This is a genomic window from Selenomonadales bacterium (assembly GCA_018335585.1).
Classification (GTDB): Bacteria; Bacillota; UBA994; order UBA994; family UBA994; genus UBA994.
This window is the reverse complement of sequence record JAGXRZ010000041.1, coordinates 57672-111963: the sequence shown is the minus strand read 5'-3', so window position 1 is coordinate 111963 and position 54292 is coordinate 57672. Positions and strand designations below refer to the sequence as shown.

51 protein-coding genes (1 of these 51 running past the window's edge) are annotated in these 54292 nt (G+C 53.3%); 32 read left to right on the top strand and 19 right to left on the bottom strand.

Annotated features, from left to right (window positions below):
* Positions 1–211 precede the first annotated feature (211 nt).
* The 4 genes from KGZ66_07800 to KGZ66_07785 are packed head-to-tail and all read left to right on the top strand — an operon-like array spanning position 212 to position 3120.
* A complete protein-coding gene (locus KGZ66_07800) occupies positions 212–1243 on the top strand; it encodes a helix-turn-helix transcriptional regulator (GenBank protein ID MBS3985494.1) in 1032 nt (343 codons plus the stop codon).
* Position 1244: 1 nt separating this feature from the next.
* Positions 1245–1445 (top strand): PLDc_N domain-containing protein, encoded by a 201-nt coding sequence (locus KGZ66_07795; protein MBS3985493.1) that lies wholly within the window; start codon positions 1245–1247, stop codon positions 1443–1445.
* Positions 1442–2356 (top strand): ABC transporter ATP-binding protein, encoded by a 915-nt coding sequence (locus KGZ66_07790; protein ID MBS3985492.1) that lies wholly within the window; start codon positions 1442–1444, stop codon positions 2354–2356. Before KGZ66_07795 ends, KGZ66_07790 begins: the two co-directional genes overlap by 4 nt.
* On the top strand, positions 2353–3120 hold the full coding sequence (locus KGZ66_07785; GenBank protein MBS3985491.1) for a hypothetical protein: 768 nt from the start codon (positions 2353–2355) through the stop codon (positions 3118–3120). The genes KGZ66_07790 and KGZ66_07785 overlap by 4 nt, the downstream gene beginning before the upstream one ends.
* Before the next feature lie 108 nt (positions 3121–3228).
* Here the strand turns inward: KGZ66_07785 and KGZ66_07780 are convergent, their stop codons facing one another.
* Entirely contained in the window at positions 3229–4203 is a 975-nt protein-coding gene (locus KGZ66_07780) for an alpha/beta fold hydrolase (GenBank protein MBS3985490.1), read from the bottom strand.
* A gap of 122 nt (positions 4204–4325) precedes the next feature.
* Here KGZ66_07780 and KGZ66_07775 point away from each other — a divergent pair, with 122 nt between their 5' ends.
* The 5 genes from KGZ66_07775 to istB all read left to right on the top strand — a co-directional run bounded on the left by KGZ66_07775 (position 4326) and on the right by istB (position 9459).
* Entirely contained in the window at positions 4326–5450 is a 1125-nt protein-coding gene (locus KGZ66_07775) for a radical SAM protein (GenBank protein ID MBS3985489.1), read from the top strand.
* 246 nt (positions 5451–5696) lie between these two features.
* Positions 5697–6413 (top strand): CPBP family intramembrane metalloprotease, encoded by a 717-nt coding sequence (locus KGZ66_07770; protein ID MBS3985488.1) that lies wholly within the window; start codon positions 5697–5699, stop codon positions 6411–6413.
* Between the two features lie 37 nt (positions 6414–6450).
* Complete coding sequence (locus tag KGZ66_07765; protein MBS3985487.1) at positions 6451–7155, top strand: hypothetical protein; 705 nt, start codon at positions 6451–6453, stop codon at positions 7153–7155.
* A gap of 74 nt (positions 7156–7229) precedes the next feature.
* Positions 7230–8708 carry an IS21 family transposase gene (gene istA, locus KGZ66_07760; protein MBS3985486.1) on the top strand — a complete coding sequence of 493 codons (1479 nt, stop codon included), beginning with the start codon at positions 7230–7232 and terminating at the stop codon, positions 8706–8708.
* Complete coding sequence (gene istB, locus KGZ66_07755; protein MBS3985485.1) at positions 8701–9459, top strand: IS21-like element helper ATPase IstB; 759 nt, start codon at positions 8701–8703, stop codon at positions 9457–9459. The genes istA and istB overlap by 8 nt, the downstream gene beginning before the upstream one ends.
* Positions 9460–9895: 436 nt before the next feature.
* Here the strand turns inward: istB and KGZ66_07750 are convergent, their stop codons facing one another.
* From KGZ66_07750 to KGZ66_07740, 3 genes are read right to left on the bottom strand one after another with little or no spacing between them, the layout of a single operon-like run.
* Positions 9896–11071, bottom strand: a complete 1176-nt coding sequence (locus KGZ66_07750; GenBank protein MBS3985484.1) for an ABC transporter permease — start codon at positions 11069–11071, stop codon at positions 9896–9898.
* Positions 11058–12185 (bottom strand): ABC transporter permease, encoded by a 1128-nt coding sequence (locus tag KGZ66_07745; GenBank protein ID MBS3985483.1) that lies wholly within the window; start codon positions 12183–12185, stop codon positions 11058–11060. Before KGZ66_07745 ends, KGZ66_07750 begins: the two co-directional genes overlap by 14 nt.
* A gap of 11 nt (positions 12186–12196) precedes the next feature.
* Positions 12197–13129, bottom strand: coding sequence for an ABC transporter ATP-binding protein (locus KGZ66_07740; protein ID MBS3985482.1), 933 nt, complete (start codon positions 13127–13129; stop codon positions 12197–12199).
* Positions 13130–13291: 162 nt separating this feature from the next.
* Between KGZ66_07740 and KGZ66_07735 the strand changes: the two genes are divergently transcribed.
* The 4 genes from KGZ66_07735 to KGZ66_07720 all read left to right on the top strand — a co-directional run bounded on the left by KGZ66_07735 (position 13292) and on the right by KGZ66_07720 (position 17387).
* Complete coding sequence (locus KGZ66_07735; GenBank protein ID MBS3985481.1) at positions 13292–14371, top strand: hypothetical protein; 1080 nt, start codon at positions 13292–13294, stop codon at positions 14369–14371.
* Entirely contained in the window at positions 14352–14972 is a 621-nt protein-coding gene (locus KGZ66_07730) for a response regulator transcription factor (protein MBS3985480.1), read from the top strand. The genes KGZ66_07735 and KGZ66_07730 overlap by 20 nt, the downstream gene beginning before the upstream one ends.
* Positions 14973–15077: 105 nt before the next feature.
* Complete coding sequence (locus tag KGZ66_07725; GenBank protein ID MBS3985479.1) at positions 15078–16046, top strand: NAD-binding protein; 969 nt, start codon at positions 15078–15080, stop codon at positions 16044–16046.
* A gap of 99 nt (positions 16047–16145) precedes the next feature.
* Positions 16146–17387 carry an MFS transporter gene (locus KGZ66_07720; protein MBS3985478.1) on the top strand — a complete coding sequence of 414 codons (1242 nt, stop codon included), beginning with the start codon at positions 16146–16148 and terminating at the stop codon, positions 17385–17387.
* Between the two features lie 9 nt (positions 17388–17396).
* On the opposite strand, the gene KGZ66_07715 is transcribed toward KGZ66_07720, so the two are convergent.
* Positions 17397–17954 carry a hypothetical protein gene (locus tag KGZ66_07715; protein MBS3985477.1) on the bottom strand — a complete coding sequence of 186 codons (558 nt, stop codon included), beginning with the start codon at positions 17952–17954 and terminating at the stop codon, positions 17397–17399.
* A 192-nt stretch (positions 17955–18146) separates the two neighbouring features.
* On the opposite strand from KGZ66_07715, the gene KGZ66_07710 reads away from it, so the two are divergent.
* Positions 18147–19481 (top strand): ATP-binding protein, encoded by a 1335-nt coding sequence (locus tag KGZ66_07710; GenBank protein MBS3985476.1) that lies wholly within the window; start codon positions 18147–18149, stop codon positions 19479–19481.
* A 271-nt stretch (positions 19482–19752) separates the two neighbouring features.
* Here the strand turns inward: KGZ66_07710 and aspS are convergent, their stop codons facing one another.
* Positions 19753–21018 carry an aspartate--tRNA(Asn) ligase gene (aspS, locus tag KGZ66_07705; protein ID MBS3985475.1) on the bottom strand — a complete coding sequence of 422 codons (1266 nt, stop codon included), beginning with the start codon at positions 21016–21018 and terminating at the stop codon, positions 19753–19755.
* A 399-nt stretch (positions 21019–21417) separates the two neighbouring features.
* On the opposite strand from aspS, the gene KGZ66_07700 reads away from it, so the two are divergent.
* Entirely contained in the window at positions 21418–22851 is a 1434-nt protein-coding gene (locus KGZ66_07700) for an ATP-binding protein (GenBank protein MBS3985474.1), read from the top strand.
* Positions 22852–22891: 40 nt separating this feature from the next.
* Positions 22892–24067: a hypothetical protein gene (locus KGZ66_07695; GenBank protein MBS3985473.1), complete on the top strand. Its 1176-nt coding sequence runs from the start codon at positions 22892–22894 to the stop codon at positions 24065–24067.
* A gap of 7 nt (positions 24068–24074) precedes the next feature.
* Here KGZ66_07695 and KGZ66_07690 read toward each other — a convergent pair whose 3' ends face one another.
* Positions 24075–25067 carry a hypothetical protein gene (locus KGZ66_07690; GenBank protein MBS3985472.1) on the bottom strand — a complete coding sequence of 331 codons (993 nt, stop codon included), beginning with the start codon at positions 25065–25067 and terminating at the stop codon, positions 24075–24077.
* A 2-nt stretch (positions 25068–25069) separates the two neighbouring features.
* Positions 25070–25216 (bottom strand): hypothetical protein, encoded by a 147-nt coding sequence (locus KGZ66_07685; GenBank protein ID MBS3985471.1) that lies wholly within the window; start codon positions 25214–25216, stop codon positions 25070–25072.
* A 123-nt stretch (positions 25217–25339) separates the two neighbouring features.
* Between KGZ66_07685 and KGZ66_07680 the strand changes: the two genes are divergently transcribed.
* The 6 genes from KGZ66_07680 (at position 25340) to KGZ66_07655 (ending at position 33205) form a co-directional block, all read left to right on the top strand.
* Positions 25340–25660, top strand: coding sequence for a winged helix-turn-helix transcriptional regulator (locus tag KGZ66_07680; protein ID MBS3985470.1), 321 nt, complete (start codon positions 25340–25342; stop codon positions 25658–25660).
* Between the two features lie 14 nt (positions 25661–25674).
* Positions 25675–26664 carry an acetyl-CoA synthase subunit gamma gene (locus KGZ66_07675; protein MBS3985469.1) on the top strand — a complete coding sequence of 330 codons (990 nt, stop codon included), beginning with the start codon at positions 25675–25677 and terminating at the stop codon, positions 26662–26664.
* A gap of 9 nt (positions 26665–26673) precedes the next feature.
* On the top strand, positions 26674–26955 hold the full coding sequence (locus KGZ66_07670) for a 4Fe-4S binding protein (protein MBS3985468.1): 282 nt from the start codon (positions 26674–26676) through the stop codon (positions 26953–26955).
* Between the two features lie 6 nt (positions 26956–26961).
* Positions 26962–27342 (top strand): arsenate reductase ArsC, encoded by a 381-nt coding sequence (locus tag KGZ66_07665; protein ID MBS3985467.1) that lies wholly within the window; start codon positions 26962–26964, stop codon positions 27340–27342.
* A gap of 65 nt (positions 27343–27407) precedes the next feature.
* The gene (locus KGZ66_07660; protein ID MBS3985466.1) at positions 27408–28397 is read left to right on the top strand and encodes a phosphotransferase; all 990 of its coding nucleotides are present in this window, start codon (positions 27408–27410) and stop codon (positions 28395–28397) included.
* Positions 28394–33205: a RecQ family ATP-dependent DNA helicase gene (locus KGZ66_07655; GenBank protein ID MBS3985465.1), complete on the top strand. Its 4812-nt coding sequence runs from the start codon at positions 28394–28396 to the stop codon at positions 33203–33205. Before KGZ66_07660 ends, KGZ66_07655 begins: the two co-directional genes overlap by 4 nt.
* Here the strand turns inward: KGZ66_07655 and lpdA are convergent.
* From lpdA to trxA, 8 genes are all read right to left on the bottom strand, one after another.
* A complete protein-coding gene (lpdA, locus tag KGZ66_07650; GenBank protein ID MBS3985464.1) occupies positions 33175–34584 on the bottom strand; it encodes a dihydrolipoyl dehydrogenase in 1410 nt (469 codons plus the stop codon). The two genes, KGZ66_07655 and lpdA, sit on opposite strands and share 31 nt — an antisense overlap.
* A 41-nt stretch (positions 34585–34625) precedes the next feature.
* Positions 34626–36074 carry an aminomethyl-transferring glycine dehydrogenase subunit GcvPB gene (gcvPB, locus tag KGZ66_07645; GenBank protein ID MBS3985463.1) on the bottom strand — a complete coding sequence of 483 codons (1449 nt, stop codon included), beginning with the start codon at positions 36072–36074 and terminating at the stop codon, positions 34626–34628.
* Positions 36075–37412, bottom strand: a complete 1338-nt coding sequence (gene gcvPA, locus KGZ66_07640; protein ID MBS3985462.1) for an aminomethyl-transferring glycine dehydrogenase subunit GcvPA — start codon at positions 37410–37412, stop codon at positions 36075–36077.
* Between the two features lie 12 nt (positions 37413–37424).
* Positions 37425–37799: a glycine cleavage system protein GcvH gene (gene gcvH / locus KGZ66_07635; GenBank protein ID MBS3985461.1), complete on the bottom strand. Its 375-nt coding sequence runs from the start codon at positions 37797–37799 to the stop codon at positions 37425–37427.
* Positions 37796–38926: a glycine cleavage system aminomethyltransferase GcvT gene (gene gcvT / locus KGZ66_07630; GenBank protein MBS3985460.1), complete on the bottom strand. Its 1131-nt coding sequence runs from the start codon at positions 38924–38926 to the stop codon at positions 37796–37798. The genes gcvH and gcvT overlap by 4 nt, the downstream gene beginning before the upstream one ends.
* A gap of 20 nt (positions 38927–38946) precedes the next feature.
* On the bottom strand, positions 38947–39942 hold the full coding sequence (locus KGZ66_07625; protein MBS3985459.1) for a lipoate--protein ligase: 996 nt from the start codon (positions 39940–39942) through the stop codon (positions 38947–38949).
* 181 nt (positions 39943–40123) lie between these two features.
* Positions 40124–41578, bottom strand: a complete 1455-nt coding sequence (locus KGZ66_07620; protein MBS3985458.1) for a 4Fe-4S binding protein — start codon at positions 41576–41578, stop codon at positions 40124–40126.
* 25 nt (positions 41579–41603) lie between these two features.
* Complete coding sequence (trxA, locus tag KGZ66_07615) at positions 41604–41927, bottom strand: thioredoxin (GenBank protein ID MBS3985457.1); 324 nt, start codon at positions 41925–41927, stop codon at positions 41604–41606.
* Positions 41928–42135: 208 nt separating this feature from the next.
* Here trxA and KGZ66_07610 point away from each other — a divergent pair, with 208 nt between their 5' ends.
* From KGZ66_07610 to KGZ66_07600, 3 genes are read left to right on the top strand one after another with little or no spacing between them, the layout of a single operon-like run.
* Positions 42136–43290: an NAD/NADP octopine/nopaline dehydrogenase family protein gene (locus tag KGZ66_07610; GenBank protein ID MBS3985456.1), complete on the top strand. Its 1155-nt coding sequence runs from the start codon at positions 42136–42138 to the stop codon at positions 43288–43290.
* Positions 43283–44866 (top strand): hypothetical protein, encoded by a 1584-nt coding sequence (locus KGZ66_07605; protein ID MBS3985455.1) that lies wholly within the window; start codon positions 43283–43285, stop codon positions 44864–44866. Before KGZ66_07610 ends, KGZ66_07605 begins: the two co-directional genes overlap by 8 nt.
* The gene (locus tag KGZ66_07600) at positions 44863–45858 is read left to right on the top strand and encodes an ATP-grasp domain-containing protein (GenBank protein MBS3985454.1); all 996 of its coding nucleotides are present in this window, start codon (positions 44863–44865) and stop codon (positions 45856–45858) included. Before KGZ66_07605 ends, KGZ66_07600 begins: the two co-directional genes overlap by 4 nt.
* Positions 45859–45885: 27 nt before the next feature.
* Here KGZ66_07600 and KGZ66_07595 read toward each other — a convergent pair whose 3' ends face one another.
* Positions 45886–47346 (bottom strand): IS5 family transposase, encoded by a 1461-nt coding sequence (locus KGZ66_07595; protein ID MBS3985453.1) that lies wholly within the window; start codon positions 47344–47346, stop codon positions 45886–45888.
* Between the two features lie 185 nt (positions 47347–47531).
* On the opposite strand from KGZ66_07595, the gene KGZ66_07590 reads away from it, so the two are divergent.
* From KGZ66_07590 to ahpF, 7 genes are all read left to right on the top strand, one after another.
* Entirely contained in the window at positions 47532–48425 is an 894-nt protein-coding gene (locus KGZ66_07590; protein ID MBS3985452.1) for a DUF4349 domain-containing protein, read from the top strand.
* A gap of 186 nt (positions 48426–48611) precedes the next feature.
* The gene (locus KGZ66_07585) at positions 48612–48821 is read left to right on the top strand and encodes a hypothetical protein (protein ID MBS3985451.1); all 210 of its coding nucleotides are present in this window, start codon (positions 48612–48614) and stop codon (positions 48819–48821) included.
* Between the two features lie 41 nt (positions 48822–48862).
* A complete protein-coding gene (locus KGZ66_07580; protein ID MBS3985450.1) occupies positions 48863–49810 on the top strand; it encodes an HDOD domain-containing protein in 948 nt (315 codons plus the stop codon).
* Between the two features lie 65 nt (positions 49811–49875).
* The gene (locus KGZ66_07575; GenBank protein ID MBS3985449.1) at positions 49876–50619 is read left to right on the top strand and encodes a Uma2 family endonuclease; all 744 of its coding nucleotides are present in this window, start codon (positions 49876–49878) and stop codon (positions 50617–50619) included.
* Positions 50620–50676: 57 nt separating this feature from the next.
* Entirely contained in the window at positions 50677–50943 is a 267-nt protein-coding gene (locus KGZ66_07570; GenBank protein MBS3985448.1) for a metal-sensitive transcriptional regulator, read from the top strand.
* A gap of 70 nt (positions 50944–51013) precedes the next feature.
* Positions 51014–51577 carry a peroxiredoxin gene (ahpC, locus tag KGZ66_07565; protein ID MBS3985447.1) on the top strand — a complete coding sequence of 188 codons (564 nt, stop codon included), beginning with the start codon at positions 51014–51016 and terminating at the stop codon, positions 51575–51577.
* Between the two features lie 11 nt (positions 51578–51588).
* A complete protein-coding gene (ahpF, locus tag KGZ66_07560; GenBank protein MBS3985446.1) occupies positions 51589–53124 on the top strand; it encodes an alkyl hydroperoxide reductase subunit F in 1536 nt (511 codons plus the stop codon).
* A gap of 7 nt (positions 53125–53131) precedes the next feature.
* Here the strand turns inward: ahpF and KGZ66_07555 are convergent, their stop codons facing one another.
* Entirely contained in the window at positions 53132–53734 is a 603-nt protein-coding gene (locus KGZ66_07555) for an indolepyruvate oxidoreductase subunit beta (GenBank protein ID MBS3985445.1), read from the bottom strand.
* Positions 53734–54292, bottom strand: the 3' end of a protein-coding gene (gene iorA / locus KGZ66_07550) for an indolepyruvate ferredoxin oxidoreductase subunit alpha (GenBank protein MBS3985444.1). The gene runs 1169 nt beyond the window's last position; the window shows 559 of its 1728 coding nt (coding positions 1170–1728); its start codon lies beyond the right edge, outside the window; its stop codon occupies positions 53734–53736. Before iorA ends, KGZ66_07555 begins: the two co-directional genes overlap by 1 nt.

Below are 54292 nucleotides of genomic sequence, written 5' to 3'. Positions count from 1 at the left end.
AAGCGGTAAACCTTGGGGGTTCGGGGGCAAAGCCCCCGATATGCCTAACTCTAGCAGTGGCCACCCGAACCAGTAGTTTCGGCCACGCTTCACGGCAATCCTCGGTCAACTTACGCCGTCTGCTGCGGGACAAATTGCGTTAGCAGTAACAGCAATAGTTACTGCGAAACGGCGCGAAAGGGGCGTTACCCAAGAGGAGCTTGCCGCACATATGGGTGTATCTAAAGCCTCAGTCTCGAAATGGGAAACGGGTCAAAGCTATCCCGACATTACGCTGCTTCCGCAGTTGGCAGCATATTTTGACGTAAGCATTGATTATTTAGTCGGGTATACTCCCCAATTAGGCGTGAAGGAAATCAAGAAACTCTATCAGCGGCTAGCGTCGGACTTTGCCACAAAGGACTTTTCCGAGGTAGTGGCTGAGTGCGAGCGGCTGACAAAAAAATTCTACTCTTGCTACCCGCTGCTGTTGCACATAACGCTGTTGTATATCAACCACGCACCACTAGGTAACAACAGCGAGCGAAGCAGGCAAATACTCGTCGGCGCTGTGCAGCTCTGCGAGCACGTAAAGCAAAACAGTAGGGATGCACACCTAATTCGCGAGGCCGTCCTATATCAAGCCTTATGCCACCTGTCGCTAGGTGAAGGTGAAGAGGTGTTGGGGTTACTTGGGAGGTCTGTGCGGTTAGAAACTAAAAATGGCCCTCTCATTGCGCAAGCGCATCTGTTGACAGGAGATGGCGATAAGTCGCAAGAGATTTTACAAGTTGACTTATACCAAAACCTAATGTCGACCTTCCAGTCACTGCTAAGCATCCTGCAAAACAACCTTCACTGCTTGAGTACCGCCGAGAGAGTGTTTAGCAGAGCAGAAGGTTTGGCCAAGCTGTTTGATATGAATCGCCTAAGTCCAAATAATATGGCCGTGCTGTATGCCCTTGGGGCACACATGTACCAAATCGCAGGTGATTCTGCAAGTGCGCTAGACTTGCTTGCCAAATATGTGGACACTTGCATCTACGATTTCTTCCCCATTGAACTTCGCGGCGACGACTTTTTTAGTAAAATCGACGGCTGGTTGAGCGACAATGCCGATGTAGTGCCCAGAAGCGAGTCGGTCGTTAAGGACAGTATGATGAAGGATGTCCTGCACAGTCCTGTCTTTGCGCCGTTGTGGGAGAATCCCGAGTACCGCCTGATTGTAGAAAGACTAAAAGCATTTATACAAGGAGGAAACTAACGTGGGAAACCTGCAGGAATACTTGCCGTTCTTAATTCCTTTGGTGGTCATCCAGCTCGGCCTTATGCTTGCGTCCATAGTGCACATTTTAAAGCACCAAACATATCGCTTTGGCAACCGCGTTTTTTGGATCATTGTTTGCTTGCTTGTCGGCATCATCGGTCCGGTGCTTTATTTTACCTACGGGAGGGCAGAAGAGTGACGCATGCTTTATCTGTCAAAGGGTTAGCAAAAAGCTTCGGTGCAAACAAGGTGATTGATGGAATATCCCTCGATGTGCCCACAGGCAGTATTTTCGGTTTCATCGGCGCTAATGGAGCCGGTAAAACCACCACTATGAAAATGATTCTGGGATTGTTGCCAGCCGATAAGGGCGAGATCTTTGTGTGTGGCGAAAAGGTGTCATTTGGGGCAACGAAAACAAACCGGCACGTTGGTTATTTGCCTGATGTGCCGGAGTTCTACGGGTACATGAGAGCAAGTGAGTTCTTGCAGCTGTGCGGTGATATCACGGGTCTCTGTGCGGCCGAGACCAAAAAACGTGCATCGGAGCTCTTGGAGATTGTCGGGCTTAGTGGAGTAAACAAGAAGATAGGCACGTACTCGCGCGGCATGAAGCAAAGGCTAGGGATGGCGCAGGCCCTCTTCTGCAAACCGCAGCTGCTGATTTGCGACGAGCCGACCTCAGCGCTTGACCCTGCAGGACGCAAAGAAATTCTCGAAGCCCTAAAGCAGGCCAGAGGCAAAACTACCGTTATTTTTTCCACACATATTCTGTCGGATGTAGAACGCATCTGTGATCGGGTGGCTGTTCTGAGCAAAGGTCACATTGCCTTATCGGGAACACTGGCGGAACTTCGCAGCAAGCATCGATCAAACTCTATTCTTATCGAGTTTGCTTCAACGGAAGACAAAGAGCGGTTTGTTGGCGCTGCGGCTCTACTTGTGAGTGGCGCAAGGGCGACGGATACGGAGCTAACGCTACGCGTGACAGACATAGATGCGGTGCAGCGGGAAATCTTGCGGGTCCTATACGCAAACGACATATTGCCGCTTAAGCTAGAGGTGCATGAGCCGACCATGGAGAGCTTGTATTTGGAGGTGTCTCAATGAAACCCTTTGTGGCGTTTGCCAGTAAAGAGTTCACCGAAGGGCTGCGAACTTATCGGCTGATAATTTTGGCTGTAATCTTACTCTTTCTTGGCCTCATGAGCCCTTTATTCGCTAAAATATTGCCGGAATTACTCAGTGGAATGGACCTTGGCGGAGGTATCGTCATCACTGCACCAGCGGCTACCGCCATAGATTCATGGGCGCAGTTCTTCAAGAACGTCGGTCAGACAGGCATGCTCGCGCTAATTGTCACCTTTAGTGGAATCATAGGGAGCGAACTGACTCGCGGAACATTAATCATTCTGCTGACTAAGGGGTTAAAACGCCACACGGTAATAATGGCTAAGTTCCTCTCGGCAAGTGTCATGTGGACGGCAAGCTATCTACTTTCTCTTGCGGTCTGCTACGTTTACACGCAATATTTTTGGCCCGCGGGCACGCTTAACAACGCCTTTCTAGCTTTTGTATCGCTATGGTTGTTTGGCGAACTTCTAATCGCGCTACTTATTTTCGGAGGCGTATTGTTTGGCAGTTCGTACGGCAGCCTGCTAACTGGGTTTGGGGCTATAGGCATACTAAGTTTACTAAATGTGTTTCCTAGCGTGCACAAGTACAACCCTATAACACTCGCTAGCGATGCGCTAAATCTTTTGACCGGCCACAAGCCGCCAACAGACTTCATCCCTGCAACAGTGGTTAGCATTTTCATGGTAGTAGCCTTCTTGGCCATGTCCATAGTAGTCTTTAACAGGAAACAAATCTGAAACGGCGCTATATGATCACGTTCGCAAAGCGGACCTCACAAAGCATATTGCAAGCACGTCAAACGCATGGAAAGCGCCGATAAACACCTGCGCGTTGTCTTCGTTGCCCTAATGCGGGCTCACCTCTTTTGCGTCGGCGTCGCGCAAGAACGCTAGCACCAGCTTGTTGAACTCCGTGAAATGAGTTTCCATAGGGCAATGCCCCGCGCCTTGTATCTCGACGAAATTGGTCCTTTCTACTACTTGCCGCAGCCTTTCACCTTGCGCGATCGGCACCCAGGAGTCTTTTTCTCCCCAAACAGCCAGCACTGGGAACGCTTCTGCAGCAAGGCTCTCTAACGGTACATGGCGAGAGCGTCGTGCCAGACCGTAGAGCATATTACCAGTGCCTACGACCCTCAAAGGGGCGAGATACCCTTCAATCTCGTCAGCAGTTGGGAGTCTGCCGTAGGCAGAGCCAAGAAACCGCTCTATATTAGCCGGGGTCGCAAGTACATGCACCAAAGCTACATTGAACCCCCTCTGCACAGGCGGTAGACCCAATAGCCAGTGGCCGCGGCGTGTCGTAGAAAACAATGCTCCAGCCACTACGGTCAGCGAGGCAGTGCGCTTTGGTTCCTGTACAGACATCGTCGCTACCGCACCCCCACCCATGGAATGGCCCATCAGGTGCCATCGCGCATCTGTGTGTGCATAGCGCATTTCAATCTGTGTCAAAAGGCTCCACAGTAGGGCCCCTCGTTCTGCGTGCCCCGCAACATCCCTAGCCGCTCGGTCGCTATAGCCAAACCCCGGCAGGTCTGCGGCTACCACAAAATAGCCTTCACTTACTAAAGGCTCGACATTGTGCCGCCACGAGAAGGTTGAACCGCCGAAACCATGCACCAACAGTACCTTCCCCACAAGCGGAGCGGTGGGCTGCCATATCCTCGTGTGCATTTGCACCCCGTCAATCCAGAGATAGGTGCTTTCGGGGAATGGCTGCGCGGGCAATTGGGTCAACTTATGACGTGTGGGAATCAGATAAGGCAGCATACTTGCCACCAGCAACAATGCCGAGGCAGTTTTGAACACCTTGTGCACATACACACCCCTAACATTTTCGGTCTATTCAGTTTTAACACAAAAACACTGCCTAGCCAAGGCAGTGCGTGAGCATTGTAGAAGCGCATGACTTTTGCTATTGTGGCAGAGGGAGGTGCTGCATGAAGATTTCTAAGCAGGATGCTTTGGCATGGTTCGAATTTTTCGCCGTTTTGCCGGAGGAGGAAGAGCTAGGCGCCAAACAGCAAGAGATTGCTTACGGAACACTAGCTCAGATTGAAGCTGTCGTAGACAAGAGAAATGAAGAACTGCTGTCGCAGATAAGCGGGCTGAAGACGCTTCACAACAGAACGCTGTACGTGGGGCCCGAGGAGAAGTTTCCGCAGGGCTGTCGTTCCTGCCTCTTAGGCACCGGCCTAAGCGCAGTCAGGAAAACCAATAGATGTAATTTAGAGTGCAATTTTTGTTACAACTATGGGCAGCTCGACGACATTTCTCCGGTAGGAGGTGGCATGTGGGAGATTGGCGGCACTAAGTTCTATGTGCAGGATCTCGACTTGTTGCTAGCCATTCACACGAAGCCCACGGGCATTGCCTATGTCTACCTCGAGCCCTTTTTGGAAATTGAAACCTATCTGCCGGTAATCAAGAAGTTTAGTGTAGCCGGCATTCATCAACATATGTACACTAATGGCACCTTAGCTAGTGCCGCGAGCCTAAGGGGCTTAGGTGACGCGGGACTCAACGAAATACGCTTTAACCTAGGGGCATCAAGCTGTGCGGATCACGTTATTGCTAACATGCGTTATGCTAAGGACTCTATACCGCGCGTGGGAATCGAAACACCGATGACGCCGCAGTTCTTTGCGCAGTTTGCCGAGAAAAAGAAGGAGATTATGGCGACCGGGCTAGACTTTATCAATTGCGCCGAGCTACACGTCAACGAAAACAACATAGACAACTTCTATGGCGAGAACATGTATATGTGCCGACAGGGTTATATCTCACCTATCTGGAGCCGCGAGCTGACTCTTAAATTTATGAAAGCGGCGGCCGATGAAAACTGGGATTTAGCAGTTCACGATTGCTCAAATTACACCAAGTTCGCGAGAGGCCTCAATCTAGGCAACAAACAGGGGTTGTGGTTTGGCTCGAGCAACTACGCGTGCGAATTCCCCCGTCTCCCCTTTGAGGCCTTTTTGCCAGTCCTGCGCGACAGCAACTTTCGCTTCCTTGTCGAAGAACTGCTACCCCCCGGGTACAGACCAGGCGAACTGGTCTACTAGTGTTCTTCCACAAATCTAGAGGAAGACCTCGCGGGTATAGTTGCGTCTGCTGGATTTACGAGACCTGTGTTTTCTCGCGACATTCTTGAGAACACTGATTTCGAGTCCGCCCAGGTGGTATTCGTGGCCACGCAAAACCATATTAACGTAGTGCTAGTTCAGCCAAAAGCTCCGTTTAACTGCAAGTTAGTAGAGCAGCCGTAGCCTGCTTTGACGCTTAGAAAACGGCATGAAGGAGTCGATTTGATGAGGTTACTGAAAAACCTTCTTTGGGTTTTGTTCCTGGCAACGTTTCTTTTGGCTGTACCTAGATTAGCCGGTGTCGTAGCAGGCCTTTTTGACTACAGCTCCATAGACCCGGATAGGACCTTTGCTTGGGTTTCTGTTCGCCACTCTTTCCAGGCAGTGGTTTTCCTCATCTTTATGGCCTGGCTAGGCCGAGTTCGATCACTTAAATTTGGCTTCACGTGGGGCAACAAGGAGTCTGGGCTGAGATATCTGTTTGTATTTAGTGTTATTTTTGGTGTCTACACCGCAGTAATGTATACAATTTTTGTGCTTACTGGAGCTTACCAACCTTTTGGGTACCCATTGACGACTACTAACATTTTGGGACAGCTTGTCTTTCAATTGTTGCTATCCGGCCCATCGGAAGAACTGATTTTCCGTGCCTTTGCAATGACCATGATTGCACTGGCAATTAAAGGAAGGGTCTTCATGGGTAAAGTCAGCTCCGCAAATATCATTGCCGCGGTTATTTTCGGGCTAGCCCACATGAGAATTAGCTTTGCCCCCTTTACGGTCAGTTACCAAATGCCCCAGGTTCTCTACGCTATCGCCTTAGGCGTAATCTACGGCGATTGCTACGAAAAAACCGAGAGCATGTATTACCCTATGATTATGCACAGCTACACCAACGTAGTCATGGTGGGTGTCGGGATCATCCTTTCCTTTATCCTCTAAACTTTGAAATCAGAGATGTACCCAAGAGGTGATCGCAGTGATAACACGTGAAGATGTCATGGAACAGCTTAGGGCAGGGCTTGAGCCGTTGCACTATGTGAACGCCATGTGGGTCGAAGGTGCCGATGCCACAGGTCGCCTAGACTGTTACTCCGATCTTGATATTTGCATAGACATTCTCGACGAGTTCGAGACGCAGGCGATTGAAAGTGTCGAACGGCTGCTTTCTGGTCTCGGGGCGGTGGAATACAAGTACGTTGTCAAGCATCAACATGCGAAGCTAAGGCAACGGATTTATCACCTCCGAGGCGTAGATGGGCACCTCGCTATCGACTTTGTGTGGCAGCTTCACAGCAGGCCGAAAGATGAGACTGTTTTTATAAGGGAAGATAAGGTCGAAGTCGCCCGGGTCATCTTTGACAAGGGCGACATCATAAGGTACAAGGAGGCAAATAGCCAAGACTACATGGCCATGAATCTAGCCTGTCTGGAGGAGTGCCTTCACCTTTACACCCAACATGCAAGGGTGTTGAAGCATGTGTACCGTGGCAACTATCTTGAAGCGTACGCATACTATAACAAGTACGTGCTTATGCCGCTTGTCACCCTGCTACGTCTAATCTATACGCCTTACCACCCTAATAACTATCTGGTGAACATTTCTCAGCACATTACCGAGCCAGAGTTAGGAAGGTCTGTATATGCTAATCTAGAATTGAGCCAAAAACGCCACTCGTGCTAATTGAAAAGTGAGCCACTCCGACCAATAACCCTGTATGCTTAGGTTGCGAAACTGAGCACAGGGGGGAATAAGGAGTGATCGAAGTGGTTCAATACGAGAGTATCAGAAAGTTGTGCGCGGAGAAAGGGCTGTCGGAACGTAGCATCGCTAGGCTTTTAAGGGTGTCAAGGAACACTGTCGCTAAGTACCGTGACGGAGAAGTGATCCCTAGGCAACGCGAACCCTTGGTAAGGGCGTCACCCGTAACCGGACCCATTAGAGAGCTAATCTTAGAGATTCTCGCCGAGGATCAAGCCGCACCGTCCAAACAGACGCACACTGCCAAACGCATCTATGAGCGCCTGTGCAAAGAGCACGGCTTTACCGGAGGAGACTCTACCGTCCGCGCTCTGGTGCGCGAACTAAGGGGAACAATTCAAGTGCATATACCGCTGCAGTTTGACCCAGGAGCAGCTGGGCAAGTAGACTGGGGCACAGCCTATGTGTATTTTGGCGACGTAAGGACTAGGGTCGAGCTCTTCTGTGTGCGCCTCTGCCACAGTGGCGGGATATTCGTTATGGCCTTTCCAACACAGCGGTACGAGTCGTTCTTTGAAGGGCACATCCAAGCGTTTGAGTTTTTCGGTGGCGTGCCAAAGACGATGATCTACGACAACTTACGCACCGCCGTCAAGGAAGGCTGGGGTAAGCACGTCAAGGAGCAGCAGACGCCCTTTAAGCTTCTTATGGCCCATTATGTCATTAGCGCGAGGTTCTGTAACCCCGGCAAGGGTAATGAGAAAGGTCTTGTGGAGAACTTAGTTGCACTGTGCCGGAGAAACGCAATGGTGCCTGTCCCCCGCGTAACGGGGTTTGAAGAGCTAAATGCCTTGTTATACGACTACTGCCTCCGCTATCTTGACCATAAGATTGACGGTCGAGCAGGCAAGGTTGGCGACCTACTCAGCGAGGAACAGAGACACATGACCCCGCTACCCAAGCGAGCGTTCGACCCCGCAGCGGTAGTCACGGCCAAAGCCAGCAGCAGCTCTCTTGTGCGCTACGACAACAGCTACTACTCCGTTCCCGCCAAATTCGCTGGCTTAGAAGTCACCGTTAGAGCCTATAGTCTGCGTATTGAAGTGTGGTACAAGCACGAGCAGGTGGCCATGCACAAGCGTTCGTATACGCAGAGCAGTGTAACCTACAAAATTGAGCACTACATACCCGTCCTAGAAAAGAAGAGCCGGGCGGTAAGGGACGCGGCGCCGGTGAAGCAAACCATAGATCAGCGCATACAGGCATATGGCACCAAGCTTACAGATAAGGACTACGTGGCCGTGCTCAAGCTGGCGGTAGACTATGGGCAGGAAGCTGTCGTTAACGCTGTTGCAGAGGCTTCACAACATGGACAGTACAGCTTTGAAGCAGCCCGCCTCTACTTATTGCAGGCGCAGGCCCCCCATCTGCCTGTACATGAGCCTATCAAGGTAGACCCGAAGTTTCCTGTCGTTAAGGCCGTAAACCTTGCGTCCTACGACGTCCTCTTGGCGGAGGTGGCCAATAATGACTGAGTATAAGAGCCTCATCCCCATCTACGCCAAGGAACTTAGGCTCCCGACCTTTACGCGGTACCCGCAAATAGTACGTGAGGCTGAGCAGGGACACTTCGGCTATGAAGAATTCCTCCTGCGCATGATGAAGGCCGAGCTAGCTAACCGCCAGGAAAACCAACGCAAGCAACGCATCCGTCAAGCCAAGCTTCCACTAGCCAAAGCCCTCGACACCTTCGAGTTTGGCAATTTGCCGAAACTCGACCCGGCCCTAATCTGGCATCTTGCTGAGTGCACCTTTATAGAAAACCGCGAGAACATTGTCTTCATAGGCAACCCCGGCACGGGGAAAACGCATCTTGCCATAGGGCTAGGCCTGATGGCCTGCAATAAAGGGTATCGGGTGCGGTTCTACACAGCTGCGGCGCTAGTTAACGAACTGATTGAGGCCAAGGAACACAAGCGCCTAACTCGCATGGAGAAACAGCTCTTACAGGTACAGCTCTTAATCCTTGATGAACTATCGTATCTCACGTTCAATCGGGGAAGTGCCGAGATGTTATTTCAGGCGTTGTCATCTCGCCACGAACGCGGTAGTACAATTATTACCACAAACCTCGCTTTTTCACAGTGGACAGAAATATTCGGGGAACCAATGCTCACGGCGGCTACGGTAGATCGCCTTACGCACAAATCGCATATCATCGACACCAACGCATCCTCCTACAGACTAAAGCAACGAGTGGCTAACGCACAAAATTTTATCGGCTAATTAGAACCTCAAAACATTCTTTACATTATTTCCCTTCCCCCCTATAGGGGGGAAGGGAAGAGAAGCACCAGTTACCCTATCCCACTACAGGAGGCGAACGAGGGAAACACCCATATGTTAACACCATTGCTTCCCATTGGTGGCTCAATTCTCGATTATCACTAGTGGCTCAATTCTCGACTATCACGTGGCTCACTTTTCGATTGTCATTCAGAGAGGTTAGAGTCGTTTGCAAAAATCTCTTGCCTTGCAGATATTGAACATAATGTTGCCTTGGCACAGGAATGGTTCAGGGAACTTGTGCAGGTGTTTCACGCTAAGAGGCCATTTTAGTGCCCGTGTTTCATTAAAGTTGACTTGTCACCCCAAAAGTTAACTACAAGTCGCTTGTAGGTTGACTTTGTTTCCTGTTAGGAGCAATAGTTGAATCATGCTCTCATAGGGCAGTCGCGCGCTTGCCCTTCTCGATGGCTAAGGCGATGACGACAAAGGCTGCGGCAAAGCCTAGTTGCACAGCTAGGGCAGATAGATAGCCCGATAAAGTTGCGGCACTAAAAGTAGTTACGGTCGCAATTATGGAGTTGGCGCGCACATACCAAAACGTAGGGGTAAAGCTTGCCACTCTGAGAACCGTTGGCCCCAAAAACTCTTGCGGCACGAACACGCCGCTGATAAAACTTGTCCCCAAGGCAGCAATGTTTGCCGCCGCCAAGACTACTTCCTTGTTATGGGTGAGATTGCCTAGCAGATAAGCCAGTCCCGCAGCGCTAAGGGTAAAGACTAGCGAGTTAAGAAGATACAACCAAGTGGCCGGGCTGGCTACGTCTTGATTGCCAAATGCTAGGCTGACTGCCACCAACACACCCCAGCTAGCTAGTGCGAAGACGAGGCAGGCGAGATAGCACTGCAGGCTTATAATGCGTGGGCTAACCGGCCCGCATTGGTTGCGTTGCTTTATTTTATCCCCACCGAAAGTGATAAAGATGGACGCGACGCCTATAGTGATGACGAAGAGTAGCGTGTAGGGCAAAAAGTTAAAGTACATACCCAGACGCGCGCGTCTTTGGGTAGCTACCGTAGGCGACGTCAGCTGCACCGCCGCAGACTGCGATAAGTCTTGGAGCGCAAAGGCTACCTGTTGCTCTAACGCAAGCCCGAACCCCCCGGCAGCGTCGGCATAGAGGCGCAATATACCTAAGTAGCGGTTGATGCGCAGATTGAGGTAGACCGCGCTGGCTGCACCCTCTACACTTGTCCGCTGCAGGCGCAAGGGGCCATTCTGCAGAAAGGACGCGGTAAACCCGGCCGGCACACGCAGAATATATTGGATGTTGCGGTAGAACAGCTCCTCTTGTAGCCTAAGCGTGTCGTCCGGAAGCTCTACGAAGTTCACCTGCGGCGCTAACGCCTCACGCAAGCCGGCTACCAACGCGGTTTCCTCGGCGGCAAAGAAAGCGATGTTCACTTTGTCTGGGACGAATGTGCTGCTCACCGTCGGCGGGCGGTAAATCATTGTCATCACTAGGGAGATAGCGACAAAAACCACGAAATAGATGGAAATGCCGGGGAGGTTACTCCTGACGATTTTTAGGCAAACCTTAAAGGCTGACATAGTCTCGCCTCCTTACCACATAATATGTGCCGCCGGCAAACAGCAAGATGAATACTGCTATCCCTAGCGTGCTGGCTATAAATCGCTCGTAGGTGTCAAAGTAGTAAAGTGCATAAAACGCATCAGTAATGCGGTGTGCCGGGTTGATTAGCGCGAGCCAGCGCGCTTGCCTTTCTACAATAAACTTCAGTTCGGCGACATTCATTCCCGCGAGACTTGCACCTGCCAAACTTACGCCCAGCAGAATGCCTTCTTTGAGGGCTACACTGCCCTTCACTAAAGAGGTAACGAATGCGCCAAAGGTAATGCTAAGCATGCTACACAGCAGGATTGTTCCTACCACCCACGGGGTGCGTGTGCCAAAGTCTAGCCCCAGCAAGTAGACTAGGAAAGCAAAGTAGAGTAGCAGCTTGCTAAACTGCAGCAATAGCGCTGCACTCATGCCGGCGGCGAGTACTTTGAGCTTGTGTAGCGGTGCCAGACTGGTTCGAGCAGCATGGTGCGAAAGGTTAGCCTCAAGTGCATTGATCTCTGCCATGCCTACATGCCCTCCCAGGAGGCAGGTCATGGCCAGCAAAGACAGGTAGGGAATCAACATAAAGTTAGGCGTGCCGCGCTTATTAAGGGGGAGGTCAGCTAAAAAATCGCGGGTCTCGGCCAGTACGGCGGTCAGTCTGCTGCCTGCGGTCGGGTCATGAGCGAGAATGCGCCCAACTGCTGCCGCGCTCTGCATGTAGCTGTCAACGAACAACTTCAGGATACTTGGCCCAATGCCGCTATGATTGACTGTAAGGAGCAGCGGTGTGTCTGTAGTAATTATCCCCTGCACTTTGCCTGCAGCGAGCAGCTGCAGCGCCTCATCCTTTGGGGTGCGAGTAAGGTTAAACAGCCTGTTTTCGCCGTCAGACAGTGCCTCAATTGCAGAGACGAATGCCGCGTTCTCGCTATTTTCCACAAGGGCTACATCGATAACGGCAAGTCGCTCGCCCTCACCGAGTCGCGAAAAAGCTAACGAAAACAGGCCCGCCAGCACAATGGGGAAGACAAGCGTCCAAAACATAGTGACTTTGTCATATAGGAGAATTTTCAGCCGGTATTTAAAGATGTGTGCCACACTTGTTCCTCCTAATCTCGTAGCTCTTTGCCGGTAATCTCAAGGAAAACGTCGTTGAGGGTAGGGCGCTCAGAGTAGATTCTGCCAAACCCGACCCTTTGCTGCTTCAGCCACTCTAAAATGCTTTCAATCCCGCTCGTGCCCTTAAGAGCCTTTACCGTAAGCAAACTGTCCGCGTAGTTTACCGAGAGGAGATTTGGCATGGTGCGCAGGGCGGCGAGCTGGCTTTCTGTCAATCCATGCACTTCCGCGGTTATCTTTTCTCCCAGCGAGATCATGTCTTTTAGCGCCTCTTTCGTGCCGCTGGCCACTACCTTGCCTTTGTCAAGTATGACTACCCGCGAGCAAATACGCTCAACTTCTTCCATGTAGTGCGAGGTATAGAGCACCGTCGTGCCTGCGCGGTTTAGCGATAGTATCCCTTCGAGGATGTTGTCTCGGCTCTGCGGATCTACCGCTACGGTCGGTTCATCGAGAATGATGAGTTTTGGTTTATGGGCGATGCCGCAGGCGATGTTGAGTCGACGCAATAAGCCACCGCTCAGTTTTTTAGGGTAGAATTTCCTAAAATCAGCCATGCCGACAAAGCTTAAGGCCTCCTCCACGAGTCGTCTTCTTTCTTTGGCGTCCCTAATGTATAGCCCGCAAAAGTAGTCGGTGTTCTCCTGTACCGTGAGCTCGTCGAAAACGGCCACATGTTGCATGACTACGCCGATGTTTCTTTTGACCGCGTAAGCGTCTGGGCGCATAGGTTGGCCAAACACACTAATTTCGCCTTTCTCGTACGTCAGCAAGGAAAGAATGCAGTTGATGGCCGTAGTCTTGCCGGAACCGTTAGGCCCAAGTAGCCCGAGCACTTCGCCTTCACGCACTTCGAGAGTTAAATGGTCAAGCGCAAGGAGTTCGCCGTAACGCTTAACGATATTCGTCGCTTTAATTATCAAGGTCTGTCCCTCCACTAAGCATTTTCGGTTCTATTGTAGAACGGGTGCCAGTCAAACGGCAGTGCTAGATGTAACCTTTGCACATGACAATTGTCACAATTTTGCTTGTTGGGGCTAGCTTGCGATGTTAAACTGAGGTCAAACAAGGCATGAAGGTGAGCTATGCAGGAACAACATCTATCCCACAGGTTGGTGCTCTTTCTCTGCTGCGCCTTAATTGGGCTGACGCAGCCGCAAGGAATTTGGCACATAGTGCCTATGCTCATCAGCGCCACTACGGTCGGCCTACTGGTGTTTTATAGCGACACGCGAGCGCAATTTTTGGTTGCCGGGTTATTCTTTGTCGGCTGCGTGCTGTACTTGCCTCTGTGCTCCTATATCCCCGCAGTGATCTACGAGGTCTACACCAAGGAACGCAGACTGTTACCGTTGGTAGCGCTCGTGCCGTTTGCTGCTGCTGCCCCTTTGGGCTACAGCTTTTTGCAGAACGTCGGCATGGTGTCTGCCCTAGCCACTATACTTAAGCACCGGACGTTAAGCTTTGCTAGCTTGCGAGCGCACTACCTATCATTGCTAGACACAACGCGCGCCATGGCCGCAGAGATTAAGCAGCAGAACAAGCTAGTGCTAGAGAGACAAGACGACGCTGTACGCATAGCGCGTCTTAGTGAACGCAACCGCATCGCTAGGGAAATCCACGACCATGTAGGGCATAGACTAGCTAGCGCGGTCTTGCAGATAGGAGCTATGCTAACACTGCAACCGGAGCAAAAATCCCTCGAGACGCTTAAGGTAACACTTGCTTCGGCCATGGACGACATTCGCACCAGTGTGCATGACTTGCACGAGTCGTCAATCGATTTTCTTGATCACCTTGAGCAGGCAGCCGCCGGCTTGTCGTGTTGCCAGGTGCAACGGAGCATCTACCTGCAGAGCGAGCCGCGCCTGGAGATAAAATATGCATTTATTGCTGTGGTCAAAGAAGCCTTCGCTAATGTCTCCAAGCACTCAGACGCTACCGTCGTGCGCCTCGCTCTTACCGAGCACACAACGTTCTACCAGCTAATTGTCGCTGACAACGGCAGCCGCCCTAGCGCTGACTACAGCAAGGGCATGGGGCTGCGAAGCATCGCCGCGCGCATTGAGTCGCTAAACGGACAATTTCTGGTGCGCACAACTCAAGGGTTTGAAATTTTTATCACTGTACCGAAGGAGGGCAACCGTGAAGCTAGTCGTAGTTGATGACGATCCGCTCGTCTGTCAATCGCTTAAGACCATCCTTGAGGCCAATCCGGAGTGCAGCGTAGTTGGGGTGGGACACGACGGCAACGAGGCTGTGGCGCTGTTCGCACAGCATTTGCCCGATGTTCTGCTGATGGACATCCGCATGCACCCGCAAAATGGGCTAGAGGCCGCGTCACTAATATTAACCGCGCATCCTGAGGCCAAGATTCTATTCTTAACTACCTTTGCTGATACCGAGTACCTAGTGCAGGCGTTGCGCATCGGTGCCAAAGGGTATATGTTAAAGCAGCACGTGGAAAGTATCGTACCTGCACTAAAGGCGGTTTGTTTAGGGCAAAGGGTATTTGGCGATGAGATAGTCACAAAACTACCCCCCCTGCTGCCTGAGAATAACAAGGGGGGGTTCCAGGATGGGCGGCTCACGGGAAAAGAGGCAGACATTTTGCGGTGCTTAGCACTAGGAATGTCTAACCGGGAGATTGCCGCCACACTATTTCTCAGTGAAGGCACCGTGCGCAACTATATCAGCGTCATGCTTGAGAAACTCGCACTTAGGGATCGCACACAACTCGCCATTTTCTACTATAAGCACATGTAGGAGGAAGCATGAAAGTGAGAAGGCAAGATCGCTTGGCGAGCAGGGAACTAGTGAATAATGGGTTGCTACACAATGAGTAATTATGTGGCAGCGGGAGGAAAGTAAATGCCACTATGGCTGATAGCTAGGATGGGAGTTTTACGGCGCAACAGAGCGTTGCTGGCAGTTCTGGCCATGCTTCTTTGCGTGCTTGTGTTTGGCTCGTTGGCATTTTACTACTTTGAGCGGGGCGGCGACCAAGTAACAGATATCTGGGACGCCGCCTATTGGGTAACTGTAACGATAACCACAGTAGGCTTCGGTGATATTACCCCAAAAACAGCCGGGGGAAGGATTACATTTGTCTTGGTTGCGCTAGGCGGAATTGGCACCATTGCCTACGTGATCGACGAGATTGTGTCCTCGTCTACCAGGCATCAATTAAGAAAAATGTTTGGGTCAGGGGCGGTAAGAATGAAGAAGCATACCATTATCGTGGGATGGAACACCAAATCCGAAGAGGCAATAAAAGAGCTGAAGAACTCACGTGAAGAATTCTTGGTCGTGGGGAGTGAATTAAACCAAGCACACCTAAATGCCGAGGGGATAACGTTTATTGCCGGAGACCCCACAAAAAGCGAGACGCTGAATAGATGCAACATTAAAGACGCTCGGACACTCATGATACCTTTAGAGAACGATTCAGAGACTATCTTGGTTGCTCTGGCGGCCCGAAGACTAAATAAGGGCATAACCATCGTTGCCACCTGTGACATGCGGGAGCACGTAGAGATGATGCGTGGAGCAGGGATCGACCACATAATATCTCACACAGAGCTTGGTGGAAGACTAATTGCTCGCGCGGTTGCTGAACCTGTAGTCGTGGATTTTATTATGGATGCTTCAGCTTCCGCCGAAGGAATTGTGATTAGACAGATAAAAGTGAGCGCGACGACTAGGTTGTCAGATGTACCGTTAAAGGATAACGAGAAGGTGATTGCCTGGCACAGAGATCAGCGCTTCCTTTTAGATTTTACTGGTGATCAGCTTTTAGAAAGCGGAGACCATCTGGTAATTATAGCTTCTTCGCAGTAGCTCTCCGGCTAAGCTTCCTAAAGAAGAAAAGTACATGGACCAACAGATTGCTGATTTCGTGTGGGGGCCATGGAAAGCGTGAGATAAGGTGGTATATCGGTGAACAGGATAATGCTACTCTCGATAATTGTCGGTTCCCTGACATTGTTTGCATTTACGCTGCTGTCGCTCAATGTCCTCTGGGTCAATGTCGGTGAAGATGGCGACATCGCTAACTTAGCCATTCTGCTAGCCTCTAACCATGTGTTTAGTGCCTTCTCGGCACTGATTTCGGGGTTTCTTGTCGACAGGCTGCAAAAGAAACAGGCCATCGTAGTCTGCCTGCTGGCTTGCGCGGCTTTAGCGATGACCTGGTTGCTGGCGGAAAAGTTCTTAGCTGTAGCTGTTGTCGTCTACCTAGCGATAAACTTCGCCTCCGACTTGTATGCGGACACGTTCACAGCACTAGTGGCGGAAAAACTCAGCGCCGCTAACTACGTAAAGCTAGATGCGATTGAACTCGTTACAGGTAGCGCAGTTTCCATAGGCAGCAGCTTGGTGTCGGCGGTTCTACTTATGCAGCTTAGTCAGCAGCATGTAATTTTGCTGGTTACCGCTATACTGGTTGCGTCAGCCATCATCTGTTACAAGCTGTTGCCGGAAAGCGCAGTAGAGTCGGTCGAGTCGAATGAAGACACTGATGTATACAGAACGGGAATCGGTGCAACGATCCGATCCGCGTGGGATTTTGCGCGAGAAAATGTCCTTACCGATAAGCGCATCATGTTGTACGCGGCTGTTTTGTTCGTGCTAAATCTCGACTATGCCTTTATACCGACGGCGCTGCCGTTCCTCATTATGTCACTTAACGAGACAACGTCCTTAGTGCTGGTCGTCATCATGCAATCCGGCAATGAGCTCGGCGAGTTTCTTGCTGCCTCTGTAATCATCAAGTACGGGCACTATGTGTCGCTCCTAACCAAGATAGGCTTAATCGGCAGTGCGCTGGTGTTTACGGTTCTCCCTCTGGTCTACACGTTCCCAATCGCAGCAACGGTGCTGTTTGTATTATACGGCGCTTTCGATACACTGACGCAGCCATACTATAGCCACTTTGTATCATCGCTAGACCACGCTAAGCGCGGCCGCATCCTTGGGATTGTTAGTTTTATGGTGCTCTTGGCATCGCCTTTAGGCATTATACTGGGCAATTGGTTAAGCTCTTATGGCATGGTAGCGCTAAGCATGGGGATTGTTACTGTCTTTCTTTTCTCGGTGATAGTCCTTTCGGCATCCAAGGACTTTGGCAGCATTGTACTCGCGCCTGGTGCACTAGATGAAGATGAAGATGGCGACGATTAAGCATTAGGCTCACCTAACCCGCAAGATAAAGGCAAAATGTCCGCCGCCGCGACCCTTTCCCTGCGAATACCCATCAAACGAGGCATGAATGCCGAAAATGTGCGTACCGCGCCTGGTGGGTGTAAAGGTGTGCCCATTGGGGATCTCTTGACTCTCCACTTCTTTGCCGAATCGCCAGCGGCTAAGGGTTATGCGCCTCGTAGGCTCGGGGAATAGGATTGTTACCGAGGTACCTAAGGGCACAGTGGCAGCTTTTAACTTAAGCCATCTGGCCAATTGCGGCGTATTCTTAAACATATCAGCCTCAATCCCGCGGCCGTCCTCCATCCAGCTGATCGTTCCTAGGCCTGCCTCGACCTTAATGTCTCCTGCGGTTATGAGGGGCATGGGTGGGCCAAAGGTGTCAGCAAGCTCTAGGTCGGGGCGAATCGCGCTTGTAGCCCAAAACAGGTACTCCCGTGCTAGGCTATAGTTTATGACCAAAAAACCAAACGTGAGAGCTGGCAGGCTAAGAACGAGCAACACAACCGCCAGTAACACTTTCCAGACCGTCAGTCTACGCGCCATGCGGACGCCCCCTTACCCTATCTATTTGCTCCATTGTATACCAAATTACCTCCAGTCGCTACGATTTTGCTCCAAGCTACCACAAAATCATGCAGGAACTTACCTTGCAGGTAGCAGGCCGGCACGTTATAATGTATAATAATGTGACGAAACGCACCGCAGAGCACAAAATTGTGTGATTAGGAGGCCCATATGGAGCGCTTTATTCTTGACGACCTACTTAAGTGGAAAGAGTCAAAGTATCGCAAGCCCTTGATCCTGCAGGGCGTGCGGCAGGTGGGGAAGACATGGGCGCTCAAAGAGTTTGGCAGAAGGCACTATAGCAGCATCGCCTACTTTAACTTCGAAGAAAATGAGGAATATCGGCAATTCTTTGTGGCCACCCGAGATGTCAACCGCATTTTGCAGAACCTTATGTTTGCCAGTGGTCAGACTTTGCTGCCGAAAGAAACCCTCGTCATTTTCGACGAGGTGCAGGGCTGCCCTGACGTGATTAACTCTCTCAAGTACTTCTGCGAAAACGCAAGCGAGTACCATGTCGCGTGCGCGGGCTCGCTGCTTGGCATTGCTTTGGCCAAGCCATCGTCATTTCCAGTTGGGAAAGTGGATTTCCTCAATCTTGTACCCATGTCTTTCTCCGAGTTTCTCGTTGCCAACGGCGACGGCAACTTTGTCGACTATCTGCGCAGCATTGAAATGCTCTCACCGATACCGGACGCTTTTTTCAATCCCTTGTATGAGAAGCTGAAGATGTATTTTGTTACAGGGGGGATGCCGGAATCGGTCAAGATGTGGACTGAAGAGCGCAGCACAGAGCTGATGCAGACGGTGCTGCATAACATCCTTAGCACATATGAAAGAGATTTTGCCAAACATGTAAGCCCGACAGAGTATCCGAAGATATCGGCTCTGTGGCGGTCTATCCCCTCGCAGCTTGCTAAGGAAAACAAGAAGTTCATCTATAGAGTGGCCAAGGAAGGTGCACGCGCGAGGGAGTATGAGGATGCGCTGCAGTGGCTTGTAGATGCACAGCTAGTACGCAAAGTTTACCGTAGCAGTGCGCCCGGACTTCCTATTTCCGCATACGATGACGTTTCCGCATTTAAGCTGTATCTCGTTGATGTAGGGTTACTACGCCGCCTGGCCCTGCTTGCGCCATCGGCCATTACAGAAGGGAACAGGCTATTTTCCGAGTATAAGGGCGCCCTTAGCGAAAATTATGTTCTCCAGGCTATTCTGCACCAGTTTGAAGCAACGCCGCGGTACTGGTCTGTTCTGAATCCATCCTATGAAGTGGACTTTCTCATTCAGAGAGAGAACGACATTTTGCCGGTTGAAGTTAAATCGGAGGCCAACGTATCTAGCGCGAGCCTGCGCAAGTATAAGGAAAGATTTGGCGAGAAAGTGAAGTTGCGGGTCCGATTTTCTCTCGACAATCTAAAGCTTGACGGCGACGTTTTGAACATTCCGCTCTTTATGGCAGACTGCGCGGATTCCCTAATCGAAAAGGCATTAGGGGCGAGGTGAGAGGCTGTCGCAGGACTAGGTGGAATTATCTTACCCGCAAGATAAAGGCGTAGTGTCCCCCGCCGCTACGATTCCCCTGTGCATCCCCATAAAACGAGGCGTGAATACCAAATATGTGCGTGCCGCGCCTAGTGGGTGTAAAGGAGTGCCCGTGATGAGGGGCAGCGGTGGCGAAAAGGGGTCATCAAGCTCTATGTCGGCACGAATCACGCTTGTAGCCCAATACCCCCTTACCCTATCTATTTGCTCCATTGTATACCAAATGGTAGGGTCACATCAACGGCAATATGCTGGCCTCGCGAATGTTTTTGAGCCCTAGGAGCTGCATAGTTAAGCGCTCTGCTCCGATGGCGAAGCCGCCGTGCGGCGGCATGCCGTAGCGAAACACCTGCAGATAGAACTCGTACTTTTCTCTGGGCAATCCACGTTCTTGCATGCTTGCAAGCAGAAGCGGCAAGGAGTGTTGGCGTAGGCCCCCGGTTGTTATTTCTTGCCCGCGGAAGATAAGGTCAAACGATTCGGTTTTTGTGTTGTCGGCGAATCCGGGCAGGGCATAGAACGGCCTAAGTGAGCGTGGATAGCTATGCAGGAACACTGCCGGCACCCCGTGTTCTTTTTCTGCCCACTGACAGATAAGGCGCTCGCCTTCGGGGTCGATGTTGCCATCTGCTGCTATCGGCTTGTCGTAAGTCCTTTCCAGTATGGCGAGAGCCTCACCAAGGGGCAGGCGCGGAAGGGAGGGAATGGTCTCTCTGCACTTAATGCTGTCGCCAAACTTACTGTGCATTAAGGGGAGCAGTGACTTGAGGAACGCCTCCTCCAAATCCATTAGGACATGCACGTCCTGGACAAAGCCCATCTCAATATCCAGGCTAATAAACTCATTCAGGTGGCGCGATGTCTTGTGCTCCTCCGCCCTAAACACGGGCCCCACCTCAAACACGCGTTCAAAACCAGACCCGACTAGTATCTGCTTAAAAAACTGCGGGCTTTGCGCTAGGTAGGCGGTGTTGCCGAAGTAGTTTATGCTAAAGAGCTGCGCGCCGCCTTCGGTGCCGGTGGCCACGATTTTTGGCGTGCTAACCCGCGTAAATCCCTGACCCGCAAAGTACTCCTCAAAGTGCGTCACAATCTGCTGCTGCACGCGGAATACCTGCTGAAAGTGAGGGTGCCGCAGGCTTAGCGGCCTAAATCGGTCGATGAGTTCAAGCCCTACTTCGAGCTCGGGCGCGTTAATAGGGAAGGGCAGGGTCTCCGCCGGGCCTAAGACGGCAAGGGTTTCGACCCGCACTTCCACCGGGAAGGCACGCGAGCGTGAAGCGACGACTTGGCCCCTTATCTCCACGGCACTTTCCAGTGAGGGGAGATGGTCGGCCGCCGGGCTGGCGAGCACGACTTGGCTTTCGCCGCTGCGGTCGGCCACGATGAGAAACGTCAGCTCTCTGCCGACAGAACGCGTGCGCCGTACCCAACCTTGCAGGGTGACCTGTTCGCCCACATGCTGTGAGAGACTTGCGGCAAGGACTCTTTTTGACATAATTGAGCACCTCCGAAAATAAAATAATCCCCTCTCGCCAGGGACGAGAGGGGATTACCCGTGGTGCCACCCTGATTGGCATCAACAAAGATGCCCGCTTAAATCTATAACGGGATTACCCGCCCCTAAGGGGACTCAGCGGCTGTCTTCGCTCATTCGCGTGCACATCGGCTTACACCTAACCCGACTCTCTTAAGTGCAGCTCACGAGGCCCTTCCGCATCGCAGTCTTTGCTGTATACTACTATGCCGCTGGGGATACGTCAAGGGACGTGGGGACGGAGGAGTGCGACATGAAGTCTAAGTTAGGGCAAAGGGCAATTTGCTGAAAATATAGTTGAAACAAGCGTTGTATTTTGTGCAGTTTGTGCCTATACTAATGGATAGGGGGGTGCTTTTGATGCGCATCGACAGCGAAGAAAACATTCTAAGTGTGTTGTCCTCATATAATCCGTGGTGGCTAAGTTCTACCGTGCCTAAAGAGTTGCTGCGTCGGGTCAAGCGTGTTGCTTACCATGAGGTTATGGCCGCGTTAGGCCGTCAAGACATACGTCGTATGGTCGTGATTTCTGGTGCAAGGCGCATCGGCAAAACCACGATGCTCTACCAAATGATTCAGGAGCTACTGGGGCAGGGGTTGGAGTCTCGAAAAATCCTCTACGTCTCGTTTGACCATCCGCTACTAAAACTCGTCCCCATGAATAGGATATTAGACGTCTACCAAAACAACATCTATGGGCACAGTGATGTCTACTATTTCTTTGACGAGCTGCAGTACGTTGCCGACTGGGACGCTTGGCTTAAAGTAATCTATGATACGCAACCTAACACCCGCGTCGTAGCGACTGGCTCGGCAAGTCCAGTGCTAGCCGACAAGGCAGGTGAAAGTGGCGTGGGACGCTGGAAGGTCATTTCTGTTCCGACTCTGTCGTTTTACGAGTACTGCGATATTTTGGGCTTGGCAGAACGGCCTGCCCTCGATCTCGGCGTAAGGCCGACGAACCTAAATGACCTCAGCCATCGCGACCAAGTTCACTTGATGACAAAGTTGCGGCCTGTGCAGAAACACTTTCATCGCTACCTACAGGTAGGAGGGTTCCCTGAGTTAGCCCTCGCCAGTGATGATTTGTATGCACAGCGCGTTCTCCGCGAAGATGTAGTAGAGAAAGTTCTTAAAAGCGATATTCCCTCGTTGTTCGCGGTGCGCAATTCCGCGGACCTAGAGAGGATATTTCTCTACCTGTGCTACCACTCATCTAGCATCATCAGCGTCGAGAGTATAGCTCGGGAGCTAAACGGCGTTTCAAGGCCCACTGTGGAAAAGTACATTGACCACTTAAGGACTGCTAATCTCATATATGTCAGTTCTCCGGTTAATGTTTCTGGCAAGAAGGCCTTGAAAGCACAGAACAAGGTCTACATTGCTGATGCAGCGATTCGGAATGCCGTGTTAATGCGGCAGGACCTCTTAGCGAACCCGATTGAGATGGGAGTTATGGTCGAGACGGCGGTCTACAAACACGTGCGGGCTTTCTACCACCACGAGGCGACGCAGGTCGGCTATTACCGCGAGCCCGGTGGTGCAGACAAGGAAATAGACATAGTAGTACAGTCTCCGTTGGAGAAGATTCTCATCGAGGTGAAGTACCGCGAAAGCTACGCGCTCGACCAGTCGCAGGCTATAGTCAGACAGGCGGCGAATGCTACGCGGGCTCTAGTTGTAACCAAGAAGGATGACGACTATGGTCCCGGTGCTAGTTCGCCCGCAAGCGTGTATCGTATTCCGGCTTATGCGTTCCTTTATCTGCTGGGGCATGCCGAGGCAGGGAAGTAGACCAAAGCTGTCGAACTTTTCGCGAAAGAGGGGGGATTGCATGCGTCACTTGACCGACGACGATTCTTCAAGCTCGGCTTTTGCCGGAAGCAACCAAGCAAGAGAGTTCCTTGCCACCTTGCGTGACGAGCGGTCGAGCCGCGGCAAGCCAAGCCGAAAGTTCGATGTGATCACGCAGTATATTGCTGCGCTCGAGGAAAAGGCCACTTGGCAAGATTTCTATAAGGAGTTCTATGCCTTCATCCAGCTAAACCCCGCTTACGAGCTACATGACTACCAGGCCATTCTCGAAAGGCACGGCTTAAAGTGGACCGAGGCGGCGATGAAGGCCGCCGACGTCGCCGCGCTTGATGAACAGACGGTTCTCGCTTTGATTCTCGGTGCCCATCGCGCGGAGCGCTTTGCCCCGGGCGTATTAGAGATGTTTATCAGCGAGGGCTATGTAGCAAAGTGGCTCATGCGACTAAAACAATTAGACGACGAAAGAAGGCATCCCCCCGCGCGGCCAATCTTAAAGCAGGTGAGACTCAGTCTGCAGCCGTTAGGTCATGGCAACACAAGCGAGCTAGTGCTGACCGAAGAGCAGCTAGCCATTAAGAGCAGGTCGCTTACGGGGGCCTGCGCCATGCATAACTATGAGTTTGACAGCGTGTCGAAATTTGGCGAGGTGGCACTAGATGTCATGGCAGAGTGCCTTGAAGCAGGGGGTTGGCAAGATTTACAGCACCTTAGCGAAGCCACCACTGCATTTTACCTTTACGAGTTGGAGGCAGAATACGAGTGCGGCAAAACTGCCCGACATCAGGGTGTATTCGACCGCGGTCATATCCCGGAGAAGCCGTTTACGCTGTTCGTAGAGGTTCTGCGCCTTATCATTCAGTCGTTTGGTTTTGGGGATGTAGTGGGGCTGTCTGGGTTTAGGTTTGCCCTTAAAAAGGGCGAGGTCAAGTATTGCGGTGTTCTGTTAGCAGACGGCGGCAAACTTTATCACTACCGCACCACGGATCTACGCATCGATGTCGGCGATGTAGTTATCGTGCCTGTCGGTCAAAACAACTTTGAGCGCGAAGGCGTCGTCGAGACGGTGGAGTTCTGCCGCTGGGACGACACGCCATATCCACTGGAAAAGACAAAGGAGATTATCCGCAGGGTCAGCGATGCGGTAGGGGCGTCACCCGGATTTCACTTGTTGGCCGCGACAGACGTTTCGTGCTAAATGTGTGCTACTCCGGCTTGTATATGTCGGGGTGAAATTCGTGCGGGCCGACGAAATCCGGCAGAATAAGCGCCTCCCTAAGATGAAACCACATGTCTGCTGTCACCAAACCTAGCCGCCACAGCGAGACGCCTTGTAGGCGAAAGCGGGCGGCTACTTCTATTTTCTCGCGGATGCTGTCTCCTGTTTCGCTGGGGGCGGATATAGCCAACACAAGCCTCTCGCGCGGGACATCGATTAGCGCCATTTCCACTGCCTGCACTACCCTATGTAGCGGCTCGGGGGTAGGCCCAAAGTCGTGCGCCATAACGATAATGCGGTCGGCCAGTTGGCCGAGGGCGGCGTAATCGTAGCCCCTAAAAGAGCTGTTGGGCGGATGAATGGTGAGCGTCAGGGTTTTTCCTGCCTCGCGCAGCGGTGGGGCAAGCAAAGCAACAAACCGGGTAAAGCTAGCACGAATCTGCTGCTGGGTTTCCCTTGTAGCGTAAAGACCCAGTTCTTCTAAGTTTAGATTCACACCGTCAAAATGGCCGGCCTCCTGCACTATGGCGTTAACAGCGCGGAGCATCGCCGCTTCGTCGCTAAGGAAAGCGGTAAGTAACCCGCTGCGGTTTGTCTCGTGGACGACCATTTCCATCCTCAGCCCAAACTCTCGTGCTGTCATAAGCACCGTTTCCCACCCCGCAGGTCGGCGCCAAGCCGTGCGCGGGCTCTGCGTCAGCAAATTCCCTTGCGCGTCTATTGTATACCAGCCAAGCGCAAGCTCGCTCACGACATCGGTATTGCCGGTAGCTGTAGCCGGGAACGGCACGCCAAACAAGTTAGTCCAGCTGCTCGTCCTCGCATCGCCAAGCGCATAGAAGCCTACTACGCCCATGGCGCGCCTAGGCGTAGCAGTTTCCGTTGTGCTCGTTTGCGCCGGTACTGGCAGCAGCGCAGCAAACAACGTTGCAGCTAACAGAAGCAGCATAAGCCGTGCAAGAATTGGACGTGTCATCATTACTAACTGTGCTCCTCCTTCGTATTATCCCAGGTAAAGTAAGCAAGCCCGCCGGGCAACCTAGTGGAAATGTCGCCGCCAAATGAGGCCTTCGAACTTTGCTCGTCTATGATGTTAAACAGCTCTAGGCGGGATAGCGAGATTTCCATGGGGTTTGCTCCTTCGGTAGTGCTTATTAGCAGTATACAGCATTTCGCGAACTATCACATTGACACCTTTCGATTTTAGGCGTAGAATCGTCATATCGAAGCTTTTAGATATGAGGGGTCAACGTGGAAGAGAGTCTGCAATACGTAAAGGTTTTTAAGGCGCTAGGGGATCCCAAGCGAGCCATGATCTTGGACATGCTCGCTTGCGGTGAGCTATGCGCCTGTATGATTTTAGGACGATTTGCCATGTCGCAATCTACATTATCCCATCATATGAAGTTGTTGTGCGGCTCAGGTCTTGTCAGAGGCCGTAGAGAGGGCAAATGGATGTACTACTCGCTCGACATAAAAACAATCAACCTAGCCAAGGAATACTTGTGCGCCATCGCCTCGAATAAGGCAAGTTGCGTTTGTGAGGAGACTGTAGGTCAGTGTAAAGAGTAAGGAGTTGGATGGACTTGAACAAGCAATGCAGTGTTCCTATTGTCTCGACCGCCCTTCACGCAAGCGACGTAATCGGCGCGTGGCGAGTGCGCTGGGGCCTAGGACGGATGAGTTACACGATTGCGCCGGGACTATACGCCGTCGGTACGCCCGATCACACGTCCAATGTGTTGGTCAGCGCGAACTACAAGTTGACATTTGATTCCCTGCGGAGGGAGCTTGTAGGATTGAGTTGTTGGCTGCTCATCCTAGACACCAAAGGTGTCAATGTCTGGTGTGCCGCCGGGAAGGGGACATTTGGCACTGATGAATTGGTTGCTCGCATCGCCAGCACTGGGCTCGCGGACATAGTGGCGCACAGGACATTGGTGCTGCCGCAGCTTGGCGCTCCGGGAGTGTGTGCGCATGAGGTGACCAGACGAACGGGGTTTGCCGTAGTATACGGCCCTGTCAGGGCCTGTGACATAAAGGCATTCCTTAGCGCTGGCCTTAAGGCTACAGACGGAATGCGTAGAGTCAATTTTACGATGTGGGATAGATTAGTTCTCACCCCAATAGAGCTGCTGCCTGCCCTCAAGGTTTCCGTCTTGGTGTTTGCTGTGGCGCTTCTTGTCAACTTCTTTGCCGTGCGGCCCTTTGTGCTACCAGACGCAATCATGTATATCGGCGCCGTGGTAACAGGAGCTGTTGTTACGCCGGTGCTGCTTCCCTTTATTCCCGGCAGGGCATTTGCTTGGAAGGGATGGTTGCTCGGTCTTGTATGGACGGCCGGGTGCGCTTGGCTAAACGGCTGGTCTGCTCCGGATTCCGCCGTTCGCGCCCTCGGCTACATGTTGCTTCTACCATCGCTGTCCGCTTTTTTGGCCATGAACTTTACCGGTTCGTCGACGTACACGTCATTCTCCGGCGTCATTAAGGAGATGAAACTAGCGGTGCCGCTGATAGCTGTTTCAGCGGTTGTCGGTATTCTGCTGATATTGGTCAACAGCTTTACAATTCGATAGGGGGCGCCTATGAAACACAGGTACTTAGCGAACGTCGCAACACTTTTCTTAGATGACGAAAAATGCTCTGGGTGCGGAAGGTGCGCAGAAGTTTGTCCGCACAGGGTTTTCAGATTGATAGGTCGTAGGGCAGAGATAGTTGACAAAGACGGGTGCATGGAATGCGGCGCCTGTGCTAAAAACTGTCCGGCGGATGCCATATCGGTTGCTGTGGGAGTTGGCTGTGCTTATGCGGTGATTATGGGGTGGCTTACAGGTGGCAAACCGAGTTGCGATTGCGGAGGAGAGTGAGTCCCAATGAAGAGGATTTTGTTTGTCTGTGTGGAAAATTCTAACCGTAGCCAGATGGCGGAAGCATTTACGCGCATACATGGCGGGAACGGGGTAGAAGTGTACAGCGCAGGCTCGCGCCCTTCTGGCATTATTAACCCTAAGGCCATCGCCGCCATGCAGGAACTTGGGTATGACCTAACCACCCATTTTTCAAAGTCACTGGCCGACATCCCGAACATCGAGTTCGACTTTGTGGCGACCATGGGCTGCGGTGACGACTGCCCGCTAGTCCGTGCAAAGCAGCGCGAAGACTGGAGCATCCCCGACCCAAAGCACATGTCGCCGGAAGAATTCCGCCACGTGCGCGACCTAATCGAGCGCCACGTCAGGCAAATGCTGACCTGAAGCAAAAGGGACGGAGCTTTTTGCTTCACTAGGTGTTGCAGACGGCGCTGTCCTAGGAGGTCCTTATGCCTTTTACTTCGATCAGCGAGTCACTAGGGCACTACTTGCGCATCAAAGTACCCTACCTCACCAACCTAGCCGTCCTGGCAATCGAGCGCATTGAGGGCGGCTGGGAGGGCGACGTCTTCGCCTTTGACCTTAGCTTTTTAGATAACGGCACTGCGCAAACCCGGCCCATGATACTTAAGCTGTATCAAGAGCCGGGCTTAGAGCTGTTGGGCCAGAGGCACACGCGCGAGTTTGAAGCCCTTCGCCAGCTCAACAATGAAGGCTATCCTGCACCAGATGTGTATCTGCTGGAGTGCGACAGCTGTTATCTCGGGAAGCCTTTCGTCATTATGGAAAGAGTAGCGGGCGCCCGGTTAGACAAACTCCTCGAGCAGTATTCACCGACGGAGCGCGAGGCGCGGTATGGCGAGATGTGCAAGTTGTTCGTCCGCCTGCACAGCCTAGATTGGCAGAACTTCACCGCTCTTGGCGACCTCCCCGCCGTAGAGAGCGCCATCGATCGCGAGCTGCAGCGCTTTCTGCAGATTGGCTTAGCGGCCGGCGCTTCCTATGCGGAGCCGGCGCTGGCGTGGCTCTGGCAACGGGCATCAAGCGTCACGGGCAGCAGACTGGCCCTCGCCCATTGGGATTTTCATGCAGGCAATATCTTGTGCGACTCACACGGCAAGCTGTCTGTCCTTGACTGGTGCGGCGCGGGTGTAACCGATTGCCGGTTCGACCTCGCTTGGAGCACGCTCTTTCTCGGTGACTTCGCGCCTAAGTTTATCGCGCTGTACGCCGAGCTTGCCGGGCACCCAGTTGACGACTTTGATTTCTTCCTCGCCTTCGCCTACCTGCGGCGCATCCTCTCTATAACCATCTCGCTACAGCACAGCCCCGAATTTCTCGGCATGCGGGCAGAGGCGGCAGAGCACATGCACCTTCAGCAACATCGTTTGCACGCCCTGCATAATCAGTGGCTTGGCCTTACCGGTGTGCGCTTATGAAACCAATTGCTTTTGTAGACCTAGAGGTGCATGCCACGCAAGAGACGGTCCTCGATATTGGGGCGACAAACGACAGGGGTAGCGTTCTACACACCAAGTCCTTGCGCGACTTGGCCGCCTTTTTGCCGGGGCACGAGTACATTTGCGGCCACAACATCCTCGCCCACGACCTAAAGTACATGCAGGAAGCGCTTAAAGACCTGCCTGCGCTGCGCTGGAACACCATTGACACTCTGCTTCTCTCTCCACTGCTTTTCCCCAAGCAGCCGTACCATGCCTTAGTAAAGGACGAGAAACTCCAAGTCGATGAGCTTAACAACCCCTTAGCCGACGCTATTCAAGCTAAGGAGCTGCTATACGAAGAAATAGCCGCCTTCCATAAACTAGACGATGCGACTAAGCGCATTTTCTTTGGCCTGCTCGGGCTGACCAAAGAATTTGGCGCTTTCTTTCGTTTTATAGACTACAGAGCTGCTGTGACTTCAGTCGCCGCGCTTATCCGTGAGGCGTTCAGTGGTGAAATCTGCGCCAATGCGCCGCTAGACGACCTCGCAGCCGCACACGCCATTCCGCTCGCCTATGCCTTGGCTATAATCAGTGTCAGGGATCGCTACTCGATTACACCTCCCTGGGTTCTAAAGCAGTATCCCGCGACACAACGGGTTCTGCACGTGTTGCGCAACACCCCTTGCCTAACAACCTGTCCATATTGTGCACAAAAGCTTGACGTGCGCCTCGGCCTCAAGCGCTACTTTGGCTTTGACGGCTTTCGCACTTTTGGCGGGCAACCGCTGCAGGAGCAAGCAGCACGGGCCGCTCTTGCGAACAAGTCTCTCCTGGCTGTCTTCCCAACCGGCGGCGGCAAATCGGTTACATTCCAAGTGCCTGCGCTGATGAGCGGCGAGGCGGCGCAAGGCCTGACTGTCGTCATCTCACCCCTGCAGGCCCTCATGAAAGACCAGGTAGACAACTTAGAGCGCATCGGCATTATGGACGCTGTTGCCATCAATGGTCTGCTTGACCCGATTGAGAGGGCAAAGTCCTTTGAGCGTGTTCAGGACGGCTCGGCCTCGCTGCTCTACATTTCACCTGAGTCCTTGCGCTCCCGCAGCGTCGAGCGCTTGTTGCTCGGGCGCAATGTTGTGCGCTTTGTGATTGACGAAGCCCACTGCTTCTCCACTTGGGGGCAAGACTTTCGGGTTGATTACCTCTACATAGGCGAGTTTATAAAGAAACTGCAGACAGATAAGAATGCTACGGACGCTATTCCCGTCTCGTGCTTTACCGCTACAGCCAAACAGCGTGTTATCGACGACATCCGGCAGTATTTTAAGGACAAGCTCGGGCTCACCCTCGAAGTCTTTCGGGCCGACGTTGCGCGTGAAAACTTGCGCTACCATGTAGCCGAGAAGGCCGAAACGGAAGAGAAGTACCGCGAGCTCCGCCGCCTAGTGCAAAGGGGCTGCCCGACCATCGTATATGTTGCGGAGACTAAGCGGGCCGAGGACCTCGCAGACAGGCTCACATCCGACGGCTTTCCCGCACTCCCCTACCACGGGCAACTAGACGCAAAGGTTAAGTCTGCAAATCAAGATGCGTTTGTTGCAGACGCGGTGTCAATCATAGTGGCGACCTCGGCCTTTGGCATGGGCGTAGACAAGAAGGACGTAGGTCAAGTCATTCACTACGACATTCCCGATTCGCTCGAAAACTACGTGCAGGAGGCAGGGCGGGCCGGGCGGGACGAGCAGATTAAGGCAGATTGCTACGTTCTCTATCGTGAAGAGGATTTAAACAGCCACTTCACCCGCTTAAATCAAAGCAAGTTGCACGTCAAAGAAATACAGCAGGTGTGGAAGGCTATCCAAAATCTCACTCGCACGCGCAAAAAAGCGTCGCAGAGTGCGCTTGAAATAGCCCGTCTAGCGGGCTGGGACGAGGAAATGCATGGGCTCGAAACGCGGGTGCGCGCAGCCATTTCCGCACTTGAGCAAAGTAAGTACGTTAAACGCGGGCAAAACTCGGCACGCGTATTTGCGACCAGCATTATGGCGCGTACGGCGCATGAGGCTATCGAGAGAATTAACCAGTCAAGCAAGTTTGACGCCGCCGAACGACAGGATGCCATCCGGATTATTAAGAGCATGATCGCAAGTCGTAGCCGCCTCCGCGCCGGTGGGGAAGATTCTCCAGCCTCCGAAGTTGACGTTTTAGCTGACCGCCTAGGTCTAGCTAACGAGCGCGTTATAACCATAGTTAATCGCCTGCGCGAGGAAGGCTTGCTTGCCGACACGAAAGATCTCACGGCTTACATAAAAGTAGGCGACCAAGGCAAGCAATCGCTAGAAATCCTCAAGCGTTTTTCCTCTATGGAAGCTGCATTAGCCATCGAGGTGGAGGAAGAAGAAGTCCTCTTGAATCTTAAGCAACAAAATAGCAGGTTAGAAGACCAGGGCTACGAAGGCGTGAACCCACGCAACATCCGTACGATTCTAAACTTCTGGAAGTTGAGCAGGTTGGTGGAATGTGCAACTGCCGAATTCGCCAGGCACATCGTCCATATCTACAGTGTGCTACCTAAGGACGAGTTCTTGGCCCGAATCGAAAAGCGCAAAGCTACGGCGGCTATAATCCTTGAGCATTTATACCGTGAAGCAGAGCGTACTGCTAACGGCAAGCCGCTGAAGGAAGACGTTTTCGTAGAATTTTCAATCGGGGAACTCGTCCTTGCTTACCAGGCAAACAGCTTCTTGTTTAAGGAGGCTGTCACAACGAGGGACATCGAAGACGCTCTCCTGTTCTTGTCCCGAATCGACGCCATAAAGGTAGACGGCGGCTTTCTCGTCCGGTACAACCCGATGACCATTGAGAGGCTACACGAAGGTAGCCGCAAGCGGTACACGACGCTCGACCATACCCGTTTTACGGAGTACTACCAAGCGCGCATGCAGCAGATTCACATTATGGGGGAGTACGCCCGCAAAATGCTGCAGGATTATCAGCAGGCACTAAGTTTTGTCGACGACTATTTTTCACTTAACTACGACCGGTTTCTTGAAAAGCACTTTAGTGGCCGTAAGCACGAGCTCGCCCGGAGCCTTACGCCCGCCAAGTTTACCCAGTTGTTTGGGGAGCTCTCAACGCGCCAGTTAGGTATCATTAACGACAAAGATAGCCAACACATCTGCGTCTTAGCAGGCCCGGGCAGCGGCAAAACCAAGCTGCTGGTACACAAGCTCGCCTCGCTGATCCTAATGGAAGACGTAAAATATGAGCAACTCCTTATGCTTACCTTTTCTCGCGCCGCAGTCACCGAGTTTAAGCAGCGCTTGCTGGCGCTTATCGGTAGCCCGGCCCGACACGTCGAGATAAAGACCTTCCACTCCTACTGCTTTGACTTGCTAGGCAGGATGGGTAGCCTTACGCAGTCTGCCGAAGTTATTGACCTCACCGTACAGCGTATACGGGACGGGAATGTTGAGGCGAATCGCATCGCTAAAGCTGTTCTCGTCATTGACGAAGCGCAGGATATGGATGCGTCGATTTACGAGCTAGTCAAAGCGTTGATGGCGCAGAACGAGGGCCTGCGAGTTATTATAGTGGGGGACGACGATCAAAACATCTTTCAGTTTCGTGGCTCAAGCGCAGAGTTTATGGCGAGGTTCATCACGGACCACGCGGCGACTAAGTACGAACTGCTGACAAACTATCGCAGCAAGGCCAATCTCGTGAGCTACGCGAATGCCTTCGCCGCGCAGATGAGAGAGCGGCTAAAGTCTAATCCAATTGAACCGCAAACCAAAGAATTAGGCTCCGTCAAGGTCGTGCGACAGCTAAGCTCAAATATGCTTGTGCCCTTTGTCGACGACATCGCTACTGCCGAGCTTAAGGGAACCACCTGCGCCCTAGTGAGGACAAATAGAGAAGCCTGGCAAGTGGTCGGCATGCTACGACAGCAAGGGTTCCGCACCCGGCTTATTCAAACTAACGACTGGTTTGGGCTACACACCCTCGACGAAATGCGCTTTTTCCTGGCCCGTATTAAAGCGGACAGCCAATCGCCCCTCGTTGAAGCCGACACTTGGGAGCAGGCCAAGCAGGCGCTCGAAACCGCGTATCAAAGAAGCGCCATGCTTGAGACGTGCCAGCGGCTAATTGCACAGTTTGAGTCGCAGACACCCGAGAAGAAATATATCTCAGATCTCGAGACCTTTGTGCAAGAGTCAAAGCTCGAGGATTTTACGGGCGACCCAAGCGAGGCAATCGTCGTCTCTACTATTCACAAAGCCAAAGGAAAGGAGTTTGACAACGTCTTTCTGCTTTTGGACAACGACGCACCGCCAAGTGAAGACGATAAGCGTTCAATCTATGTCGCGATTACGCGGGCCAAGGCGAACCTGACTATCCGCTATAATGGGAATTACCTAAGCAAAATTAGGCCGGCCGAAGTTGTAGAGACCGCAGACCGCAACGCCTATCCCGAGCCTACCGAGCTAGTTATCCCCCTCTCGCACGAGGATGTGCAACTCGGCGCATTTGCCGGACGGCAAGACGTTATACAGACGCTCCAAAGCGGCGATGAGCTGTGCTATCAAAACTACTGTGGCTACACGGGCGACAGACTCGTGTTTCGCGTCTCAAAAAAATGCGAAGCCCTCCTGGCGCAGTACGCACAAAGGGGCTTCGTTCCAACACGCGCAAGTGTTAACTTCGTAGTGTGGTGGGGCAACAAGGACACGCCGGAAGAAGTGCGGATTGTGCTGCCGGTGCTTTATCTTTACCCCCTCCGCACCCTCGGCGCCGTGTGAATAGCCCTGTCCTCTACCCCGAGGACGGCCTCAAGGAAGGCTTCGGAAATGGTGGGGTGGGCGTGGATGGTGCGGGCGATGTCGTTGACGGTGAGTTTGTGCTCGACGGCTAGCGCGGCCTCGTGAATAAGCGTGCTGGCGTGGGAGCCTAGCACATGCACCCCGAGCACCTCTTTGCTTTGGTCGTGGGCGATGACTTTGACGAGGCCCATTTCTTCGCCCATAGCAACGGCCTTAGAGTTTGCGCCAAGCATAAACTTGCTCACTGAGACAGGGATGCCCCTCTGCTCCGCCTCGGCCTCGGTAAGGCCCACGGTGGCAATCTCTGGAGAAGTAAAGACTACTGCCGGCACGCAGTCGTAGTTGACGTGGCCGGGCAGGCCTAAGATGCCCTCCACGCAGGCTTTCCCTTCCTCCGAAGCTACATGCGCTAGCATGTGCCCGCCAATGACATCCCCGATAGCGTATACGCCCGGGACAGTGGTCGCAAAATGCTTGTCGACCTTAATGCCGCGCCTGTCGTACTCCACACCGATAGCGGCAAGGTTTAGCCCTTCAACGTTAATACTGCGCCCTGTAGCGAGCAGCACCTTTTTGGCAGTAAACACATGGGTGTTCCCTTGGCCTTCGGCCACAACTTCCAGTTGACCATCGTCTGTTTGGTTTATGGCCTGCACTCGTACATCTGCTTGTACTCCTACGCCTGCCCTACGCAAAGCCATGGAAAGGCGGCTGACGATGTCTTTGTCAACTTGGTGAAGAATGCGCGGCATAAACTCCACTACCGTAACCGCGGTGCCAAAGGAGTTAAATATGCCGGCAAACTCCATTCCGATGACGCCGCCCCCAATGACCACGAGGCTCTTTGGTATTTCGCGCACGCCCTGTAGTTCATTGCTGTTTACTACCCCGGGGAGAAGGCTCCCCTTAATGGGAGGGCTTTGCGGCATAGAACCTGTGGCAATAATGATGTGCTCCGCCTCTATTCTGTATGGTTCACCCTCGGGGGGACGCACGATTAACTCGTGCGTCGCAGCAAAACTTGCCTCCCCGACAATGTGCTCTACCTGATGGGAGTGAAGTAATTTGGCAATGCCATCGCGCAGGGCGTTGACCACGCGCTCCTTGCGTTCTTGTACTTTGGCCATGTCGATGGTGAAGCCGCTGTGTACGACGCCAAACTCGGCACTGCGAGTGAGCGCGTGAATTACTTGGGCGTTCTGGTACAGGGCCTTGGTGGGGATACAGCCCCAGTTAAGGCATGTGCCGCCGAGGCGGTCTTTTTCAATAAGCGTGACTTGTGCTCCGAGCTGGGCGGCACGTATGGCCGCCACATAGCCGCCCGGACCACCGCCAATTATGACGATGTTACGCTGCAAACGGCATCCTCCTTGCGCTTTGCATTGCTTGCTGTCGAGTGTTAGTATCTGAGCTTAGGCTGCCGTACGGCTTTAACCTCGTCTAGGCGGCCGACCACAGTAGTCTGTGGCGCGCTCTTGACTAGTGACGGGTTCTGTTCAACTTCGTCGGCAATCTTTAGCATGGCCTCGATAAAGGAATCTAAAGTCTCTACCGCCTCTGATTCCACCGGCTCGATCATGATAGCCTCCTTAACGATTAAGGGGAAATACACGGTCGGGGGATGAAAACCATAGTCCAGCAAGCGTTTAGCGATGTCCAGGGTAGAGCAGCCCTGGGCTTTTTGCCTTTGCCCGGACAAGACAAACTCGTGCATGCAAATGCGGTCGTAGGCGACATCGTAGCGCTCTTTGAGCTTATTTAGCATGTAGTTGGCGTTTAACACCGCAGTCTCAGCGACCTGCCGTAGACCCTCGGGGCCCATGGAGAGAATGTAGGCGTAGGCCCTCACTAATACCAGGAAGTGGCCGTAAAAGTTCTTGATTCGCCCAATCGACAAGGGGCGGTCGTAATCAAGGTAGTATTTTATGCCGTCCCACTCTACCGTCGGACAAGGCAAGAAAGGCACGAGACGCTCTTTGACTCCGATTGGCCCGGCCCCAGGCCCGCCTCCGCCGTGCGGCGTGGAGAAGGTCTTGTGTAGGTTGAGGTGTACTACATCAAAGCCCATGTCGCCGGGGCGGGTAATTCCTGTAATGGCATTAGCGTTGGCCCCATCGTAGTAAAGTAGACCGCCGCCGGCATGTACAATTTTAGCAATCTCGACAATGTCTTTCTCGAACAAGCCAAGCGTGTTGGGATTAGTGAGCATTAGGCCGGCAACATCGTCACCCATAAGGCGCGTTAGCTCCGCTAAGTCTACTCCGCCTTCCTCGTTTGACTTAACCTCCACGGTCTCATAGCCAGCTGCGGCAGCAGTGGCGGGGTTAGTGCCGTGGGCGGAGTCCGAGACGAGAATTTTCGTGCGTTGGTCCTGGCCGTGGTGCCGATGGTAGGCCTTAATAGCCATAATGCCGGCTAGTTCCCCGTGTGCACCAGCCGCCGGAATGAGGGACATGCGCGCCATCCCTGTAATTTCTGAAAGCAACCCATCTAGGCGGTAGAGCAGTTCGAGACTGCCCTGGGAAAGCGACTGCGGTTGGTAGGGATGGGAGTTTGTAAAGCCCTTAAGCCGTGAGACGTCTTCGTTGATTTTTGGATTGTACTTCATGGTGCACGAGCCAAGCGGGTAGAAGCCGGCATCAACCCCGTAATTGCGCTGCGAGAGCTGTGTGAAGTGGCGGATGACGTCGACTTCGCTTAACTCCGGCAACTTGGGAGGCTCGGTACGCAGGGAGTCTTTGGGCAGAACCGCGGACAACTCAATTGCGGGGGTGTCCTGGGATGGCAGCTGGTACCCGCGCCTGCCGGGGACGCTTTTCTCAAAAATGAGTTTGGTTTCTTTGCGCATCTATTCCACCGCCTTTTTTACGAGGTTGTCGATTTCTTCTTTCGTGCGCTTCTCTGTGACGGCAACTAGCCAATGGTTCGCGAGTTCGGGGTAGTCCTGCCCGAGGTCGTATCCGCCGAGGATCCCGTGTGTAAGCAATGCGTCGTTAAGCTCGCCTACGGGGCGCTTAGACTTTACGACAAATTCGCGGAAGAAGGGCGCATCAAAGGCCTCCTCAAACTGACCGGACTTAAGTAGGGCTTCATAGGCGTAACGCGATTTGCTGACGCACTGCGACGCGACTTCGCGCAGGCCTTCCTTGCCCATGGCCCCCAGATAGATGGTCGTGGCGAGGGCGACGAGGGCATTGTTAGTGCAAATATTTGAGGTCGCCTTTTCGCGGCGGATGTGTTGCTCGCGCGTCTGCATGGTCAGCACATAGGCCCGCTGCCCGTCGCTGTCGTTCGTTATACCAACGATGCGCCCGGGCATATTGCGCAACAGCTTCTGTGTTGTAGCCATAAAGCCGACATAAGGGCCGCCAAAAGAAAGTGGTACGCCAAGGGGTTGCCCGTCGCCAACCGCGATGTCTACGCCCATTTCAGCAGGGGATTTAAGGAGCGCGAGCGAGATGGGGTCTACCGAAGCCACCATGAGTGCCCCCTCACCGTGGGCGATACTTGCCGCCCCGGCAAGGTCTTCGATGACACCAAAGAAGTTAGGACTCTGCAGGAGCACTGCCGCGGTCTGCGGGCTAGTAGCAGCCTTTAAGGCCTCCATGTCCGTAACGCCGTTTTTATGCGGCACTACGCGAATCTCCATGTCACGAGTCTGCCCGTAGGTTTGTAGTACCGCGCGGTGTTCAGGGTGAACGGTACCGGAGACAACTATTTCTGACCTGCGCGTGGCATTGCCGGCCATAATCGCAGCCTCAGCGAGAGCGGTGGCTCCGTCGTAGACGGAGGCATTGGCGACATCTAGGCCTGTCAGCTCGCAGATCATGGTCTGGAACTCAAAAATAGCCTGCAGAGTGCCTTGGCTTATTTCCGGTTGGTATGGTGTGTAGGCGGTGAAAAACTCTTGGCGCAAGAGCAGGTGATTGACGATGCTAGGCGTGTAGTGGTCGTATGCGCCGGCACCGAGAAAACAGGTGTAGTCAGTCGCGCCGAGGTTTTTTTGTGCTAGTGCGCTAAGGTGTGCTAGGAGCTCAAGTTCGGAGTGGCTAGGGGGTAGGTCGAGAGCGCGTCTTAAGCGAACTTGCTCGGGAATCTCGCGAAAGAGGTCCTCGGTGCTTTGCATGCCGAGCGTAGCCAACATGGCCTGTTGTTGTTCTGCTGTGTTTGGTATGTAGCGGTGCATCTTCTCTCCCCCTTAATCCAAAATTCTTTGGTAAGAGTTAGCATCAAGGAGTGCTGCCAGTTCTGACGCGTCGGAGAGTTTGACGGCAAGCATCCAGCTGCCATAGGGGTCACTGTTTAGCAACCCCGGGTTGTCAAACAGTGCCTCGTTAACTGCCGTGACGGTGCCGGAAACCGGGCTAAACAGGTCAGAGGCGGCCTTCACCGATTCTACGACGCCAAAAGTGCCGCCGGCGCGTAAGGCGTCACCCACATTAGGCAATTCTACGAAGACTATGTCGCCGAGGGCCTGTTGGGCATAGTCGGTAATGCCGATGTGGGCGGTATCGCCCTCGACTTTAACCCACTCGTGTTCCTTAGAGTAAAGCAGTGCTTGGGGAATGTTCATGGCTTAACTTCCTCCTCTACATTTGGGTTGGCCTTCTTATGCTTTTTTGCGTAAAACGGGAGCGGTATGCGCTGCGCCCGCAGTGGCTTACCCCGCACTACAACCGAAACCTCGTCCCCTAAGCCGACTGCGCCGCGAGTCACTAGGGCTAGGCCTAGGTTCTCTTTGCGGGTGGGGGAAAATGTGCCCGAGGTGATGTGCCCTATCGGGCTGTTTGCAACTGACACTTCGCAGCCGGCGCGGGGAATACCGCGCTCAACCATTGCCACACCGATAAGCTCGCGCGGGGGAATGGCCTTTTTTTGCGCCGCGAGGGCCCTTTTGCCGACAAAGTCCGCCTCTTTCTTGAGTTTGACGAACGGGGCAAGATTTGCTTCGAGTGGCGTAATGTCTTTCGCGATTTCATGCCCATAGAGGGGTAGGCAGGCTTCAAAGCGCAGAGTGTCTCTTGCCCCTAGTCCTACAGGTACAATGCCAAAAGGTGCTCCGGCTAAAAGCAGGGCGTCCCACACTGTGGGTGCATCTTCATTAGCGAGGTAGAGCTCAAATCCGTCTTCGCCGGTGTAACCCGTGCGGGAGACAAGCGCAGGCCTTCCGGCAACTACAAGGCGCGGTTCAAAATGAAAGTAGGCCAGGTCAGCAAGAGAAAAGTCGGTCAGCGACTGTAAGACCGTCTCTGCGTGTGGTCCCTGTAATGCCAGTTGGGCCGTAGTGGCGGACTCGTTCTTAACTTCGACCCCAGAGGGGGCCATGCTTGTTACCCAGGCAAAGTCTTTGTCGGTGTTAGCGGCGTTGACTACGAGCAAGAACTCCTCGACGTTTTGCTTGTAGACCAGGAGGTCGTCGACGACACCACCGTCTTCGTAGCACATCAGCGAGTAGAGAACCTGTCGGTCCTTCAGTTTGGCGACGTCTCCTGTCACTAATTTCTGCACGAAGTCTTCGGCGCTACCCCCCTTAATAGTTATTTCGCCCATATGGGAGACGTCAAAGAGGCCTAGGGCGCTTCTAACGGCTTCGTGCTCGCTAAGAATACCTGTGTACTGCACGGGCAGAGCCCAGCCGGCGAAGTCAACGATTTGACCTCCGAGCGCGACATGCTGGCGGTAGAGAGGTGTGTGCTGCATGGGATTCTCCTTTCGCTTGGTTAGGCCTCGCTTTGTAGCCATAGCGCTACATCAGAGATAAGGGGAGAATTGTACTGGCCAGACAAGGCTTCTAGTCGTGCCGCCAAGGCAGCACGCGAATAAATACAGCCTGCTAAGGACTCGGCCATGGGCTCAATCAACCAAGCTTCCATCGTGTCGGAGTAAACCTTAGCTTCCCCCACTACTCCGCCGCTTACTGTGAGACCGATTTCGATCCCGCCCCAGGGGAAACGGGTCTCGTAACTGATGTCAAACTGGGGGCTCTTGCCAAGCCTAAACTCCCAGCTGCTGTACTTTTCGTATAAGGCGTTGTACTCTGCTGTGCCCATAAACTCTTCTAGGCAGTGTTGCTCGATACTCACTCCGTATTCCTCTGTAAAGGCATGGCTTAAAGCGGCTTTCATCGTCTCGATAGTTAGGGTGGGGACGAGCTCACGCAAGTTGATGACGCGGGACTGTACGGAGGAGACGCCTTTCGTGGTCATCTTTGCGGCAGGCACACTAAGATATGTGCCCAGCTTCCCCATATCTACATCGACGAGGATGGTGCCATGATGATAGGATGCGTGCTTGCCGTGGTAAAAGGCGTTGCCCGAGAACTTGCGACCCGCGGCTAGGATGTCGTTGCGACCGCTAAACTCCGCCTGCACACCTACTGCGCGGGCGGCGTTTAAAATCACCTTTAACTGTCTCTGCAGGTCGTAATCTTCCCTCGGCAGTATAAAAGTGAAGTTGAGGTTCCCCAGGTCATGGTAGACCGCACCGCCGCCAGAAAGTCGCCGTGCTAGTTTGCCGCCCTCAGCCTGTAGCTTTTCTACCTGGCATTCGCGCCAGGCATTTTGGTGCCTCCCGACTACCACCGTGTGCTGATTCTGCCACAGGTAGAGCGTCGCTTCGCTAGCGCTAAGCCGGTGGAGTAAAAACTCTTCCGCCGCTAAGTTCGCCCAAGGGTCATACCCTGTAGCTAGGACGATGCGCGTGTTTGTTATGGGCATTAAGTGGCCTCCTTGCGCTTAGGTTCACAAATTGAACGGGGGTGGCAATAGGCATGCCACCCCCGTAGATAACACGCCTGCTCGTACGAGTCTCGCGGTATCTTTACCAAGTCAGATATTCAACTTGATTAAATTTATCATCTTTGAGGTTCAACTGCAAGCACTTGTGCAAAATTTCCGACTAAGCACTCTCCGCAAAAATAGCCTCAGCAGGGACTCCGAGCTCCTTAAGCAGCTTAGTGCTCGCATTCACCATGCCTTTAGGCCCGCACATGTAAACTTTAACCCCTTGTAGTTTAAGTCCGCGGAGCGCATCTGTGACGAGTCCGGTTTGCCCGGTAAAGCCTGCGCCTGGCTTGGCCGCAACTCTAATGTAGTTGATGCGAGGTGACTCGGACGCCAAGTTGCTTAACACTGCGTCATAGATAAAGTCATTCTCCGTGTTAGCCCCGTAAACTAGGGTTGTTTCTACGCCCTTAGCCGCTAGGTCTTGCAGGATGGGTACAAAAGGCGTTATGCCAATGCCGCCTGCGACTAACACCACTTTCTTAGCAGAGGGGTCAATGACGAGCTCGTGCCCCATCGGCCCTTCCAAGGTAACTTCGGTGCCGACAGCAAATGTATCAAAGATTATGCCCGTGCCGTAGCCGTCGCGGAGCCACTTTACCGTCATGCGCACTGACGTTTCCCCACCTAACCCCGAGATGGAGTAGGCTCTAAACGCCTCCGGGGTGTTTTGGATCTTCACGAGAAAGTACTGCCCGGGGTGATACGAAACCTTGGCTGGTTCAACAAATTTCATAGTAAACTCGCGTGTATCCGGGGCGAGGTCGGCCATTTCGGTGATTTTTGCCCTAATCTTGCGTCGGTCAGTATAACCGGCCAGGTCAACCTTTTTAGCTGCGGCTTTAGCCTCCGCATAAGTCTTCAGCGAAAGGATTTTAGCCGGGCAATGCTCGACACATGTTACGCACCTGATGCAAGCTTCGTGCGCGAATTGCGCTTGGTCCTTAAACTCAGTATAAGGGACAAGTTGCATCGGACATACGCGGGCGCACTTGCCGCACTTGTGGCACTTCTCAATGGCTTCAATTGTAATCAGGCGGTCGTGTTTCTTTGTCCATCCTAAGAGTTTGCCGAGTTTGTACATAAGCACCTGCATCGTCCCCATGGGACAGAACTGGCACCAGCTGCGCGGGGCAAAGATAAGGCCGAGGGTGCCGCCGGCGAGTGTAACCATTAAATAGCTCATCACAAAGACAAACCCGAGGCGGTCTAGGAATTGCAGCTCGCCCCAGAGTCCCGCGACGCGAATGAAGCGGCTAGTTAAGTTGTACATAAACCAAGTGAGGACCGCCACTTGGGTGAAGGTTGACTTAAGAAACTTAGGAATTTCGCGATTGCGGCTAAATGGCAGTAGAATCTGGTCGAACAGGCTGCCATGGGCGCAGTAATTGCCGCACCAGTACCGCCCTTTAAACAAGGAGATGGCAGTGAGAGAGAAGATTACACCAAAAACTAAGAGGCCAAGCCTAGGATACCAGAGACCGCCAAACGCTACTGTTAAGGTAAAGATCCAAGCGTACTTCCTGACCGAGGTGAAGGCGCGGTTAGCTTTAATGTAGAAATTTCTCATGACAGCCCTCCGTAATATAATTTGTCTACGTGGATGCTAAGACCTCGTCAAGCATGGTCCTGATGTTCTTCTCCGGCAATACTCCGGATACGCGCTTTACTTCTTTGCCGTCTTTAAACACGATCATTGTGGGGATGGCCATAATGCCGTATTGAGCGGAAATGGCCTGGTTTTCGTCTACGTTCATTTTGGCGACTTTAGCGCGATGTGCGTAGTCTTTGTCGATTTTGTCAAGTATGGGACCAAGAATGCGGCAGGGCATGCACCACGGCGCCCAAAAGTCTACGAGCGTGACGCCCTTGGCTGAGAGTACCTCTTGACCAAAATTTTGCGATGTGACAGTTAGCATTTTTCAAAACCTCTTTCACTAAATATACCCCCTAGGGTATATGATATGTATACTTTAAGTCATGTATGTTTCGATTGTCAATACCTGAGTAGTATAAAGTGTTGTGGGCACTGTGAATGTGACTTTGTCACACAGTCGCGTGGCCGTTTGCAGTTTTCGCAGGAAATCTACGCCACTCTAGAGAACTCTTTTACAAGGAGGGATGCAAATGCTTTACCAAGGCGAGACTAGGCGCGTGTCAAGGTTGCGTCCACGGCAAGTAAAACACAATCTGCCGCGTGTCGCGGTGCTTGGCGCCGGCCATGGAGGTCAAACCATGGCTGCGCACCTCGGGCTGATGGGGTGCGATGTATCTCTGTATAACCGCAGTGCCGACAGAATAGAACCCATAAGACTTACACAGAGCATCGAGCTGACCGGGCAGATAGAGGGCGTCGGAAAGCTTGCCCTAATTACGACCGATATCGAAGAAGCTATTCGCGATGTAGAGTTAATCATGGTAGTAGTGCCAGCGAATGGCCATGCGTACATGGCCGAAGTCGCAGCGCCGTATCTACGCGACGGTCAGATGGTAGTGCTTCACCCGGGGCGTACGGGCGGTGCGCTCGAGTTTTTCAACCTCATTCGCCAGCACGGATGCGCGGCGGACGTTGTAGTTTCCGAAGCCTCCACGCTCATTTATGCCTGTCGCATGCTTAACCCCGCCAAGGTGCACGTTTTCGGTGTCAAAAACGTTATACCGGTCGCCGCTATCCCTAGCTACAGAACGCCAGAGGTCATTAAGAAGCTAAACATCCTCTTCCCGCAGTTTGTGCCGGGCGACAATGTGCTAAAAACGAGCCTAGACAATATCGGAGCAATTTTTCACCCCGGGCTCACCCTGTTAAACGCCGGGCGCATTGAGTCCACGCACGGCGAGTTTGAGTTTTATGTCGATGGCGCAACCCCCTCGGTGACCCGCGTGTTAGAAGCGATGGACAACGAGAGAATTGCGGTCGCGGCGGCGCTAGGCATTCGCGCCATGAGCGCACGCGAGTGGCTTTACATCGCCTACAATGCTGCCGGCCGGACACTGTACGAGGCCATGCATGCTAACGTAGGCTACCAAGGGATTAAGGCCCCGCCAAACACTTACATGCGATACATTACAGAGGATGTACCGATGAGTCTTGTTCCCATTGCTTCGCTCGGACACCAGCTTGACGTGCCCACGCCCATGATCGACAACATGATTAACGTAGCTAGCGTCATTCACGACCAAGACTACTGGGCGGAAGGTAGGACAGTAGAAACAATGGGGTTGACGGGTCTATCTGTGAAGCAAATTCGTAAGCTCGTACTGGAGGGGAAGCCGGATGCCTAGACGCATCGTAGGCGCAGCTATCGGCAGTTGCGTGCATGTGGCGGGCGTTATCTCCTTTTTGCGTCTCGCCGAGGAGCTAGGGCATTATACCGAGTTCCTGGGTCCGGCGGTAACTATCGCCGACCTAGTTCAGTTAGCTGCAGATAAGAACGCCGACATGCTTGCGGTAAGCTATCGGCTTTCGCCGGAAACTGCGGGGGCGCTGTTTGCCCAACTGCAGGACGCTTTAGTGCGGAGTCCCCTGGCAAACCTCGAGCTGGTTTTCGGGGGAACGCCTGCCGTGGCCAAAGTGGCCAAGGAGGCAGGGCTATTCGCACACATTTTCAGCGGCGACGACGGCCCGGTGGAGGTGCTCGCCTTCCTGCGGGGAGAAAACGCAAAGGATAGCAGTGGCGACATCCCGCCGCAGACGCTTATCGGCCGAGTGCAAGCACTTGCCCCCTACCCGCTGCTGCGCCATCACTTTGGTCTGCCCAGCCTTCAAGATACAATTACAGGCGTAAGCGCTATCGCCGAGGCCAAAGTGCTCGACGTCATTTCGCTCGGGCCGGACCAAAACGCCCAAGTGTCTTTCTTCCGCCCACACGAAATGGACCCGCTGCAGCACGGTGCAGGAGGCGTGCCCGTTCGCTCGCCGGAGCACCTGCGGGAGCTCTATGCCGCGTCGCGCACAGGCAACTACCCGCTCATGCGGTGCTATTCAGGCACGCGGGACCTGTTAAAGTGGGCCGAGATGAGCAGGGATACGATTAATAACGCGTGGGCGGCAGTGCCGCTTTGTTGGTATAACGTACTTGACGGGCGCTCTAACCGCACCCCGGCAGAGTCTATCCCCGAGAACCTCGCCGTCATGGCTTGGCATGCGGAGCGAGGCATTCCGGTTGAGGTTAACGAGGCACACCACTGGAGTTTGCGCGAGGCACCCGATGTAGTGGCCGTAGTAGCTGCTTACTTAGCCGCCTTAAACGCCAAGCAGCAAGGTGTAAAGACTTATGTCGCGCAATACATGTTCAATACGCCGCTTGGCACGTCGTACATTAACGACATTGCCAAAATGCTGGCTAAGCGCGACCTCATTGAGTCGCTGCACGACAACAACTTCACTTCGCTGCGCCAAGTGCGCACGGGCCTCATGAGCCTTAGCACAAACATGAATCTCGCCAAAGGGCAGCTCGCTTCGTCAATTGCCCTCGCCCTTAATTTGCAGCCGCATATCGTGCATGTCGTCGGGTACTCAGAAGCGCAGTTTGCGGCATCCCCGCAAGTTGTGATTGAGAGTTGCCAAATCGCCCATGGCGTGATACGCAGCCGGCTGCAGCTTTCACCGGATGCCGCGCTTGACCCGCGCGTAGGCCTGCGCCGCAAAGAACTACTAGAACAAGCCGCAAGGCTTCTCCAAGCGATAGCCGCCCTTGGGGACGGAGACCATGCTTTGACCGACCCTGCGGTTATTGCCCGGGCAATTGCGGTCGGGTTACTGGATGCGCCGCACCTTAAAGGCAACCGCTACGCAAAGGGCGCAGTTAAGACAAAGCTAGTGAACGGAGCGTGTGTGGCAGAGGAGGTGCCCGTGTGAGGCTTCGCGTCGCGGTAGTCTATACGGTAGAAGAAGTGGGCGCCCGCACCGACAACCACCACGGAGCCGAGCAGCTCAGTAAGACCAACGCGGCCCTAATAGACGCCATCTCACAACTTGGCCACGAAGCTCACCTAGTGCCAGGCGACACAGAGCTACTAAGTAGGCTAAAGCGCCTCGCGCCGGACGTGGTATTTAACAATTGTACCGGCATCCACGACAAGTCTAGCCAGCCGCAAGTGGCAGGGATGTTAGAGCTATCTAAAATTCCGTTCACCGGGAGCGGGCAAGCCGCACATGTGCTGGCCCTGTATAAGCCACTTACGAAAATCGTGCTCCTACACGCAGGTACGCCTACGCCAGGTTTCGCAGTCGCGGCAAATGCTGATGTTGCGTTACCGGCCTCGCTTTGCTACCCGGTAATCGTCAAGCCGGAGCACGAGGGCTCAAGCATTGGGATATCTCAGAAGAGCGTAGTAAACTCGGAGCGCGAGGTGCGCGAAGTTATACGCTGGGTAATTAGCACTTTTAAGCAGCCTGCACTAGTTGAGGAGTTTGTCGTGGGTAGCGAGTTTACGGTTGGCGTGCTGGGGCGCGAAGAACCGCGGATTCTGCCGCCGATAGAAATTCTGTTTGAGCACAAACAAGGCTTCTATAGTCACGGTGTAAAGTCTGCCGACGCCGTTACCACTAAGTGTCCTGCAGACATTGACGCGGCACTGCTTCTTCGCATAGAACAGGTCGTGCTCGGAGCGTTTCGCGCTTTGGGTTGCCGTGATTACGCCCGCATTGATGTTCGCGTCAGCAGCGACGGCACGCCGTACGTCATCGACGTAAACACCCTGCCCGGGCTTGAACCTGGGTATAGCGACTTTCCCAAGGCTGCCTTGGCCGCCGGCATTAGCTATGTAGATTTGGTGGGGAGATTGCTGGGGTACGCGGGCGAGGGACGGAGGAGCGCGACATCTGTTTCCCCGGGAACACTTGCATAAAACTGGCGTCTAAATAGGGATTGCTGATTAAGTCCAAAGTGCTGCAAGAAGCCCTTTTTGGCGGGAAACCAGCAATCGCAAAAAATGGACAAAGAGAACCCGGAGCCTACGCTCCAAGTTCATTACCATTAATTGTATGGCAATGACTGTCTCGCTGGTCTCTTTCAGTCGAGTCATTACGTGCCCCAACCCATAGAAACGCTTCCCTTCACCGAAGACGGCTTCTATGCGGTTTCGAGTTCGGGCATCTTCGCGTTCATCACGTTTCTGCTGTTTCAACAGGGCTTCGTCTTTGGTGGGCCGGCCGAGGGGTGGTCCTGACAGCCGAATACCACGTTGCTTACAGAAGGCTAGGTTCTCGCGATTGCGATAGATCTTGTCCGCAATTACGGCTTGTGGATAAGTCCCAAAGCGGCGCCTGTAGTTCTCTACTGATTCCATCAGGGTGTTAGCTTCGTTAAACGGGTCAAAGCTGACGCGTTCCATGAAGGAGTACCCGTTTACATTGCTGATGGCGAGCTTGGCCCCAAATTCAACTGGTGTCCCTGCCTTCCCTCGCACTATGGGGCGCACAAATGGCATGTGTAGGCTTACGATGCGCTCTGGCGTTGTGTGGGTACGGCTCTTGTACATCTCAAGCTGTTGGCGATAAATCTCTTGGCACACTAGGAGGTTCTTGTACTGCCGAGAACTAAGCAGGCTGAGAGAGCTTCTCTGGATCAAGGCATGGGTAGATTTGATGTTTCGCTTGATGTATCGCAGCTGTTTGCCGACGGACTTACGAATGAGGAGATGAGACTTGATTCTCTTCTTATCAAAGCTAATATGGCTGCGACGAGCAAGTTGTCGATATGTTCTGGGCTTCTTCTCGGTGCCCGCATGCGGCTCCCAGAGAACATCGACAATCTCCTCTAGGGCCTCGCGAGTCTTGTTCAATAGTCCTGGGTCTGTCGGGTAGTGTATGTCCGCCGGCACACAAGTGGCATCTAGCAGGAGTGTTCCCGCATTGTCTGGCGGTTCTGCCGTTGGCTTCTCTCCGTCTGAGTCTGTACTCGCGGGCGGATGACCATCAGAGTCCTTGGACTTCACAGCAGCTTTTACAATCAGTTCGTTGATCTCATTGATGATGTCTGCGCCGAAGCGTTCACGGAAGTAGTGCACGGTTGAATGGTCAAAGGGCCTCTCCTTTGCGAAAGAATGTAGCCCAACGAAATACTGCAAGTAGGGGTTTTCCATCACTTCCTCGACGAGATCGCGGTCAGATAGCTGCCGTCGATTCTGGATGATTAAAGCACCGAGTGCCATCCGTACGGAATAGGCAGGCCTTCCTCTATTGGCGGTAAAGTGCACAGCATATTTGTCTTCAACAACGTCCCACGCCACCATGGACGCTAGCTGACACCAGCGATTGCTAGGGTTGAGCTTCCCCCCGAAGGGAAGGAAAAATTCATCGGGGAGAATCGTTTGACGCTCATTATGTCGATACATGATAGCCCTCCAAATGGAATTTCAAAGACCACTGAAATTCCTCAAGTGCACAGATTCTGCAGGCAAACAAGCAGTTTCCATGCACTCATTATACCACAAACAAGGGGAAGACGCAGTAGTGTCAAGGGTCTTGGGGTTATTCAGCAAGCCCTAAATAGCTGTAGCAAAGCAGTGGGGGGAATCGTATGCGATACAAGTCAATGGTTGCGGTTCTTATGGTTGGTCTCGTGTTCCTTGGTGCCGTGGGTTTGTTTGTGCTGCAAAGCGGCCAGCGGCAGGGTGAGCAGCTAGCGGGCCGTAGCGAAGAGGCCTTGACGACGCAAAAGGGCGGCGTGCAGACCATTACGGATGCCGCGTTTAGTTCGCGCACGGTTGCGCCTGTCGACCGCCAAGTAATCGAGCACATGCAAATGGCGGTGGAAGTACCGCACCTTGACGAAGCCCAAGCCGAGGTGTTGCGCATTACCACGGCTCATGGCGGCTATGTGCAGAGCTCAAGCTTTATTAATCTCACGGAAATGCAGGCTTGGGATTTCACGTTGCGCATCCCAAGCGCTAAATCGGCTGAGGTCGTGCGTCTACTCCAGGCGCTTGGTACCGTGCAGAGCTCGAGTTCGAATCGCCAAGACGTCACAGAAGAATACACCGACCTTGAGGCGCGCCTCGCTGTTATGCGGCAAGAGGAGGCCCGCCTGCTAGAGCTCCTGCGTCGCGCTAATACCATTGACGACTACCTTAAGGTAGAAAGCCACCTCACCCGCGTGCGCATTGAAATCGAGCAGGCGACCGGTCGCCTTAAGCTCCTGACGCACAACGTGGCGATGGCGACTGTAAACCTCCGCCTTACCCCAGTCAAAGGTGCGGTTACGCCGCGGCCGGTAGGGTTTGCGGGTCTTGGCAAGCGCCTAAGCGCAGCATTCAGACAGGGCCTAAACACTGTAGTGGAGTTTGTCTCAGGAACCCTCGTGCTCCTTGCCGCCGGTCTGCCGCTCCTCATAATATTGCTACCCGCGCTTGTGATTGTGTTGCTTGTGTATCGGCGGCTAAACTCTAGTAAAAAGCCACCGGCTGTTTCCTAGGTAGGCAGTTCAAATTCCGCCTAAAGAGTAGCAGGATTCTGTCTATGCGTGTCGAAATATGGCAGAGACTAGCAATCTGTATAGACGCCGTCTCGCCATAGCAAACAAAATGGATGGCGCTAAGCCTTGCCGGAGCATCACGGCTAAGGCTTAGTTTTGCCACTTTCCATGCTTGGAGGAGTTCATTTGGATGTGTATGTCGGCCGACAGCCTATCTTTGACCGACGCATGAAGACATACGGCTACGAGCTTCTCTACCGCCGTAGCCAGAACAATTTCTTTGAAGGGCTGAGCGACAATCAGGCCACGGCTGAGTTAATCAACAACGTGCTATGCACTTTGGCGACCTCACGAGCGGCACACGCGCTTTTATCAATTTCTCCGGCGACCTGCTAGAACGCGAGGTGCCCCTGCTCTTACCCAAAGAGCACCTGGTCGTGGAAGTGCTAGAGCGAGTTTTGCCCACGGACTCCGTTGTCTCGGCCTGCCGCAAGCTAGTAAAGCAGGGCTATGTGCTCGCGCTTGACGACTATGTGCACCGGGAAGAGATGCAGCCGCTGCTCGAACTCGCCTCAATCGTCAAACTGGAACTAGGCTCACTGCGCGACGACTCACAGAAGCAGTTCTTTTTCCATTATCGTGGAGAGAAATGCTTTGTCGCCGAGAAACTCGACACGCAGGCTGATTTTGACTCAGCGCATAGGCTCGGGTTTCACCTCTTCCAGGGCTACTTTTTTAGCAAGCCTGCGATTATCTCGGGTCGCGAAATTCAGCCCTTTAACGCAAGACTAGTCAAGATAGTTACCGAGCTATCCAGAGAAGAGCCGGATTACCAGGCAATAAAGGCGATTATCGAGCGCGATGTTGGCTTAATGTACAAGCTGTTAAGGCTAGCTAACTCGGCGGCCTATGGCTCGGTACAGCGAATTGAATCAATTGAGCAAGCACTGCTGCGCATTGGACTCAATGAGTTTCGCAAGTGGGTTTACCTGATGATTCTGATGGACATACAAGCCCCAGGCAAGAATCTAGAGCTAGTCAAGAGCTGCTTAGTGCGTGGGAAGCTTATGGAAGAGATTGCGCGCTACCCTAGCGAGTCGCAGGGGGAGTTTGCCCACTTTCTTACCGGTCTCTTCTCTTCGATAGACACACTTCTCAGTCGCCCAATGGCGGATCTTGTTAAGGATCTACCTCTACCAACCGGGGTGCGCAGCGCACTACTGGGGGAACGCAACGACTTACGCACGGCGTTAGAGAGCGTAATTGCCTACGAACGCGCCGAGTGGCACACGGTAGAATTAAGCGACCTTTTCTGCCGAGTACCAGTGGGGGAGTTTATGTCGGCATATTTTGATGCTCTGCATTGGGTGAACCAGATAGGCTAACAGCTGCTCATTTTTGTTGACAGCACCTCTTCGTCTCTGTATATTAGTGTTGAGGTGGGTTGTCAATGGTTGATAACAGCTTGATCACGGCGCAGATGTTGGCGAAGGAACTTAACCTGTCGGTAGAGACTATTTGGCGCTATACGCGGGAACAGCGCATACCGTTTATCGAGCTTAGCGGCAGGCAGTACCGCTACCAGCTGTCCGATGTTCTAAAGGCATTAAGCGGCGAGGTTAAGGAGCGAGCGGGGGAGTACTCTGCGGATGGATCCAAGAAGATAACCTACGAGGATTACTGCGCTATGCCCGAGGAACCGGGATTTCGCCTAGAAGTGCTAGACGGCCTGCTTGTGAAGGAGCCGTCTGCAACTGTGCCACATCAGCGCGTGTCGCGTCGCCTTCAGCGCATACTAGAAGATTATTTTCTGGCCATAGACCCTGCGGGCGAGGTGTTTGATGCACCTTTGGACCTTACCCTAGGCAAGCACACAGTCGTACAGCCCGACCTTTTCTACGTTTCGTCACAACAGAAAGAGCTTGTGTTGCACGCGCGGGTCGACGGTGCACCGACGCTTGTTGTTGAAATTTTGTCGCCGTCTAGCCTGCGCAAGGACAGGCTGCAAAAGATGCGTATTTACCAAAATGCAGGGGTGGCCCACTATTGGATAGTCGACCCGGAAGAAAAGACCATGGAGTGTTACTGCCTCAGTGGGGGGCTCTACGCACTTGTAGCCAGCGGTATGGATAGCGAAGTGGTATCTCACCCAAGACTGCCCGGACTGCAGGTATCACTTTCGGCTCTGTGGTAGTTAATGTGCCTAAGGCGGGTGCTATAAAGAGCAAGGTTCTGGCCAGGAGGATGTTGTATGAACAAAGAAAAACTAGCAGTAGAGCTTAAGAACCGCCTGAGTCGCATTGAAGGCCAGGCGAGGGGAGTGCAGCGCCTGATTGACGAACAGGCAGACTGCGAAAAAGTTCTCATTCAGTTGGCCGCTATGAAGGCCGCGGTTGACCAGGTTGGCATGAAGGTGCTTGGCTGTTTTATGGCCGATGCCGTCAAATCTCAAATGCAGACCGGTCAGGACCCAGATGAGGCCATTGAAGCGGCGATTAAGCTCCTAGGGAAGTTGTAGCTCGATAGGCTTGACAAATACGTACTCCTAGGTAATAATTATTACGATTAAACCTAAGGAGGCGTGTTCAATGTCACTAATCGGAACCAAGGTGCTGCCCTTTAAAGCCAATGCCTTTAAGGAGGGCAAGTTTGTTGCCGTCACCGACCAAGACCTGCTGGGGAAGTGGAGCATAATTGCCTTTTATCCCGCCGACTTTACCTTTGTCTGCCCAACCGAACTTGAGGACCTGCAGAACGAATACGAGAAGCTAAAGGCGCTTGGTGCCGAAGTGTACTCGGTTTCAACGGACACACACTTCGCGCACAAAGCCTGGCACGATAGCTCACCCGCCATTAAGAAGATTAAGTACACCATGATTGGCGACCCGTCGCATGTCATTTCGCGCAACTTCGGCGTCCTCATTGAGGAAGCAGGTTTGGCCGACCGCGGCACGTTTATAGTCGACCCCGATGGCGTTATTCAAGCTGTAGAGATTAACGCTGGCGGCATCGGGCGCGACGCCAGCACTTTGATTAACAAAATTAAGGCCGCCCAGTACGTACGCAAGAATCCCAACGAGGTTTGCCCCGCCAAGTGGCAGGAAGACTCCAAAACGCTCACTCCCGGCATTGACCTGGTCGGGAAAATATAGGTAGCACGTTTATGCTTCTTGACGATAATTTACGAACGCAACTTAAAGACTACCTCGCTCTCATGGAGGGCGAGGTAGTCCTCAAAGTAAGCCTAGGCGACGACCGCGACTCGCGCCACGTGGAAGAACTAGTCCAAGAACTGCTCCGCGCTTCGCCGCGTATTAAGGCCGAGTATGTCACGTTACCCCGCACGCCTAGTTTTCAGGTAGACCGCCCGCTAGAGTGCACAGGTGTCACCTTTGCTGGCGTGCCCATGGGGCATGAGTTCGCTTCTCTCGTATTAGCCATCCTGCAGGTAAGCGGACGCGCGCCGAAAGCTTCAGCCAAAACGGTGCAGGAGATATGCAAGCTGCGCGGCGTCTATAACTTCGAAGTATTTGTAAGCCTTAGCTGCCACAATTGCCCAGAGGTTGTGCAAGCGCTCAACCTGATGAGCGTCCTAAATGAAGGGATATCCACTGTAACAATTAACGGTGCCGTCTTTGCCGCCGAGGCCGAGCAGCGTCAGGTTATGGCTGTGCCGACGGTGTTTGTTAACGGCGAGCACCTCGCGAGCGGACGCATGGAGCTAGAGGAAATTCTAGCTAAGCTAGGTGCCAAACAAGCCCTCCCGAAAGAGCTTGCTGATACACCGTACGACGTCTTAGTAGTAGGCGGCGGCCCGGCAGGTGTTGCGGCGGCCATATACGCCGCCCGCAAGAATCTGCGCACCGCCATGGTGGCGGACCGACTTGGCGGCCAAGTGAAAGACACTTTAGGCATCGAGAACTTCATAGGCATGCCCTACACCGAGGGGCCGAAGCTTGCCCTTGGCCTCGAAGAGCATATCAAGGCCTACAACATCGACGTCCTTGCCGGGCTTTCGGCGCGCAAGCTTTCGCGGGAAACTTTGCTTGAACTCGAGCTCGCGGACGGTGCAAGGCTTAAGAGTAAGACAGTCGTCCTAGCCACCGGCGCGCAGTGGCGAAGCCTTAACATCCCCGGCGAAAAGGAGTTTAAGAACAAAGGTATCGCCTATTGCCCGCATTGCGACGGCCCACTGTTTAAGGGCAAGAATGTGGCCGTAATAGGCGGCGGCAACTCCGGTGTCGAGGCCGCGATTGACTTAGCCTGTGTGGCCAAGCACGTAACGGTGCTAGAGTTTATGCCGGAGCTTAAGGCCGATGCCGTGCTCCAGAAGCGCCTCTACAGCCTTGCGAACGTGACTGTGCTTAAGAACGTGAAGACCACTGAGATTACCGGAGCAGACAAAGTGAACGGCCTAACCTATATGGAGCGCGACACCAACAGGACCAAACAGCTTGCCGTCGACGGCGTCTTTATCCTAATCGGCCTTGTGCCTAACACCGCGTGGCTAAAAGACACCCTGGAAAGAAACTGGATGGGCGAAATAGTCGTAGACAAACACGGTGCCACGAGTCTACCCGGCGTGTTTGCCGCCGGCGACTGCACCGACACCGCCTACAAGCAAATTGTCATCGCCATGGGTTCCGGCGCAACCGCAGCCCTAGGCGCGTTCGACTATCTGATGAAACTAGAAGCCTAACGGGCGTCTAGTAGGCATCCGCCTGCTCGGGAGCGCCTGCCGCTGCAAACCCCGCCGCAAAGGCCTCTAGGTTTAGCGCAAGCGTCTTGGCGGGGACAGTGCGGCGAATGGCTTCTAGCCACCGGTCTTTCTCTATCTGCATCCGCTCGGCGAGAGCGCCAAGCAGCACGACGTTTACAGCCTTAATGCTACCCACTTCGCGCGCGAGCTGCAAGGCGTCTAACACCACTACATCGCCTGCGCCCGCCTGCAGCGTCGCCAGGATTTCCGGCGGATAGCGGAACTGCCCGGTAATAACGGTCATGGGGTCGATTCTTTGGTCGTTAACCACAATACAGCCGCCCTCGCGCAGAAAGTGCGCCCAACGCAGCGCTTCCAGTCTTTCAAAGGCCACAATGTAGTCGGCCTCGCCCTGTTCTACAAGGGGGCTATGCACTTGCTCGCCTAAGCGCACGTGTGTAACTACACTGCCGCCGCGCTGCGCCATGCCGTGTACTTCAGACATCTTGACGTCAAACCCTTGCAGCACGGCAACTTCGGCGAGAATCTTGGCGGCGAGGATAGTGCCTTGGCCGCCCACGCCGACCAGCAGGATGTTCTGAGTACGCATTAATCGGCCTCCCTTACAAAAGCGTCAAACTTACAGACCTGCGCGCAGACTGCGCAACCTACACAAAGCGCCGCATTGACGGTGCTCTTTTTGTTGTCGTGGCTGATAGCCGGGCAGCCAAGGCGCATGCATATTTTGCAGCCTACGCACTTCGCGTGGTCGATGGTAAGCAACGGGTCTTCCTGCTTAACGATTAACACGCATGGCCGCTTGGCGATAATTACGCTAGGTTCGCGCGTAGCGACCTCGCGCTGCAAAGCTTCCTTAAGTCCCGCCATATCAAACGGGTCGACGACAAAAGTGCGTTTTACGCCTACAGCCTTGCACAGCGCCTCAATATCTAGGGCTGCCGTAGGCTGCCGGTCGAGCGTCTTGCCGGTGCCGGGATGCTCTTGGTGGCCGGTCATGGCGGTGGTGCTGTTGTCTAGAATCAGCACGGTAGAAGTGCCGCGGTTGTAGACGATGTCGATTAAGCCGGTAATACCGCTATGCACAAAAGTCGAATCCCCGATAACCGCGACGGTCTTCTCTGCGAGCTCCGGGTGGGCCTTCTCGAAG

Coding starts and splice junctions, on each gene's coding strand:
- KGZ66_07800 (MBS3985494.1), top strand. CDS start 212: ATGGGTGTATCTAAAGCCTCAGTCTCGAAATGGGAAACGGGTCAAAGC.
- KGZ66_07785 (MBS3985491.1), top strand. CDS start 2,353: ATGAAACCCTTTGTGGCGTTTGCCAGTAAAGAGTTCACCGAAGGGCTG.
- KGZ66_07775 (MBS3985489.1), top strand. CDS start 4,326: ATGAAGATTTCTAAGCAGGATGCTTTGGCATGGTTCGAATTTTTCGCC.
- KGZ66_07770 (MBS3985488.1), top strand. CDS start 5,697: ATGAGGTTACTGAAAAACCTTCTTTGGGTTTTGTTCCTGGCAACGTTT.
- istB (MBS3985485.1), top strand. CDS start 8,701: ATGACTGAGTATAAGAGCCTCATCCCCATCTACGCCAAGGAACTTAGG.
- KGZ66_07750 (MBS3985484.1), bottom strand. CDS start 11,071: ATGTCAGCCTTTAAGGTTTGCCTAAAAATCGTCAGGAGTAACCTCCCC.
- KGZ66_07735 (MBS3985481.1), top strand. CDS start 13,292: ATGCAGGAACAACATCTATCCCACAGGTTGGTGCTCTTTCTCTGCTGC.
- KGZ66_07725 (MBS3985479.1), top strand. CDS start 15,078: ATGCCACTATGGCTGATAGCTAGGATGGGAGTTTTACGGCGCAACAGA.
- KGZ66_07715 (MBS3985477.1), bottom strand. CDS start 17,954: ATGGCGCGTAGACTGACGGTCTGGAAAGTGTTACTGGCGGTTGTGTTG.
- KGZ66_07710 (MBS3985476.1), top strand. CDS start 18,147: ATGGAGCGCTTTATTCTTGACGACCTACTTAAGTGGAAAGAGTCAAAG.
- aspS (MBS3985475.1), bottom strand. CDS start 21,018: ATGTCAAAAAGAGTCCTTGCCGCAAGTCTCTCACAGCATGTGGGCGAA.
- KGZ66_07700 (MBS3985474.1), top strand. CDS start 21,418: ATGCGCATCGACAGCGAAGAAAACATTCTAAGTGTGTTGTCCTCATAT.
- KGZ66_07695 (MBS3985473.1), top strand. CDS start 22,892: ATGCGTCACTTGACCGACGACGATTCTTCAAGCTCGGCTTTTGCCGGA.
- KGZ66_07690 (MBS3985472.1), bottom strand. CDS start 25,067: ATGATGACACGTCCAATTCTTGCACGGCTTATGCTGCTTCTGTTAGCT.
- KGZ66_07685 (MBS3985471.1), bottom strand. CDS start 25,216: ATGGAAATCTCGCTATCCCGCCTAGAGCTGTTTAACATCATAGACGAG.
- KGZ66_07670 (MBS3985468.1), top strand. CDS start 26,674: ATGAAACACAGGTACTTAGCGAACGTCGCAACACTTTTCTTAGATGAC.
- KGZ66_07665 (MBS3985467.1), top strand. CDS start 26,962: ATGAAGAGGATTTTGTTTGTCTGTGTGGAAAATTCTAACCGTAGCCAG.
- KGZ66_07660 (MBS3985466.1), top strand. CDS start 27,408: ATGCCTTTTACTTCGATCAGCGAGTCACTAGGGCACTACTTGCGCATC.
- KGZ66_07655 (MBS3985465.1), top strand. CDS start 28,394: ATGAAACCAATTGCTTTTGTAGACCTAGAGGTGCATGCCACGCAAGAG.
- gcvPB (MBS3985463.1), bottom strand. CDS start 36,074: ATGCGCAAAGAAACCAAACTCATTTTTGAGAAAAGCGTCCCCGGCAGG.
- gcvPA (MBS3985462.1), bottom strand. CDS start 37,412: ATGCACCGCTACATACCAAACACAGCAGAACAACAACAGGCCATGTTG.
- gcvH (MBS3985461.1), bottom strand. CDS start 37,799: ATGAACATTCCCCAAGCACTGCTTTACTCTAAGGAACACGAGTGGGTT.
- gcvT (MBS3985460.1), bottom strand. CDS start 38,926: ATGCAGCACACACCTCTCTACCGCCAGCATGTCGCGCTCGGAGGTCAA.
- KGZ66_07625 (MBS3985459.1), bottom strand. CDS start 39,942: ATGCCCATAACAAACACGCGCATCGTCCTAGCTACAGGGTATGACCCT.
- KGZ66_07620 (MBS3985458.1), bottom strand. CDS start 41,578: ATGAGAAATTTCTACATTAAAGCTAACCGCGCCTTCACCTCGGTCAGG.
- trxA (MBS3985457.1), bottom strand. CDS start 41,927: ATGCTAACTGTCACATCGCAAAATTTTGGTCAAGAGGTACTCTCAGCC.
- KGZ66_07610 (MBS3985456.1), top strand. CDS start 42,136: ATGCTTTACCAAGGCGAGACTAGGCGCGTGTCAAGGTTGCGTCCACGG.
- KGZ66_07605 (MBS3985455.1), top strand. CDS start 43,283: ATGCCTAGACGCATCGTAGGCGCAGCTATCGGCAGTTGCGTGCATGTG.
- KGZ66_07595 (MBS3985453.1), bottom strand. CDS start 47,346: ATGTATCGACATAATGAGCGTCAAACGATTCTCCCCGATGAATTTTTC.
- KGZ66_07590 (MBS3985452.1), top strand. CDS start 47,532: ATGCGATACAAGTCAATGGTTGCGGTTCTTATGGTTGGTCTCGTGTTC.
- KGZ66_07575 (MBS3985449.1), top strand. CDS start 49,876: ATGGTTGATAACAGCTTGATCACGGCGCAGATGTTGGCGAAGGAACTT.
- KGZ66_07570 (MBS3985448.1), top strand. CDS start 50,677: ATGAACAAAGAAAAACTAGCAGTAGAGCTTAAGAACCGCCTGAGTCGC.
- ahpC (MBS3985447.1), top strand. CDS start 51,014: ATGTCACTAATCGGAACCAAGGTGCTGCCCTTTAAAGCCAATGCCTTT.
- ahpF (MBS3985446.1), top strand. CDS start 51,589: ATGCTTCTTGACGATAATTTACGAACGCAACTTAAAGACTACCTCGCT.
- KGZ66_07555 (MBS3985445.1), bottom strand. CDS start 53,734: ATGCGTACTCAGAACATCCTGCTGGTCGGCGTGGGCGGCCAAGGCACT.